We start from the raw sequence: 55,712 nt of genomic DNA on the forward strand, positions 1-55,712 counted from the left end.
CTACGACCTCGGGGTCGACATCGAGCTGGCGGATGCGATTCAGCGTGTGCGCTTCGAGCACCCGGAAACGAAGGTCATGGTCGTCACCAGCGACAAGGACCGCATCTTCTGCTCCGGCGCCAACATCTACATGCTGGGCAGCTCTACCCACGCCTTCAAGGTGAACTTCTGCAAGTACACCAACGAGACGCGGCTGTACCTGGAAGACATGGCGGAGCACAGCGGCATCCCCACCATCGCCGCGCTGAACGGCACCGCTTCCGGCGGCGGCTACGAGCTGGCGATGGCGTGCGAGCACATCATCTTGCAGGAAGATGGGAACTCCGCCGTGAGCTTGCCGGAGGTGCCGCTGCTGGCGGTGCTGCCGGGCACCGGGGGCCTCACGCGCCTGGTGGACAAGCGCAAGGTCCGCCGTGATCTGGCGGATGCCTTCAGCACCGTCGCAGAAGGCGTGCGCGGCAAGCGCGCAGTGGAATGGCGGCTGGTGGATCAATCGGTGCCCCGTAGCAAGTTCGACGAGGCGGTGAAGAGCACGGCGGCGGAGCAGGCCAAGAGCGCGCCGGAGCGGAGCGGCGCCGGCGTCACGCTGAGCCCGCTGGCGCCGGAGCGCGCCGACGGCGTCACCCAGTACCGCCACGTCACGATGGAAATCGGCGAGGAAAAGCGGGTCTGCACCATCACGGTGAAGGCTCCCGCGGCCCCCACGCCGAAGACGGCGGAAGAGCTGCGCAAGGCGGGGGAGAACGTGTGGGCGCTCCGCGCGTTCCGGGAGCTGGACGACGCGCTCTTGAACCTGCGCTTCAACCACTTGGAGGTCGGCCTGGTGGTGCTGAAGACCGAGGGCGACGCCCAAGCGGTGCTGGAGAGCGACCGCACCGTGGCAGCGTTGGCCAAGGACGACTGGTTCGCTCGCGAGATCGTGTTGCAGCAGAAGCGCGTGCTCAAGCGGCTGGATCTCTCCGCGCGCACGGCGTTCGCCATCATCGAGCCGGGCTCCTGTTTCGCGGGCTCGCTGTTCGAGCTGGCGCTGGCGGCGGACCGCTCCTACATGCTGGACGTGGACGACGGGCCCACGGTGGCGCTGTCGGTCATGAACTTCGGCCCGCTGCCCATGAGCAACGGCCTCACGCGCCTGGACACGCGCTTCTTGGCGACGCCGGAGCGTGTTGGTGAGCTCAAGGGTCGAGAAGACGCGATGGACACCCAGACCGCGCTCGAGCTCGGTCTCGTCACCTTCGCCCCGGACGACATCGACTGGGACGACGAGGTGCGCATCGCCGTGGAAGAGCGCGCGGCGTTCTCCCCCGACGCCCTCACCGGCATGGAAGCCAGCCTGCGCTTCGCCGGCCCCGAGACCATGGAGACCAAGATCTTCGGGCGGCTTTCCGCCTGGCAGAACTGGATCTTCCAGCGCCCCAACGCCGTGGGGGAGCGCGGCGCCCTGACCAAATACGGAACCCCCGAACGCCCCGTGTTCGACTTCCGCCGCACCTGATTTCCGGAGAAGCCATGAGCAACGTCGCGACCAACGAGAAGATCCCGAACAACGTCAACCTGGCCGGGGACCGCCGGCTGCAGCGTGCCTTGGAGCAGTGGCAGCCGAACTTCGTGAACTGGTGGGTGGACATGGGGCCCGTCGGCTACCAGCAGCACGACGTGTGGCTGCGCACCGCCATCAGCGCGGACTCCGACGGCTGGGCGCACTTCGACTACGTGAAGATGCCGGAGTACCGCTGGGGCATCTTCCTCGCGGATCCGGTGAAGGACCGCACCATTGGCTTCGGGGACGAGATGGGCAAGCCCGTGTGGCAAGAGGTTCCCGGTGAGCACCGCAACACGTTGCGCCGCTTGATCGTGACCCAGGGCGACACCGAGCCCGCCAGCGTGGAGCAGCAGCGAAACCTGGGCGCCACCTGCCCCAGCCTGTACGACCTCCGGAACCTGTTCCAGGTGAACGTGGAAGAGGGCCGGCACCTGTGGGCCATGGTGTACCTGCTCCACTCCTACTTTGGCCGCGATGGCCGCGAAGAGGCGGAAGCCCTGTTGGAGCGCCGCAGCGGCAACCCGGACAACCCCCGCATCTTGGGCGCCTTCAACGCACCGATGCTGGATTGGCTGTCCTTCTTCATGTTCACCTACTTCACGGATCGCGACGGCAAGTACCAGCTCCTCGCCCTGGCGGAGAGCTCCTTCGATCCGCTGAGCCGCACCACGCGCTTCATGCTCACGGAAGAGGCGCACCACATGTTCGTGGGCGAGACCGGCGTGCAGCGCATCGTCAAGCGCAGCGCAGAGCTCATGAAGGAGCACCCCGGCAAGAACCCGCGGGAGCTCGGCGCCATCGATCTGCCCACGGTGCAGCGCTACATGAACTACTGGTACTCCATCTCGCTGGATCTGTTCGGCGGCGAGATCAGCAGCAACGCCGCCACCTATTTTGCCACCGGCCTCAAGGGTCGCGCCCACGAGGACCGCTACGAGGATCACGTGGCCCTCGACGGCAGCTACGAGATGTCAGTGCCCAAGGACGGCAAGGTCCAGACCGAGTCCATCGCCATGCGCAACGCCATGAACGAGGTGCTGCGCGACGGTTACATCGAGGACTGCCAGCGCGGCGTGGACAAGTGGAACAAGACCATCGCCGAGGCGGGCGTCGATTTCACGCTCACGCTGCCCAGCCGCCGCTTCAACCGCCAGGTGGGCATCTACGCCGGCATGCACTTCGACCCCAAGGGCGAGCCGCTGAGCGAAGCAGCGTACGAAGCGGGCGTGAAGGACTGGCTGCCTTCGCAGGCGGACCGCGAGTTCATCCAGGGCCTGATGCAGAAGCCCGTGCTCGAGCCCGGCAAGATGGCGAACTACATCGCGCCCCCCAACCGCGGCATCAAGGGCAAGCCCATCGAGTACGAGTACGTTCGGCACGACTGAGTTGCATGGTGCAGGGCCCGTAGGCTAACCGTAACGCCAATGGCTGCTGGAGGCGGAGGCGGGAAGGGCTGGATCTATTTGCTGCTTGGCGGCGGTGTGGCCATCGCCGCCGCCACCGTTGGCCACGACGCGCTGCCCAAAGGGCTGGTCGCCGCGCTCTTGGGTCTGGGCGGTCTCGCTACCGTGTTCGGCAGCTGCGAGGCCATGATCAAGAGCGTGGAGGGCATCGGCCAGCGCGTGGGCTGGAACCCCTTCGTCGCCGGCACCATGGCCGGGCTCGCGTCCAACGTACCGGAGCTGGTGATGCTCGGCTTCGTGCTGGCCGCCGCGCCACGCATCGGCTTCATCGTCACCTGTCTCACGCTGCACGTGGGAGCGCTCTCCTTCGGTCTGTACAGCGGTTTTCTCCCGCGCGACGCCACCGGTCACGCGCCGCTGCCGGAACCGCTGGTGAAGATCAGCACGGACTTGTTCGCCGCCGCGGCGGGCGTGTTCCTCGGCTCCGGCCTGGTGATGCTCATGCTCCGCACCTTCAGCGCGGGGCAGCACAAGGGCGCGGGCCTCGGCGTGCCGGATCTCTACGTGCTCGGCATCGCGCTGCTGGGCGTGCAGGTCGTCGCCACATCCCAGCTCGTGAAGCACTTCAGCGGCGGCTCCGATGGCAAAAAGGAAGAAGGCGGAGAGCCGCCGCCGAGCTGGGGCGCCATCGCCGGCTTCGGCGCCATCGGTCTCGGCACCTCCGTGCTGGGCGGCCACGCCGTGGGGGACTTCGCCGACATCTTGGTGCGCAGCCTGGAGCAGGCCGGCTATCCGGAAATGGTCGGCGCGCTGCTACTGAGCGTGTTCGCCTCCGCCGGCGCGCTGGCCATGATCGTCACCTCCCACGCCAAGAAGATGTACGACGTGGCCCTCGCCTCCGCTGCCGGGCAGGTCAGCCAGGTGCCCTTCGTGGTGCTGCCCATCGCCATGATCCTGCTCGCCGTGCTGGCGCAGACTCACGTGGTGCCGGTCAGCGAGAGCGGCGCCGTGCTGCCCATCGACCTGGAGACCACCAGCGTGATGCTGCTCGCGTTTCCGCCCATGCTCCTCTTGTGGAAGGCCGTGCGGGACGACGGCAAGGTCAGCTGGGTGGAGACGGCGGCCATGGTGTGCGTCTTCGGCATCGTGGTCTACATGCTGGCCATGCATGGCTAAAGTTTGTCGGTCCGGCGCGAGCCCGTCGCGTGGCGCGAACGCGCGCCGAGGCGAAGTGGACGCGTGTCAGCGTGAGCGCGTCCAGTCTTCACAGTGAAGACCACGGATACGGCTGAATTCGCGGAGGTTGTTGGTGACGAGCGCGGCGCCCAGCGAAACGGCGTGAGCGCCGATGATCATGTCGAGGGGCCAATGGGCTTTCCGCGGTGCTCCAGATCCGCGCGGAGTGCGCGGTACTGAGTCGCGATGTCCTCCGGCAGAGGAAGAACCGGCATCACGTCGAGGAAGCGCTTGACCGCATCCCGACGCCGCGTGGTCGGTTTCTTCGCCAGAGCGAACTCGAGCTCCATTGCAGTAATGATCGAAACGGCGACGCTATCGCGCCGCAAGCGCGATAGCCGCGTCGGAACGTTTCCCGCGCGCGGAGGACCGACCATCAATCGAGGAGCTGGGGGCAGGTGTCGTGGGCTTTGAGGCAGGTGTTCCCGTCCGCGAAGAGCTTGCCGCAGTCGCTGCCCACGCAGCTGCAGCCCGTCACTTGCGTGCACGTGATGCCGTTCCATTTGAAGCCGAAGAAGCCGAAGCACTCACCCTGACCGATGGCGTTCTGCGCGGCGCAGTTGCACGAATTCATTGGGATGCACTGGGCCTTGGTTTCCGCGCAGGAGCCGCAGGCGGGGTCGCAGCACAAAAGCCCCGGAGCGCACGTGACGTTGCCGCAAGGCTCGCCGGGATCTGCGCAGCCCAGGGCCGGGCACCCTTGCCCCAGTGGGGCGCAGAGACCGCAGGTGGGATCGCAGCACTGCTCGCCCTGTTCACAGGTGACGTTGCCGCACTGTACCGGACCGCAATCCAAGCCGGCGCACGTCTCGCCCTCCTTGGCGCAGGTGCTGCAGCTTTCGTTGCAGCAGTATTCGCCGACGCCGCAGGTGACGTTGCCGCACTGCACGCCACCGCCGCCGCCGCTGCCGCCCACGGCGCCGCTGCCGCCCACGGCGCCGCTGCCGCCCACGGCGCCCGTTCCGCCGCTGTTGCCACCACTGCCGGAGCTGCCGGCGCCGCCATCCGGCGACGCGTTACCGCCGACGCTACCGCCGCAGCCGACGGCCAAGGTGAGGGACGCGAAGAGCAGGGCTTGGAGGATGCGCATGGCGCCGGACGAAAGCACGGCGCGTGCCAGGATCCCCGGACGAAAAGGCCGGGATCGACGGGGGCGAAGCTCGGCACGGTGGCACACCCCGGACGCAGACGTCGCGGCGCGAGGTTCCACTTCTTTGAATGCGCTTCGCGAACCCGACGGGGTTCGCGGCGGACCAACAATCAATCGAAATATTGAGGGCAGGTCTCGTGGTCTTTGATGCAGGCAGGCTCGTCCATGTAGAGCTTGTCGCAGTCGCTGCCGACGCAGCTGCAGCCGGACACGCCGACACAGCCGCCGCCCGTCCATTTGTACCCGAAGAAGCCGTCGCACAGGCCAGTGCCCTCGGCCTTCTGCGGCTCGCACGCGCAAGAGACGAGCCCCGCGCACTCCACCTTGGTGCTGGCGCACTGACCGCACGCGGGATCGCAACAGAACTGTCCCGCCGCGCAGGTGGTGTCGCCGCACTGCTGCCCTGGGCAACCCTGCGAGGGGGTGCACGCTTCGCCTTGCTTGGCGCAGGTGCCACAGCTCGCGTCGCAGCAGTATTCGCCGGCGCCGCAGGTCACGGCGCCGCAGGGGACCGGCTCGCAGGCGATGGCGACGCAGCCTTCACCCGGCTTGGCGCAAATGCCGCAGCTGGCGTTGCAGCAGTACTCGCCGGCGCTGCAGGTGGCGGTGCCGCACGCGGTTCCGCTGCCACCGCTGCTTCCTCCATTGCCGCTACTGCCGGCGCCGCCGTCGGCGGACGGATCGTCTTTGACGGTGCCGCCGCAACCGACGGCGAAGGTGAGGCACGCGAGCACGAGGGCGGGGAGGAGGCGCATGCTCCGTGTGTAGCAAGGCACGTGCCAGCGATTTTCCCGGGAGAATCGCCGCGCGCTGGCACCCGTGGCACACACCCGGGCGTGAGTGTCACCACTTGATGGCGACATCAGGCGGCTGGATCTCGGCGTCGGCGTGGGCCACGTCCACCGTGACCTTGGCGGTGACGCTCCCGTGCTTGGTCTTTTCCAGATCCAGCCCCTTCACCTTGGTGAGATCCACCCGAGGCACGACCTGCTCCGCTCGCAGAGCGCGGACCACTTCCGGCGGGCCGATGATGGTGACGTCCACCGTGCGGGGCGTGGTGACGGCGGTGGCCACACCCACCACGTCCACCGGGCGCTTGGTGAAGCGCGCTTCGCTCACGCGGCGAGCGATGGTGACGGTGACGGTGGCGTTCTTGGGGCCGATGTAGCTGATGCGGTTCGGCGGTGCGTCCATGGCGATGGGACGGCGGTACACGCCTTCCGTGAGGCCGGACACGTCGAAGGCGGCGAGGCGGACGAACTGCATGGTCTCCACCAGGCTCACCGGGCCGCGCACTGTCATCTGTTGCGGATCCACCTCGGGCTCGCCCTTCACCACGAAGCCCTCGGCTGGCTTTCCGGTGATGGAGGCCTGCACCGGGATCTGGCGGGTGACCACGTCCTGCCACTCGAGATCGATGCTCGGCGGGTCCACGATGGTGATTTCCACGTCCGGCGGCAGCGTGAACATGCCCGGCTCGAAGACCACGGTGTCCTTCTGGCCATCCCGGAGATCGATCTCCACGGGAGCAACGCCGGTCTGGATCAGGCGATCGATGGCGCGGGTGGAGCCCCGTAGGGTGACGTGAATGCTCGCCGGGATGGGGGTCATCAGCTCGCGCTTGGCCGAGTCCGGCGGCAGCCGCATGACCACACCCACCGGGATGGTGCGCTGCTGCTGATCCTCTTGCCCGCGCTGATACGCGAACAGCCCCAGGGCGAAGGTCATGGCCAGGAGCTTGAGCCCGAGGTTCGCGGTGAACGCCTCTCGGAACCAATCCGTGAGCATCTTGATCAGGCTGGTCACGAGGGATCACTCCCGCGCGACGAGCCGTCGTCCTCGGCGTCGTCGTCCCCGGTGCTGGAGATGCGGGGCGAGTCGCTCACGCGCGGCAACGGCGTGTGGATGATCTCGATGGCGCGGCTGGGCCCGCTGGGCCGGAGCGGCACCGTGCTGATGCGGCCCACCGAAGCGGGCGCGTCGTCCGTGGAGCTGACGCGAGGGCGCAGCGGTGCCGGCGGCTCGCTGTCCCGATCCCGCACCGAGACCGGCGCTTCTTCCTCTTGCTCTTCCGGTGCCGGCGGCTCGGGGGTGCGGCTCGGCGTTTCCGGTGCGGTGGTGGCGCGCTCGGATTCCGGCTTGGCGGAGGGGGGCGCCTCTGCCTCGGCGATGACGGAGCCGAGGGTGGGGCGCTTGCCGCCCTTGCGCTTCTTGCTGCGCACCTTGGGGCTGAAGATGGCCTCCAGCATGGCGCGGAGCTTGGGGCCATCGAGGTTGGAGGCGATGTTGCCGTTGAAGCAGAAGCTGATGGTGCCGCGCTCTTCGCTGACCACCACCACCACGGCGTCCGTCTCTTCCGTGATGCCCAGGGCGGCGCGGTGCCGGGAGCCGAAGCTCTCGTCCACCACGCGGGCTTCCGGCATGGGAAAGAACACGCCGGCCTTGGCGATGCGCAGGTTGCGGATGACCACGGCGCCGTCGTGGAGCTTGTTGATGCCCTCGGGGATGAACATGCTCACGAGCAGCTCGCGGGAGACGGCCGCGTCGATCACGTGGCCTTTGTGCGCGCCGACGAACTCGTCCAGGTTCGCGTCCTGCTCGAAGGTGATGATGGCGCCAATGCGGTGGCGTGCGAGCTCCGTGGCGGCTTCCACCACTTCGTCGATGACCTTGGACTCGTGAGAGCGGGTCAAGCTGCCGAGCCAGGCGCGGCTGCCCACGCGCATGAGTCCGCGGCGGATGTCGTTCTGGAACACCACCACGATGACCAGGATGATGCTGCTGATGAGGGCGCCCAGGATGCTGAGCACCGTGACCAGCTGCAGCCACTGCGCCACCAGGTAGAAGACGAACACCACGCCGAGGCCGACGCCGACCTGCATCGCGCGGGTGCCGCGCAGCACCAGCAGCGCGCGGTACACCACGTAGTAGACGAGCAGGATGTCCAGCGCGTCCCGCGCCAGCTGCGTGGGCGAACGCTGCGCGAAATACTCGCCGATCCGCTCAAGCACGGGCCACCTCCGGCGTGAGGGCGCGGGACATGCCGAGGGCCTGCCGTACGGCCGAGACGTCATGCACGCGGAGCACGCTGGCGCCGCGCGCGACGGCGGCCAAGCACGCGGCGATGGTGCCGCCCAGGCGCTCTTCGGGTGGCGCGCCGTCCAGCGCGGCGATGAACGACTTGCGGCTGGGTCCGACGACGAGGGGCGTGCCGTGCGACAGCTCGCTCAGCCGCGCCAAGAGCGTCAAGGACTGCTCGGCGTTCTTGGCGAAGCCGAGCCCGGGGTCGAGCCACACGTGGGCCTCGGTCATCCCAACGGCCAGTGCGCGATCCCGCGCGGCGCGCCATTCGCGAAGCACGTCCACCACGACGTCACCATAGCCGTCCTTGGGGTACTGCGAGAAGCCGGCCATGTTGCTCATCGGGCCGCGGGAGTGCATCACGATGAGGGGCGCGCCCGCGTGGGCTGCGACGCGCGCGAGCTCCGGGTCCGCGAGGCACGAGACGTCGTTCACGATCTCGGCGCCCAGCGCGAGGGCCTTGGCCGCCACCTCCGGCAGCGTGGTGTCGACGCTCACGCAGGCGCCGCGCGCGACGGCGTGCTCGAGGGCGGGCGTGATGCGCCGCAGTTGCTCCGCGGCAGCTACCGGCTCGGCACCCGGTCGCGTGGACTCGCCGCCGATGTCGATGATGTCCGCTCCTTCTTCGAGGAGCGCATCCACCCGCGCGATGCCGGCCGCCACCTGGTCGTAACGACCGCCGTCATAGAACGAGTCCGGCGTCGTATTGAGGACGCCCATCAGCGCGGCGCCCTTTTCGGCCACCGCGGATAGGATCAGGTCATCCGGACGCCCCACGAATACCGGGTAGCAAGACCTGGGCCGACGCGCAAGACACCGGGATTTCGAACGAAATATTTGTACGCTGGGACCAATTCGATTGCGGCCACCCCAGAATGCCTACTAGCGTCCGGTCGGGCGCCAGGCAGCGCCCGGGCGCCCAGAGCATGCTGCGCACTCGGGTAAGAGCCGGACCGGTTGCCGGCCTCGTGATGAGCCTGCTGTTCGCCTTGATTCTCACGGCGATTCAGGCAGGCGACCGGTATGTCCCGAGCTGGGCGCCGGTCTTCGGCAAACCTGCGCCCGTGACCCTGCGGGTTCCCTACGGGCCGCGCATCATCCGGGACCGGATGACGGGGCGGGCGGACCTCACCTACCTGCACGCCCGGGCCCTGGTGCCCATCGGCACCGTGCTGAACCCCAAGGCCGAGGCCCACTGGACGGCCTACATCTACGAGTCGCTCCACCGGCCCCCCCGCTGGCCGCGGCTGGCCGGCATCTACGCCATCTTCTTCACCCTCACCATGGCCCTGACGGCCTACCTGCGGAAGTTCGGCCAGAGCCGGCTCCGGCTGCTGCGGGTGCAGATCGGCGTGATCGTGAGCATGGGGCTCCTGGCCATCGTGGCCAAGGCGCTGCTGCTGTTCACGGCGTTACCCGAGTTTTGGATACCGCTGGCCGCGGTTCCGTTGTGGGTCTCCACCAGCTTCGACCGGCGCACGGCGTTTCTGGTCACCGTGGTGCTGGCGTTCATCATCGCCTCGCTCCTGGAGTTCGACCTGGTGCTGCTGTGCGTGATGCTGGCGCGAGGGATGGCGGCCACGCTGCTCTACTTCGACCGCAAGCACTCCCGGCAGATGCTCACCTCCGGGCTCTTCGCGGGGCTTTCGTCCGCCGCGCTGTACGTGGCCATCGTGATCACGTTCGAGGGTCACTTCGACGTGTGGGCGGACTTCATGCGGCTGGAGAGCTCGCAGCTCTTGGCCTGCTTGGGCGGCGGGCTGGTGGGCGGCGTGCTGGCCGCCATGGTGCGCTCGCCGGCGGCGCGGCTTCTGGGCAACGTGCCGCGGGAGCGGCTGCTGGACCTGTCGGATCTGGAGCAGCCCTTGCTCGTGCGTCTGTCTCACGAGGCCCCCGGCACCTACGAGCACTCGCGCGCCATGGCGAACCTGGCGGAGCAGGCGGCCAGCGCCATCGGCGCCGATGCGTTGCTCACGCGGGTGGGCGCCTACTATCACGACCTGGGAAAGACGGCGCAGGCGAAGTACTTCGTCGAGAACCTGAGCCCCGACGAACGCTCACCCCACGACGACCTCGATCCCGAGGTGAGCGCGGACGCGATCATGGCGCACGTGGTGATGGGCACCAAGATCCTCCGGGAGGGCGGCATCCCCGAGCCCGTGGTGGAGTTCGCCTACACCCATCACGGCACGCAGCTGGTCGAGTACTTCTGGAACAAGTGCCTGCAGCAGGGCAATCCCAAGGAGCTCGACGAAAGCCACTTCCGCTATCCGGGCATGAAGCCGCAGACGAAGGAAACCGCCATCTTGATGCTGGTGGACTCCATCGAAGCCGCGAGCCGCACCATCGATCCGCCGGAGCGCCAAGCCTTCGAGCACATGATCGAGCGGGTGGTGTTCACCAAGCTGAAGTCGGGACAGGTCGACGAGTCCGGCCTGGAGATGACGGATCTGCGCATCATCATCAATCGCATGGCGGACACGCTCGTGAACATGCACCACCACCGCATCAAGTATCAGTGGCAGGCGCAGCGCGCGGAGGAGTTCGGCGTGCCTTCCAACGCCGTGCGGGATTCCGCTCCGGACATCGAGGTGTCCCGGCCGGAGAGCATGGTGGCGCCGCCGGCACCGGAAGCCGGCGTGGAGCTCACGCCCACGCTGAGCGCGACGGAGCTTCCCGAGGTGGCCCCCGTGCCGAAGCCCGAGGACGAGCCGTCGTGAGCGAAGAGCAGAGCTTCATGAAAGCGGCGTTCTTCGGCGTCGTGGCCGAAGAGCTCATCTTTCCGTTCCCCGCGCTGTCACGGGAAGAGAAGGACGGCCTGCGCGCGCTGCTCGAGCAGCTCCGGCGCTTCTTGGATGCGGAGGTGGACTCTGCCGCCATCGATCGCAATCGCGAGATCTCCGATCGCGTCTTGGGTGAGCTCCGGGAGTTCGGGCTCTACGGCTTGGGCGTTCCCGAGCAGTATGGCGGCACCGGTTTGGGTCAGACCGCCCACGCCCGGGTGATCCAGGAGCTGGCCGCGGCGGACGCTTCCCTGGGCTTGATGCTCGCGACCCACGGCGCCATCGCAGCTCGGAGCTTGGTCACCTTCGGCAGCGCGGAGCAGAAGCAGAGGTACTTGCCGCGCCTCGCCACCGGCGAGCTGCTCGGCGCCTTTGCTCTCACCGAGCACGCGTCGGGCACGGATGCCGCGACCATTCGCACCGAGGCTCGCTACGACGACGAAGCCAAGGTGTGGCGCCTGAGCGGAACCAAGCCGTGGGTCACCAACGGGGATCGCGCAGGGCTCATCACGGTGTTCGCGCGCACCAGCCGTCCGGATCAGGGCCACAAGCCACGGCTCACGGCGTTCTTGGTGGAGCGCGCTCCGGGCGTGGAGTCCGGTCGCCAGCACAAGACGCTGGGCGTGCGCGGCGTGGCGGTGACGCCCGTGCACTTCGACGAAGTCGTGCTCGGTCCCGAGGCCGTGCTGGGGGAAGTGGGCAAGGGCTACAAGGTGGCCATGGCGGTGCTCAACGATGCCCGCCTGGTGCTCTCTGCCGCGATGTTCGGTCAGGCCCGTGCCATCATCAATCGCATCGTTTCCCACGTGCAGGAGCGCCGGAGCTTCGGCCGCGTGATCGGAGAGTTTCCCATCTTGAAGGACAAGGTCGCCAAGATGATGGCGGACGCCTTCGCGGTGGAGTCCATGACCTACCTCACGACCGGTCTCGCCGACCGCGGCGTGGAGGACTACTCGCTGGAGAGCGGCATTTGTCGCATCGCCAGCGTGGAAGCCCTGTGGCGGGTGGTGAACGAGGCCATGCAGATCGTGGCGGGCCGCGGCTACGTGGAGACGGACGCCCTCGAGCGCCATCTGCGCGACGCTCGCGTGGGCTTCGTGCTCGACGGCACCAACGAGACCCTGCGCTGCTTCGTCGCGCTGGCCGGGCTGCGGGGCCCGGGAGAAAAGCTCGCCGAGGTGGAGAGCGCGATGTACGAGCCGCTCAAGAGCTTCGGACTCTTGCGACGGTTCGCACCGCAGAAGCTCCGGGAGGCCCTGCGGCGGGAGCGGCTGACGCGCGCGCATCCGCTGCTGGCGCGGGAAGTGGTGATGTTCGAAGAGGCGACGGAAGCGCTGCATCAAAGCGCCACCCGAGCCCTCAAGGACCACGGCCGCGAGATCGCGGAGATGCAGTACACGCAGAAGCGCCTGGCGAACGTGGCCATCGACCTCTACGCGCTGGCCGCTTGCCTTTCCCGCGCCTCGGCCGCCATCGCCAGCCGGGGGGAAGGGGGCGCCCGCCGCGAGATCGATCTCGTCACCATGTTCGCGACCGCTGCCCAGGGCCGCATGCGCGCTCACCTCGGGCGGCTCGAGCACAACGACGACGAGCTCCGCAAAGAGATCGCTGCACGCACCTACACCGACAAGGGCTACCCCTTCGACGTATTCTAGCAGGTTGTGAGATGCGCTCGAGTTTGTCGGTCCGCCGCGGTCGCCGCCCCGCCGCCCGCGCTACTGCACACGGACCGCCGCGACGAAACCGCGGTTCGCCCAGTCTTGGAACCACTCGCCCAGCGAGGCCTCGAGAGTGCTCTCGGCCTCGGGCACCTCGGTCAGGGCGCGCTCGCAGGCGGGCTCGAGCGGAAGTCCATCGGCGAGCGCCGAGAGCAGGGCGAAGGCCGTGTCCGTGAGGACCTGATGGAACATGTTGCGGTTCTTCGCGCGGTACACCACGAGCTTCTGCGGCTCGCGCTCGGGGATGGCGACGGCGCTGCCGTTTGCGGTGCGAAGCTCTCGGCGCAGACTGGCCACGGGGTAGCTCACGGCGAGCAGGCGCAGAGCGGGGGTGAGCTCGAGACGCGCCTGGGGCCAGTCCGGGTCGGCGATGCTTGCCAGGGCCATGGGGTCGAGGGGCGGGGAGTCCGCGGCGTCGAAGACCTCGACGTAGCACCATTCCACCCGCGCCATGTCGACGCAGAGCTCGTGGTGATCGAGCCAGGTCTGCGCTTCCACGTAGGCCGGTAGCTCTTTGCCCAGGTCCCGCAGGGTGAAGCTCTTGGGCGGATGCGCTTCCAGGTAGCCCTCCACCAAGCGCTCCCAGGCCTGCTGTCCGATGACGCCGGCCAGTCCTTCGAAGTCCTCGAGCAAGCAGCTGGTGTGGCGCAGCCAGAATTGCTCCCGATAGATCTCGAGCTGCTCCTCGGGGCGCACGCGATCGTTGCCCGTGAGCTCCACTCGCGCTCGTTCCACCAGAGCGGGGTCCTTTTCGACGGCCCGGCGACGCTGAAGCGCATCCGCCATCCAGCGTTGGAGATCCGCGAGCTCGCTCACGGTGTCGCCTCGTCGGTGGCGGCGCTCTCGCGCGGCCCACCTTGTTGCCAGCCGTGCGGACCGTTCGGCGCGGCGCGTCGCTCGAAGCGATAGGGCTCCGGGCGCGGGGGCACGGCGCCGGCGGGGAGCCCCCGGGCGACGCGCGCCGCGCGCGCCGCGAGGGCCTCGTTCCGCGCGCCGCGGGCTTTTTCTGCTTCGGCGAGCAACACCGGCAGCTCCGGGATGTGATCGTCCCACTCGATCAGCGTGGACACGGGCCCCGTGCGCTCGATGGTCTCGCGGTACAGCTCCCACACTCGATCGATGACGTGGCCGTCGTGGGTGTCGATGATGTAGCGGCCCAAGTTGGTGTGCCCTGCCAGGTGGATCTGCACGATGCGATGATGCGGCACGTTCTTCACGAACTCGAAGGGATCGAAGTCGTGGTTGTAGGCGGACACGTAGACGTTGTTCACGTCGAACAAGAGACCGATGTCGGCGCGCTCCGCCACTTCCGACACGAACTCCCACTCCGGCATCGTGCTCTGCTGGTAGCTGAGGTAGCTGGAGGTGTTTTCCAGGGCGAAAGGGACTTCCAGAAAGTCTTGGATCTGCCGTGCGCGCTCTGCGACGAGCTTCACGGCTTCCGCGGTGTACGGCAACGGCAAGAGGTCATGCAGATTGACGTCTGCCGCGCCGCCCCAACAAAAATGATCGCTGACCCATGGGGATTTCACGCGGCGCAGCACCTGCTTGAGGCGGCGCAGGTAATCTTGGTTCAGCGGCTCGACGCTGCCGATGCCGAGGGACACGCCGTGTTGCACGACGCGGTAGCTCTCGAGCACGGCGTCGAGGTGGTAGAGCGGCTTGCCGCCCTCGACCATGAAATTTTCGCTGATGATCTCGAAGAAGTCGACGGAGGGACGTTGTTCGAGAATGGCGCGGTAGTGAGGCACGCGTAGCCCGACGCCGACGCCGAGATCGGGCGTGCCCAGTCGGGGAGACTTGTCTTCGGTCATGGAAGCTCAGCGAGCAGAAATACCACGGCCCGCTTCGACGCTCTCGAAGCGGGCCGCGACGGTCACCAACCTGTGGTCGGGCTCACTGGGGGCAGTGGGCGTTGCAGCCGCCCTGACCCTTGCAGCCGTTCTGGCCGGCGCACTCGTTCTTGCCCTCGACGGCGCAGCCGCCCTTGCCCTTGCACTCGTTCTTGCCCTTGCAGCACTCCTTGGCGCCGGCAGCGGCAGCGGCCGGATCTCCGGCGGCGGGTGCCTCGGCGGAGGGTTGGCTACCTCCACAGGCGCTGAGGGCGCCGAGCATGAGCCCGGTCGAGGCGGCGGTCGCGATCGTTTTGGAAAGATTGAATGCCATCCACGCTTCTCCTGTTCGGTTGTCCCGGAAAGCTCCGGAAGGTATCTCTACCCCTCGGTAGCTCGCATACGGTGGCCTTTCCGAATCGGTTTCGAAAGGGCCGAGTGAGTGTAACTGGTAGGATTGTCGAACGGCCAGGTTCCGCACAAATTGTCCGGCCGTCCAGCTTCAATCCAAAACTACGAGTGATCAGCGGACTCGGATCGGTCGGGAGAACTTCCATGTGGCCCAAGAACAGCCCTCCTCAGGCTTTTCGCGCTCGTCGTGAGCGCCTCACGGCGAAGCTCGCCGAGCCCGCGCTGCTGGCATCCGGATTCGCTCGCCCCCGGAACTTTCCGAACAATCGTTTTCCTTTCCGGGCGGAGAGTCACTTCCTCTACTTGATCGGTCGCCACATCGAAGGCGCAGGGCTCTTGCTTCGTCCCGAGGGTGCGGTGCTGTACGCGCCAGCGCCGGATCCGGCGGAGGCGATGTGGACCGGGCCGGCGCCCTCCCTCGACGCGCTCGCGAAGGAGCTCGAGATCGAGGTGAGGAGCGTGGACGATCTGGCCGTGCCCGCGGGCACGGCGACACTTCCGGCTCAAGATCTGGAGACCACGGTGTGGCTCGCGGAGGCGCTGGACCGAGATTTGGAAGCGGGTGGCGGCGCGGACGTGGAGGGTGCGGATCTGCGACTCGCGGAGGCGATGATCGAGACTCGGCTCTCGCACGACGAGGCCGCCGTGGCGCAGCTGCGGCAAGCGGCCGAGGCGACGGCGGACGCGCACGTGGCCGGCATGGCGGCGACGGAGCCGGGGCTCAGGGAAGCCGACGTGCGGGCCGCGATGGAGGCGCGCATCATCGCCAGCGGCATGACGTGCTCCTATGGGTCGATCGTCACGGTGCACGGCGAGGTGCTGCACAACGAGACCCACACGCATCGCTTGGGAGAGCGCGATCTGGTGCTGGCGGACGTTGGCGCGGAAACCCCGGAAGGCTGGGCGGGGGACGTCACGCGCACCTGGCCGACCACGGGGCGCTTCTCGTCGACGCAGCGGGCGCTGTACGAAGCGGTGCTCTCGGCGCAGCGCGCCGCGCTCGAGCGCGTGGGGCCCGGGGTCCGCTACTTGGACGTGCATCGCGCGGCGGGGCATGCGCTGGTGGCGGCACTGGTGGAGCTCGGCATCTTCCGCGGCGATCCCGAGGACCTGTACGCGCGCGGGGCTGCCGGCGTGTTCTTTCCCCATGGCGTGGGGCACCTCTTGGGCCTCGACGTTCACGACATGGAGGACCTGGGGGACCGAGCGGGTTACGCGGCGGGGCGCAGCCGAGCGGAGTCGCGTGGCGACCGCTTCTTGCGATTGGACCGCGACTTGGCGCCCGGCATGGCGGTCACCATCGAGCCTGGTTTCTATCAGATCCGGCAGATCCTCGAGAACGCCGAGGAGCTCGGAGACGTGGCCGACGCGTTGAACACCGCGGAGCTCGCGCGCTTCGCGGACGTGCGCGGCATTCGCATCGAGGACGACGTGCTGATCACGGAGACGGGCTCGGAGGTGCTGACCGCGGCGATTCCGAAGACCATCGCCGAAGTGGAAGCCGCGGTGCGCTGAGTCAGGCGCCGGCGCGGGCGACGCGCTCTTCTGCGGTCCGAACGGCGTCGGACCAACTCGGGTCGACCGGCGAGACCAAGCTCACCACGTCTTCCACGGCGGCGCCCGCGTCCAGGGCCTCCCGCGCCTGGGCGGATCCCGTGAGCAGATCGAAGGCGGGGATCTCCGCTTCGAACTCGTAGGCGTGAGTGCGGAATGCGAAGTGGTCGGGAGCTTGGCGCTTGGCCAGAGCCAGCAGCGTGAGATAGGCGGCGACGGGCCGGAAGATACCGGGCTCCGTCACCTGCAGCAGGATGCCGCTGCACGTCTCTCCGGCGTGCTTCTCGAAGCTCGGCCGGAACCGCGCCGGGCGCACCTGGGCGCCGGGGACGCCGTGCTCGTTCACGGCCTGCGCCAGCTCCTCCCCGTTCAAGAAGGGGGCGCCGACGAGCTGGAAGGGAAGCGTGGTACCGCGGCCTTCCGACAGGTTCGTGCCTTCGACCAAGCAGCCGCCGGGATACACCAGCGCCGTTTCGAGCGTCGGCATGTTGGGGGATGGCGGCGCGAAGGGGCGATTCCACGCGCTGGCCGTGTGATGGCGCTCCCAGCCGACGGTGCGCACCACGGAGAGTGCGCCGGCGGCGCCGAGCGCGTGACCGTCGCGTTCGATGAACAGCGCGAGGATCTCGCCGACGGTCAGACAGTGACGGATCGGCAGCGGCTCCAGCCCGACGAAGGAGGTGAATCCCTCCGCCTGGGGCGCGCCCTCGAGATAGCTCGGATCTCCGCTGAGGGGGTTCGGGCGATCGAGCACCACCACGTGCACTCCTGCGGCGGCGGCGGCCCGGGCGGCGAGGAGCGCCGTCCAGACGTAGGTGTAGTAGCGCGCGCCAACGTCCACGAGGTCGACGACCAGGACGTCGATGCTTCCGAGATCCTCCGCCGTGGGCGACAGCGACTCGCGCGTCTTGCCGTACAGGCTCACCACGCGGGCGCCGTCCTGATCGCCGGCGTCCACGACCGCTTCTTCCGCCTGCGCCAATCCATCGAGGCCGTGCTCCGGGGAGAAGACCACGGCGACGCTGACGCCGAGCTCGTCCAGCACCGCAAGCGTTGGTCGCCCGCGCCGATCCACGGCCGCTGCGTGGGTCAGCACGCCCACCCGTGCGTCGCGCAACCGCCGACGAAGTGCCGTGAGCTGTCCCCCGAGGACCTGGTCGATACCGCAAAGCATGGCGGATTTCCTATCAGATTCGGGAGGATACGGAAACGGAGCGCGCGGTATGCAATCAGTTGCGGGCGAAAGGGGCCTGGTATAACTTTTTTTCGCAGTGCGGCGTGTCCTGGTAGTCGACGACGAGGAAAACCTCCGGCTGGTGCTCAAGACCTTGTTGCGCCGCAACGGCTACGAGGTGGAGACCGCGGAGAGCGGCGAGGAGGCCTTGGGGTTGGTGGAGACCTTCGGCCCGGATTTCGTGCTCACGGACGTGCGCATGCCGAAGATGGGGGGCCTCGATTTGCTGGCCACCCTGAAGGCCAAGGGTAACGACGCCACCGTCATCGTGATGAGCGCCTATGGCAACACGGACCTCGCCATCGAGGCGATGAAGGGCGGCGCCTACGACTACGTCCAGAAGCCGTTCAAGCCCGACGAGGTCGTGTTGGCGCTGCGCAAGGCGGAGGAGCGCGAGCTCTTGCGGCGGGAGAATCGCGCGCTGCGGGAGGAGATCCGCAAGGAGAACAAGTTCGAGGACATCCTGGCCAAGAGCGGGAAGATGCAGGACATCTTCCGAACCATCGCAAAGATCGCCGAGTACAAGACCACCGTGCTCGTCTCCGGCGAGAGTGGCGTGGGCAAGGAGCTGGTGGCACGGGCGATTCACCAGCGCAGCAGCCGACGGGGCGGCAGCTTCGTCGCGGTGAACTGCGGCGCGATCCCCGAGAACCTCCTGGAGAGCGAGCTCTTCGGCCACAAGAAAGGGGCGTTCACCGACGCCGTCGCCGACCGCCGGGGTCTGTTCGAGGAAGCAACCGGCGGCACGCTGTTCCTGGACGAGATCGGCGAGCTGCCTTTGGGACTGCAGGTGAAGCTGCTCCGGGTGCTCGAGGACGAGAAGATCCGGCGCGTGGGCGAGACGCGGGACGTCAAGGTGGACGTGCGCATCATCGCCGCCACCCATCGCGACTTGATGGCCGAGACCAAGGCGGGGCGTTTTCGCGAGGATTTGTTCTATCGCCTCAACGTGCTGCCGATCCACGTTCCGCCGCTGCGCGATCGCCGAGAGGACATTCCCCTGTTGGTGGAGCATTTCGTCACCCGCAACAACGCTCGCCTGGGGACCAACATCCGCGGCCTCGACAGCGAATGCCGTCGGCTGCTCTACGAGTACTCGTGGCCGGGTAACGTGCGTGAGCTGGAGAACACCATCGAGCGGGCGATGGTCCTGGCGGAGGGGGACCAGCTGGTGGCGGCGGACCTGCCAGAGCGCATTCGCGAGGCGCGGGACCCGGTCCAGATGCAGCTCTCCAGCGGTGAGCTGTCGGTGAAGAAGACCATGCGAATCATCGAGGAAATCCTGATTCGGCGGGCCTTGCAGAAGACCAAAGGCAACCGCACGCGGGCCGCCGAGGTCCTGGAAATCAGCCACCGCGCCCTGCTCTACAAGATCAAGGACTACCAGATCACCGACCTGTGACCGGGCATCGGTCACCACGGGCTTGGACCGGGCCCCGGCCCTTCGGTAGGATTCGCGCCATGCGCAAGGTCACTCTGGGATTCGCGTTCCTCTTCGTCGCCGCTTGCGGGCCCTCCTACGGAGGCCAGGGCGTCAAGACGCCCGAAGAAATCGTCGCCGAGCAAGAGCAAATGGGGGCGGAGCAGGAGGCGCAGGAAAAGGACTATCAAGGCTCCGCCGAGGAGACGGACTTGGAGAAGAAAGCCAAGTTCGACAAGAAGCAGACGGAGCTGGAGCTCAAGCGCGCCGAGCGTTCGGGTGAGACGTGCCCGGGTGTCGTCACCGAAGAGGGACCGACGGGGACGGCTCACGTGACGCTGCTGTTCGCCAACGACGGCCACGTGAAGGACGCCTCCATCGCCGCGCCCTTCGAGGGAACGCAGGTGGGCAACTGCGTGCTGAACGCGATGAAGGCGGTCATCGTTCCGCGCTTCACCGGACCCGAAGAGACCGTGGAGTGGGAAGTTCACGTCGAAGCGAAGGCCGACGACTCCGCGGACGACAAGAAGAAGAAGTGAGGCTCAGCGCCCGCGGGCGACGCGCTCGTTCGCCCGCGGGACGGCCCGCGCCACCTCGGTGAAGTTGCGTCCGAGGGGGATGCCGTACTGGTCTTCTACCTCCACCCGAACGACCCACGGGCCTGGGGTATCGGCGGGTGGAACCGTGGCCCAAAGGCCGTCGTCGCGCTTTTCCACGTCCAGCTCCACGGGCTCCACGCCGACCAACACGCGAACGTGCGGTTCGATCCACGCGGGGGCGGCGGCGCCCTCCCGATCGCGAAGGGCGACGCGGACATGGAGCGCTTGGTCGGGCCACACGGCGTTCTTGGGCGTGAACGAAATGCGGGCTTCGATGCCACGGGGCTCCACGCGGGTTCGGGCCAGCTCGAAGGAACCGGGCGCGTGGAAGTAGACCGTGGTCGGTCGATTCTCCGGCAGCTGAATGGCTCCATGGGCGCGGAAGAACCTGCCCTCGGCGCCGTAGCTCACGTTCAGGCCGGTGCTGCCCTCGAAGCTCACGGCCTGTCCGCGTCCCAGGCGGACCACACCCCGAGCATCCACGAAGGAGCCTTCCGGCACGACCGCTTGCACGACGTACATGGCCAACGGTTTCGAGGGCGTGCCCGGAAGTCCGAGCTCGTCGAGAGGTGTGACCACGAGCTCGTGGCGCCCCGTGGGTAGTCTCGTGCTCGGAAGCGTGGCGGTCTTCGTCAGGAACTGCTGCTCCCCCAGGGTCACGCTGTAGCTCTTGCCGGTGGCGGTCCAGGCCACGCCGCTCACGTTCGCGATGCCCGCGTTGGCGACCCATACCCGAGACCCGCCCTGGAAGACCGGAGCCGCCGGAATGGGCCGGTCGCTGAGCGTTCCTTCGCGGTCGATGCCGATGCGACGCCCAGCGGCCACGGCTGCGTAGGGTCCACCGCCGGTGGAGAGCAGCACTTCAGCGTCGCTGTTGAGCACCGCGTGCTCGGCGCCGCGATGTGCGAGCGCCGCGTGCCCGTGGCGCACGATGGCGCTTACCTTGTCCGTCGTCGTGAGCAGCACCGCCGTTTCCGATCCCGCCGTGTCCACGTACGCGGTGCCCGTGACCAGCACCATGGTGTAGGTGCGCGTGGGCTTTCCCGGCGACAGCTGGAGATACTGCGGCGTTCGGAACATGCGGATGCTGCTACCGGCGGCCAGCCGGACCTTTGCCTTGCCGGGCATCTCCCAGGTGGAGCCGTCCTTGCCGACGTCGTACAGAACGCCGCGCATGCTCACGCTGCCGGCAACGAGGTGGGGGCGATTGGGGGCTGCGGAGCTCGTGCCCCCCACGAGCAGCGCGGCAATGAGTCCCAAAATGGTCGTCGCTTTAACCACGACGCCTAGAACGGCGTTCAGTACAGGATCCCGTAGCGCTTTCTACATTTTTTGGCCCGGGGGCCGAATCTCGAACAAATCCATGCCGCCCCATGTCCGTCTGAATCGTTGAGACTCATCTTCTAGCAAACCCATGGACTGCCCCGTCTGCAACACCGAAAACCCGAGCGAAGCACGCTTCTGTCAGCGTTGCGGCTCGCCCCTCCCGGATCCCGCGGCGGATGCCGGTGGGCTCATCGGGCAGGTGGTCGGTGGTCGCTACCGAATCAAGCGCGTCATCGGCGAGGGCGGCATGGGCGTGGTGTACGAGGCCGAGCAGCGCATGGGCGAGGGCATGCGCAAGGTCGCGATCAAGACCCTGCTACCGGAGCTGTCCCACGATCACGCCATTGTGTCGCGATTCCACCGCGAGAGCGGAACGGTGGCGCAGCTCGAGCACCCGAACACGATTCGCTTCTACGACTTCGGTGAGACGCCCACGGGACAGCTCTACATCGCGATGGAGTACGTGAAGGGACGCTCCCTCACCGACCTCATCGAAGAAGGCCCCATCCCCGTCGAGCGCACCCTTCGCATCCTGAGGCAGGTGTGTGGCGCTCTGGAAGAGGCGCACGACCTGGGCATCGTTCACCGCGATCTGAAGCCCGACAACATCGTGCTCACCACTCGGGCGGGTGAGGACGACTTCGTCAAGGTGCTGGATTTCGGCATCGCCAAGCGCATCGGTCCGCAATCCGACAACCAGACCAAGCTCACCCAGCAGGGCATGGTGCTCGGCACTCCGCCCTACATGAGCCCCGAGCAGCTCGCCGGCGAGGTGGTGAGCCCCGAGAGCGACATCTACTCCCTGGGCATCATCGCCTTCGAAATGCTCACCGGGCGCTTGCCCTTCGATGCCGACACTCCCTGGCAGTGGGCTTCGAAGCACATGACCGAGGCGCCGCCGCCGCCCAGCACACTCACCTCCCAGCCGATCCCGCAGCAGGTGGAGCGGGCGGTGCTGCACGCCCTGGAGAAGCAGCGCGAGGACCGGCCGCGCCATGCCCTCGATTTCTACCGGGAGCTGAGCGGAGAGCCGCCCCGAGTCCGCACCCAGCCCGGCGGGCCGGGCCGCACCGAGCCGGGGGATGGCCCGATGGGCCGCGCCCGCACCGAGAGCGCTCCGGTGGTTCCGGCGTACAGCACCGAAGCCGCTGTGGCGGCGCCCATTCCGCCGCCGCCCATGCGGCGTTCCAAGATGGGATGGGTGCTCGCAGTGGGCGGGGTGTCGCTCGCCATGGGCCTCGTGGCCGCCGCGCTGTACATGAAGCCCGGGAGTCCGGGCAGCTCCGGCTCCGAGCCGGGTCAACCCACCCCGACGCAGTCGGGCACCACCGAGATAGCGCCTCTGGTGGAGGGCACGACCGCGCCCACGGCAGAGCCTCCGCCTCCCGAAACGGCACCGACCCAAACGTCCTCGAAGAAGGCGCCGGCGCCGCCCAAGACCACCCAACCGCCGATCACCTTGCCGCCGGTGGTAACGACGCCCATCCCCACGGCCACGGCCACGCCCACCCAACCCCCTCCGCCTCCGCCCCCCACGGCGACGCAGCCGCCGCCCACGGCGACGCAACCCCCGCCGCCTCCGCCGCCTACGAGCACCGCGAAGCCCCCCGGCGGCTTGAAGCTACCCGGCCGTCCTTCCGGGCCGACGGGGGACGCCGCGTGCACGGCGAGCGGCTCCGCCGCGCAGTCCGGTAACATCGAGGGCGCGGTCTCGCTCTACAACAAGTGCGCGTCCACTGGTGGCAGCGGCGGCGCCCTCAACACCGCCAAGGGGCGCATCCAAGCCGCGGCTCCGGGGGTGGTCAAGCAGCGCGCGTTCTTGGGCAACTGTGCGGGCGCGCGTTCGGCTGCCAACGCCGCATCTTCGATCGGCGCAGGGGGGCCTGCTCAGGCGCAGCTCAGCCGGACCAACTGCAAGTAGCTCACAGGAACCAGACGCCGAGGACGATCAGCACCGAGGCGAGGGCTACGGAGGTCATCGCGGCGATTTCCCACGGACCCGTGCGGGGATCTTCGAAGCGGAGCTCGATGGAGGCAAAACGGCTGGCCTCGCGGCGCTGACGCCCCGTCAGCGCGACGTTGGCAGCGCGGAGGGCGGTATCGAGTTGCTCGTCGCTCATCGGCCCGCCTTTTCGCACAGGGTCCCCATGGAGTCGAGGCCCCCCAGGAAACTGCAGCGAATTCAGGTCAATAGAAGCGAGCTTTGCCGCGGGACTCCCACCATTCCTGGTACCGCTCCTGGACCCGCCCTCGCTCCTTTCGGGACAGATCCTCGTAGTAGCCGAAGTACTCCCGGGACAGCGCCTTGAGCTCTTCCCCTGCGTCCCGGCGGATGCGGACGTCGTCGTGCATCAGCGCATCGATCAGCCATTCCATTCGATGCCGGCTGCTGTTCTTGCGCCACCAGTCGCTCCAGGCCTTGGCGTCCGTCTCGAAGTCGTTGCGCGCCAAGACGCGTAGCGCCCAGTGCACGGATTTCACGATTTCGTCATTGTCGTCCGAGAGCAGCGGGATCAGGCGCGGCACCGCGCGGCCATCACGCAAGTCTGCAATGGCTTCGATGGCGGCGTAGCGCAGCTCTTCGGACTGAGTCGGATCCGCCGCCAGGATCGCGAGGCCGTCCCGCAGGGTGGTGCGGGCGTCGACGTCCTGCTGCATCATTCGGCCGGCGGCCACAGCAGCGCGGCGAACCTCGGCGTCGTCGTCGACCGCGCGCCGGACCACCGCCTTGGCGGCGTCCGGGCTCGGCATCTCCCCCAGAAGCCACGTTGCCCATCGCCGCACCACGGGGTCGCCGTCCGCGGTTCGGACGACCAGGAACGCCGTGGCATTGGGGCCGATACGGACCAGCGTTCGCAGGATGGGGCCGCAGTCCGAGGCCCGCGCGGTGGGCTCCCCCAAGCGGCGTGCGAGCTCGGGACGGATCGGGCCGGGGAAAGCGCCCACCAACGTCGGAATGGCGGCGTCGCCGAAGTCCACCAGCTGGTCGACCACCGTGGTGTCGCCGTCCAGCAGCCGCTCCACCAAGGCGCGGCAGTCCTCTTCCAAGTCTACGATCACCGAGGGCAGCTTGAGCCCAGGGGAGCTGTGCCTTCGGGCCAGCGCCCGCGGTCCATACGCCACCTTTCGCGAAGAAGGCGCCAGCGGCACCTCCAGCTGCTGGGTGATGGACGAGTCCGAGTCGCTGCTGCGGTACTCGTCGAGATCCACGTCTTCTTCCTTCACCAGCTCCAGTCGGGGTCCCGAGTCGTGGCTGCTCGGAGGTGCCAGACCCGGGGTGGTCTTCTTGCCGATGCCCGGTTTGGTTTCCTTGCGCTGGAGCGGCGGCTTCGAGGCCACGTCCCAGCCGTCCTCCGGAGGCTCTTCGTCACTCCTGGGTGGGGGCGTCTGGGACGGCGTGCGTCGCGTCAGGGGAAACGGCTGCGCATCGACGTCCAGCTTGGGGGTGCCTTGGGGCGGCGTGCGCTTCTTGGGCGGGGCCTTCGCGATGGGCGACTCAGCGGGAGTCGGCGGCAGGTCGGTCTGCCGCTTCGCGACGGGCGTCTCGTGGCCGGTCTCCGGCGCGGCCGCCGTGGGCGGCGGCGCCGGCGACAGGGCTCGAGCGAGAGCTTCGGCCCGCAGCTCTGGAGCGGGGATCTTGTGGCGCTTGCGGCGCACCACCGGCGGCAGACTGGCCGTGGGAGTCTCGTTCTCGACGTCGCGCCGGGTGGCCAGCTTGCGCTTGAGGATCACGCGCTCCAGCGCGGCGGCCACCAGCGGAGCGAAGGCCAGCACGTCGCCGATTTCGGAGAGCGTCACGTCGCTGTCGCCGTGATCTCCATAGAGGATCAGGACGGTTCGCGCGCGCACCACGACCGGGAGCAGCATCACCTGGGCGCCAACGGGGCGTTCCAGGTCCGTTGCCAAGCTCGCGTCGATACCCTCCCGGCCCAAGGTCGCCACGCTGACGGCCTTGGCGTCCCGAACCGCCGACAGGCTGCTCGGCAGATCCATGGGCACGCCGATCCCGCGGATCTTGGTGGTATCCGCCCCCGGGCCGTCGGCGTCGCGCCCCTCGGCCAGATCGGAGTGCACGGCGAACAGCGCGGAGTACTCGAAGTACTGGGAAGCAAAGTCGAAAAAGGCGCCGAGCACGTCGTCTCGGGAGTCCGCCTCCATCAGGTCTTCCTCCGCCATGGCGGCGGTGTACGGGCCCCGGTGGCGCTTGCGTCCGCGGGGGCGAGGCGCTGGCGCCGTCGAGCTCGCGGGCTCCCGCGGAGAAATCCAAGTGCGCACCACCTCCGCCGCTGGGGGCGCGCCCGTCGCCGAGCGGGCCACTTCCACGGGAGGAGGCGCGGACGGCGGCACGTTCGCCGGCGCCGGCGCCGAGGCCAGCGTCTTCGGCGGGTTCTGTGCGGAGTACGCGATGGGCGGCACACTCGCCGGTCGCGGGAGGTTCGGCACGGACAGGCTTGCGCGGGATGCCGCGGGCATCGAGCTCGGGCTGGGGTCCGGCCGCCCCTCGAGCTTCGCCACCAGTCGCAGCGTGCGGCGGTCCATGGGTAGCCCGTAGTCCCGGCTGATCGCTTGCCGGATCCGCACCTGGGGTGCTGCCTGTTGGCGGAGCACCACGCCCAGCGAGAAGGTGAGATCGGATTCCACCTCCGAAGGCAGCGGTTCACTGACCGCGATGGTCAGCGTGCCGCCTTCTTCCTTCAGCGGGTAGAAGCCGTGCCGCAACGCGAGCTCGCCGGGCACCAGCCGCAGGGTCCCGTCCTTGGTCGTGGGCAATGCACCATCTGGCGCGGCTTCCAGGCCGTGGCTCTCGGCGAGCAAGCGCGTCAGCGCCGCCTCGCTCACCGCCGCGAGCTCGAGCAGGTTGGTCGCGAGATCTCCCCCGTACAACACCTGTCGCGCCAGCGCTTCCTCGACGTCGCGCATGGACGCGACTTCATTCTTCACGATGCTGGAGCTGAGGGTGGCCATGGATGTGCGTCGAGGGTCTCCCCCGGACGGGGGGCCATCATCCCTGCGATGGGGAATTGTCGCGGCGGCACCTCGGATGTCAACGGAATGCGCCGTCCGGCCTGCGGATCAGTGGGCCAGGGCCTTGGCCAGGACGTCGGCCAGCAGCCAGCGGGCCAGGGACAGGTAGATGACGATGCCCAGCACATCCACCAGCGTGGCGATGAAGGGGGTCGAGCTGGTGGCCGGGTCCACGCCCACGCGGTGGAGCAGCAGCGGCATCATCCCGCCGACCACGCAGCCCATCACCACGATGGCCACGATGGTGAGGGCGATCAGCCCAGCGAAGTGGGGCGACCCACCCGCCATCACCACCCGCAGCACACCCAAGAGCGCCAGGAGCCCACCGAGCACCAACCCCTGCAGCAGCTCTCGCCCGAGCACGCGCCACCAGTCCTTGGACTCGATGTCGCCCACCGCGAGGCCCCGGATCACCAAGGTGGAGGATTGAGACCCGGAATTGCCCCCCGCGGCGATCAGCAGCGGCACGTAGAAAGAAAGCTCTGCTACCGCGGAGAGCACCGGGCCGTAGGCCTGCATCGCGGTGGTGGTGAAGTAGCCGCCGAGGAACAAGATCAAGAGCCAGGGTGCGCGTTTGCGGATGTACTCGGCGAAGGAAGCGTCGAAGTAGCCTTCGCGGATGGGCTCGATGGCGCCCATCTTCTGGACGTCCTCCGCCTGCTCTTCGGTCATCACGTCGAGGATGTCGTCGGAGGTGATGACGCCGAGGATCTCGCCCTTCTGGTTCACCACGGGCAAGGTGTTCAAGTCGTACTTGGCGAGCTTGCGGGCCACCTCTTCCTGGTCCAGCTCCGGCGGTACGCTGATCACGTTCTGCGCCATCGTTTCCGAGACCAGATCGCCCGGATCCCCCAGCAGCAGGTGGCGCAGCGTGAGGTAGCCCACGAGGTGCTCTTCACCCGTGACGACGTAGACCGTGTCGAGCGTCTCGGCCTCGTCGGCTCGCTTGCGGATCTCTTCGATCGCGTCGGCGATGCGCAGGTCGGGCGAGACGGACACGTAGTCCGTCGTCATCAGACCGCCGGCGCTGGTCTCGGGCCAGCGGGTCAGCTCCTGAACGTCCTCGGCGACCTCCGGATCGACGCGCTCCAGGTTCTCGAGCAGCGGCGCCACCACATCGGGCGGAAGGATCGTCAGGAAATCCGCGCGCTCGTCGGCGTCCATTTCGGTCACCAGACGCGCCGTGGAGTCGAGGCCCATGCGCTCCGCCAGGGTCGTCTGCCGATCGTCGTCCAGACGCTCGAAGACCTGCGCCGCGTAGTCCGTGGGCAGCTCCGTCAGCAGCTCGGTGGCCTTTTCGTCGTCGAGCTCGTCGATGACGTCGGCGATGTCCTCCGGGTGGATCTCGTCCAGCAGCTCGCGGACTTCACCCGGGCTTTCCCGGAGGAGCGTCTCCAGCTCGGGACCGATCAGCCGTGCCAGACGCATGGGCGCCGAATTAGCAGACCTTTTGTCAGGTTGAAAAGCATCGCGCCTTGAGGCGCGCCTCACACCCCTCTAGATCGGCGTCGTGGCGGTCCTCACCGATCTCGATCCTCCGATTTTCACCATTACTCTGGCCCGACCCAAGGCGAATGCGTTCGATCAGGTCCAGCTGGACGCGCTGGGGCAAGCCGTGGAGCGCGTGGCCGGTGCGGAGGGGGGTCGCGCCCTGCTGCTCCGGGCGGAGGGCGATGTGGCGTTCTGCGCCGGTGCCGACCTGGGCGCCGTCGGACCGCTCGCGGAGCCCGACGGCCTGGCCAGCTGGACCCGTGGTGCCCACGCGATCCTCGATCGCATCGCCGCGCTCTCCATCCCGGTCGTGGCGGCCTTGCGCCGTCCGGCCGTCGGCGGCGGTTTCGAGCTCGCCCTCGCTTGCCACTTCCGGGTCATCGCTCGCGACGCCCACGTCGCACTGCCGGAAATCCAGCGCGGGTACCTGCCGAGCTGGGCCGCCGTACAACGGTTGATTCCTTTGGTTGGTCCGGCGCGGGCCCGGGACCTGCTCCTCACCGGTCGGCGGCTGTCCGCGGAGGAAGCCCTCGCGTGGGGTCTCGTGGATCGCGTGGCGGAGGATGCCGACGCCGAAGCCCGCGCGCTGTGCGAGACGTTCGCGGCGCTGCCGCCGCTCGCGCTCCGCGCCGGGCTCGCTCAAGTGGAGCGCGTGGCGCGGGGCGAAAGCTCCGAACAGATCCGCGCCCGCGAGCTCGACGACCTCGAGCGACTGGTGCGGACCGAGGATACGGTGGAGGGCGTGCTTGCGTTCTTCGAGAAGCGCGCCCCCGCGTTCAAGGGACGTTGAAGATCAGGGGCAGTCGCCGGTGATCTTGAAGGCCGACGCCGCGAAGTCGCCCGCGAGATGCCAGGCGTCCTTGCAGTTGGCGTCCGCCGCCGCGTTGGTGCTGGCGCACCAGTCGCCGTCCGGCCGCTCCCCGTTGTTCCACTTGTCGCTGGTCTTGCAGCTGCCGTCGGTGCCCTTCCACTGCCCGATTCCGGCCAGGAACACGCACAGGGTGGAGCCGAGCTCCTCCACGTAGACCTGGTCCGCTTCGTCCACGGTGATGTAGCCGTCGAGCGAGGCGCCCGCCGTCCACTTGCGCTGGCCCACGGTCACGTCCGGCAGGCAGTTGTTGGCGGGCTCCAGCTCCGGGCCATTGAACTTGCCGATACAGTTGTGCGTGTCGTCGCTGAACTTTCCGGTGAGGTTGACCTTGTGCAGCGGCAAGATGATCGGGTTGTTGAGCTCCGTGGGAGACGGAAAGATGGGCACGTACACGTCGATGTTCGACGCCGTGAAGCCCAGGCCGTCCGGGTCGATGCTCACGTCCACCGTAATGGGTGCGATGGGCAGCGGCGTGTTGGTCATGGTGAGGAAGCACGCGCCCGCGGCGGGGTCTTGAATCGGCAGCCCACCACCGGTCTTCAGCTTGCCGTTGGCCTTGTCGAACTCGAAGAGCCACGAGAAGGTGCCTTCGCCGTCTTCCAGGCACGCCGGCTGGTTCAAGCTGATGCCGTTGTCCACGATGGCAACTTGAACCAGCTGCTGGGCCAAGCGTTCCGGACCCTTGATCGTGATCTGGGAGATGCGGCCCTGCCACACGTCCTTGCCGGTGTTGTCCGCCTTGGCCAAGCACTCCGCTCCGGGACCCGTGGGGCCCGCCTGGTAGCACTCCGCCGCCGTGGGCACGCAGGCGCCGCCGGTGGAGCCACCGCTGCCACCGCCACCGCCCTTTTCGTCGTCGCTGCCACAGGCCAAAAGAAAGCTCGCGCCGAGCACCGAAAGCACAACCAAACGAAGCAGCCGCATCGAAATCCTCCGAAGCCCGCACCATAGCACGGCGCCGCTGCGATTCAGTTGACCAGAAACCAGCGAACGCCCGGCTTCACCTCGAGGTGGAGGTGGTCCGCGTGGTGGGCGTCGAAATGTGGCGTGAGCATGTAGGTGAAAATGCGACGGCGTGATGCCTCGCACACGATGGCCGAAAGCTCCTTGCCGTGAGCGCTGCCGGGGACGCGCGCGCCGGAGCCGCAGGTCTTGGCGCCCACCGCCGACGGCCAGTCGCTGTTCACGTTCAGGGTGGTGCCGTCCTTCTTCTTGAAGATGGCGGCGTCGATGGCCAAGGCGCCGGGGTGGCGGAACTGCGGGGCGTCCACGCTCTTGGGCGGCGGGCGGTACATCGTGTAGTGCACCACCTCGACGACGTCGTGCTCGGCCAACAGCGCACAGAAGTCGTCCAGAGCCAACGCCAGGCGCGCGTCCAGGATCTCGTAGGGGCTGTCCTTGCGCTGCTTTTCCGGCAGCGCAGAGTGCACGCTCACGCCGTGCAGAGGGCCCGTCAGGCGCACCGGGGTGCGCACGCCGCGTGTGTCCTCGGCCACACGCACGAAGGGCACTCCTCTGTGAGAAAGCTCTGCGATCGCCGCCTCGCCGTCGAGGTTCGCGTGCTCGTAGGCGGGCGTGGTCTTCACCTGCGCGAAGGGCGGCGCCTCCAAGTAGGGATTGGACGCCTGCGCGGTGGACGCCACGCTCGCGAGGGCGAGCGCGACGAGGGCCGTCAGGCGCCGAGCTGTTCCGATCCGTCGCACGAGGGGCGGAAGGTTAACGAACCAGGGCGACCGCGGCAAAATCCGGGGTGGGGCGTTTCCGCGGCGGACCAGCATGATCGCAATCATCCTGGGCACCTGGCTGTGATTGGCGTGCACGCGGCATGGGGGAGTACGCTGCGCCCTTCGTCTTGTCGGACAGGAGCATCAAAGACTGGTCCATCTGGGGCTACGCATTCGGCTACTTCGCCTGCTACGTGCCCTACAGCGCCCTGGCGAAGGGGCTCTCCAGCGGCCTGTTCGCCGGCATGCCCCGGGGGATTTCTGGCTTCGAGCTGTTGCCGCTGACGACGCTGGCGTCCCTCGTCGGCATGTTCGTGTTCATCACGGCCATGCGCTGGTGGCAATTCGCGGGGCACAAGACGGTGCTGGGCGTGTCGCTCCCGATGCCCAACGTGTGGACGTTCCTATCCGGCGTGTGCACCGCGGCCATCATCGCCACCACCACGCTGGCGTACACCTTCGACGGTGTCTCCATCGTGTTCATGATGCTGTTGATGCGCGGTGGCGTGCTCGTGATCGCGCCCATCGTGGACTTCGTGAGTCGGCGTCACGTGCGCTGGTTCTCTTGGGTGGCGCTTTCGCTCAGCATGGGCGCGCTCTTGGTGGCGTTCTTCGGCGGTAGCAAGAGCAGCTTGGCGGTCACGACGGTCGCCGCGATCGACGTGGTGGTGTATCTCGGCGGCTACTTCGTGCGGCTGCGTTTCATGAGTCGGCTCGCCAAGAGCGAGGATCCCAACGCCACCAAGCGCTACTTCGTCGAAGAGCAGATGACGGCGACGCCCGTGGTGGTGCTGGCGCTGGCCACCCTCGCCATCATCGGCAAAGGGGACTTGATGCAGGACGTGCGCCACGGGTTCACGGAGGTGTGGAAGAACTCGCGCGTGCTCGAAGTGCTGGTGGTCGGTGTGCTCAGCCAGGGGACCGGCATCTTTGGCGGTCTGATTTTGTTGGATCGGCGCGAAAACAGCTTCTGTGTGCCGGTCAACCGCGCTTCCAGCATTCTGGCGGGGATCTCCGCGAGCTTCGCGCTCTACTTCGCGGTGGGGAAGTCGCCCCCCGGCGCGGTGGAGCTGTTCGGCGCGTCCCTGGTGGTGGCGGCCATCGTCGCGTTGTCCCTGCCCGGCGTGCTCGCCAAGCGCCGCGCCGCTTGAGCGCGTCCAACCGCGGAGATAGCTTCGGCTCATGGCGGACGCCTACGAGTCCGAGTACATGGCCGGCGGCACCGTACTCCACCGCGGCAAGGTCGTCTCTCCGGCGCTGGCCATCCTGCTCAGCGTGCTCGCCACAGTGGCTCTGGGCGCGGGCGCGGTAACGGCCTTCACCGGCCCCGTGTTCCTCCCCTTGTGTTTTCCGCCGAAGATCCCGCCGCCGTGGTCGCCAAGGTGGCCGAAGCCCGAGCGGGGGCTCGCCGCGTCCGCGTGGCCGACGTCGATGCCGAGGACGACACCGACGTCGAAGCGGAGGCGGAGATCGAGGCGGAGCAGCGCCGTCAGAACTCGCTCTGAAACATCTGATCCAAGAACGCGGTCATCAGCTTGCCGCGCGCCGCGGGGGGCAGCGCATCGAGCAGCTCGTTGATGCCGGCCATGCGCTCCGGCAGCTTCATGCCCTCGGCGCCCACGGCGGAGGTGAGGGCGGCAAAACCCTCCGGACCCAGGGTGTCGAGTTGCTTCGGTAGCTCGCTGAGCATGGGGCCAAGCTGGTCGAGGAGCACCCGGCTCGGGAGCTTCCGCGCCGCCTCGACAGAATCCCGAAAAGCGATCAGGAAGTCCTTCACTCCGCTGACGTTGCCGGGATGCACGGACAGGTGGATGTTGGTCGGGTACTTGCCGTAGGAAAGCTGCGCCTGCACGTACCAACCGCGGAGCTTCATCTCGTCCACGACGTGAAACAGGTTCACGCTGTCGGAGCCGATGGCGAGCAGGCTCATCGAGGGATTGCCCAGGATTTTCAGGCCTTCGATGCCCTCGATGCCGGCGACCAGCTCTCGCGTGGCGCTCTGTAGCCCGCGGGCGATCTCGAGGTAGCCCTCGTCCCCCAGGTAGTTCAGCACGGCCCAAGCGCCCGCCAGCGGCCCGCCGCTCTTGGTGCTCTGGATGGACGCGTTGATCAGCGTGTACCCGGTCCAGTCCGCGCAGGTGAAGAACTGCGCTTGGCGGAAGCTCGGGTCGTTGTACAGCACGACCGACGCACCCTTGGCGGCGTAGGCGTACTTGTGGAAGTCCATGGAGATGCTGGTGACACCCGGCACGTTCAGCTCGAAGGGCGGAACGTCGTCTCCAAGGCGGCGGAAGTAGGGCAGCAAGAAGCCGCCGATGCAGGCGTCCACGTGGAACGCCACCTTCTTCTCCAGCGCGATGCGCCCGAGCTCCTCGATGGGATCGATCACGCCGTGGGCGTAGGAGGGCGCGGAGCCGACGATCAGGATCGTCTGATCCGTGATCGCCTTCGCCACCGCCTCGGGGATGGCGCGGAACGTCTCGGGATCCACGTCCACCAGCACGACCTCGAGATCCAAGTAGTGCGCCGCCTTGTGGAATGCCGCGTGGGCGGTGACGGGAATGACGATCTGGGGCTTCTTGATCTCCGGGTGCAGCTTGCGCGCGCGATCCCGCGTGGCTTTGACCGCCAGGATGATGCTCTCGGTGCCACCGCTGGTGAAGGTGCCCACGGTGTTCTCGTTGCCGCCCAGGTGGTGCGCCGCCATGCCCACGAGCTCGTTTTCGAGCCGCATCAGGCTGGGGTACACCGTCGGATCCAGCGCATTTTCGCTGAGAAAGCTCATGTAGGCTTCCTTGCACACGCTCTCTGCTTCGCGTCCGGCGTCGAAGATGTAGGCGAAGGTTCGCCCGCTACGCCAGTCGATGTCGTTTTGCCGGTAGGTGGAAAGCTTGGAAAGGACGCTCTCGCGCGCCGCCCCCGTCTCGGGAATCTTCATGATGCTTGCTCCTCGTCATGCGCGCCCGGTGCTGGCCGGGCGAAAACCATTTTCCAACGCCTGAAACGCGAACTGCGCTCGCTCCACCAAGTCGCCGCGAGCGCCACCCTCGAACCAGTCCCGTAGCCCGGCGCGCACCACCCCCATGATGGCGCCGGCCATCATCTTGGCGCCGAGCGGAGCCGGCAGCAGGGCCGCCGCCGCGCTCCTCGGATCCTTGGCCAAAGCTTCGGCGATGGCCGCTTCCCAGCGCATGTCCAGCTCCAGATCGTGCGCGCTCAAGCTCTTGGAAGAAGCGAGCAGCCGATGGTGCAGGCGCGCCCGCTTGCGATCCAGCATCAGCTCGCCAGCGAGCTCGAGCAACAGACGCCGTACCGCGGCGAACGCGGTCTCGTCCTTGGAGCGCTCCGCGAGCTCCCGCTCGAAGCGGGCGAAGCGCGCTTCGTCGTCGGCGAAGAACACCGCTTCCTTCGTCTCGAAGTAGCGGAAGAAGGTGCGGCGAGAGACGCCAGCGCGATCCGCGATGGCATCTGCCGTGGCGCTGTCGAAGCCGACCTCGGCGAACAGCTCGTGGGCGGCGGCCGAGAGCTCCGCGCGCGTGCGCCCCTTCTTCTCTTCCCGCTTCACGGAGAGGGATATGCCAATTGTGACACTGAGTGTCAATAGACACTCAGTGTCATTTGGCATTTTGGGGTTGGTCCGCCGCGATGCCGTCGCGAATTGATGCGCCGGTGGCAACAGTGTGTCGCCAGCTCCGCTTCTGGTGTCGTGCTGCGAACGGAGCCATGTTCTGGGTCGATGAAACACGTCACCCGTCGGACCGCCCTCGCGGCGGGGCTCGTCTCCGCCGTTGCCGCGGGCGTCCACCTTTCGGGAACGAACGAGGAGAACGCCGTGGCCCAGCCCAAGACCCAGAAGATGCCGGTGGTGTACCTACCCCACGGGGGCGGCCCGTGGCCCTTCGTGGACTTCGGTCTCGATGCTCGCGACGTGGAACAGCTCGCCGGATACCTGCGGGGGCTCGGCGGGCTGGCTCAGCCGAAGGCGGTGCTCGTGGTGTCGGCCCACTGGGAGACCGACGTGCCGACGCTGATGACGTCCGAGCGCCCGCCGATGCTGTACGACTACTACGGCTTCCCGCCCGCCAGCTACGAGATCCAATGGCCCGCGCCGGGAGATCCGAAGCTCGCCGCGCGCGTCCAGTCGCTGCTGCGGGAGGCGGGCTTTGGCACCGCAACGGACTCGGCGCGCGGCTTCGACCACGGGACCTTCATCCCGCTGAAGCTCGTGTACCCCGAAGCGAACGTGCCCACCGTTCAGCTATCGATGCTCGCGTCGCTGGATCCAGCGGAGCACTTGAAGCTCGGTCGCGCCCTCGCGCCACTGCGGGAGGAGGGCGTACTGATCGTGGGCAGTGGCATGTCGTTTCACAACATGCGGCTGTTCCGCAATCCGCGAGCGGAAGAAGTGTCCGATACCTTCGATGCTTGGCTCACGGAGACGGTCACGTTGGAGTCCGGCGAGCGGGACCGTCGGTTGACGGAGTGGGAGGCGGCGCCGGGAGCGCGCGCCGCTCATCCACGGGAAGAGCATCTTTTACCGCTGATGGTGGCCGCCGGCGCCGCGGGCGCGGATCTGGGCGCCATCGCCTTCAGCGACCGTTTCATGGGCGCCCGCATCACTGCCGTGCACTTCGCGTGAAGTAGAGCTGCCGCAGCTGCTCCACCAGGTCGGGCTCCGCGCGGTCCGGGTGCCCCGAGTCGAAGGGCGGCGCGGGATCGTACTCCAGGCCGAGCTGGATGAGCCGCGCGGTGCGCTCGTCCGCGAGCTCCGCGGCCAGCGTCAGCGCGAAGTCCATACCGGCAGTGACGCCACCGGCGGTGACACGGTTGCGATCCACGACCACACGCCCGGGACGGTAGCGTGCACCGTACTCCGCAAGTCGGTCCGTGTAGGCCCAGTGGGTCGTGGCGTCGTAGCCCTCGAGCAATCCCGCGGCGCCTAGCAGCAGAGCGCCGGTGCACACGGACGTGACCCAGCGCGCATCCTTGCCGCGCTCTCGCAGGAATCCGAGCACGGCGTCGTCCTTCTGCAGTCGCTCCTGCCCGAAGCCCCCCGGTACGAACAGCACCGTGAGGGGCGGACATTCGTCGAGCGTGTGGTTTGGTGTGAGGGTGAAGCCGGGGCCGGCGCTCACGGGAACCTTCTCCTTCCACAGCAGGTGGACCTCGGCGCCGGGGATCCGGTGCAGCACCTCGAAGGGCGCCGTGAGGTCGAGCTGGGTCATCCCGGGAAACGACAGCATGCCGATGGTGTGGGTCATGAGGCCAGCATGGGGCAGCACCACCGCTGGCATCCAGGACAACAAGTGTCTATTTTCTGCCAATGGCGCGAGTGCTGCTGGTGGCCTTTGAAGGCGTGCAAACCCTGGACGTGACGGGACCCGCGGAGGTGTTCGCCGCGGCGGCGCGCTACCACGTGGAGCTCTTGAGCGCGGGCGGCGGGACGGTGACTACCACCTCGGGGATCGCGCTTCACGCCCGGGATCTATCCGGCGTGCGCGTGCAGCCGACGGACACCGTCTTGGTCGCCGGCGGCAACGAAGACGCCATTCGACGCGCCCTCGAACAGCCGGCGCTGCTCGACTTCCTTCGCCGCGCGGCTCGCGTCGCGGCTCGGATTGGCTCGGTGTGCTCGGGTGCGTTCTTGTTGGCGAGCATCGGCGTGCTCGACGGCCACGCCGCCGCCACCCACTGGTCCGCCTGCGAACGCCTCGCCCGCGCGTTCCCAGCCATTCGCGTCGACCCCAACGCGATCTTCGTTCGCGAGGGAAGACTGTGGACGTCTGCCGGAGTCACCACCGGCATCGACATGGCCCTGGCGATGGTCGAAGAAGACGCGGGCCGGGTCGTGGCGGACGCCATTGCGTCGCGGCTGGTGCTGTACCTACGCCGCCCGGGGTTTCAGTCGCAGTTCAGCGAGGCGCTCTTGGCGCAGACCGAACGCGCGGACCCGCTGGCCGCAGCGGTCGGCTGGGCTCGGAGCCACCTGCGGAGCGCGGACGTAGAGAGCTTGGCGCGCCAAGCCGGCATGTCCGTGCGCACCCTACATCGTCGCTGCGACGAGCTGTTCGGCACCACCCCCGCCAAGCTGCTGGACAAGCTGCGCGTGGAGCACGCGCGCGCCCTGCTCGGCCGGGGTGAGGTGCCCTTGAAGGCCCTGGCGGTGGACGCGGGTTTTGGCAGCGGAGCGCGCATGAATCGCGCGTTTCTGCGCGAGCTCGGCATGACGGCGCGCCAGTACCGCATGGTGCACGGCGCCGCGTCTCGAGGGTAGCGCTATACTCGCCGCCCCGTGTCTTCCGGTCCCGATTCCATCGCACCCGACAAGAGCCGCGGCGACGGCATCGCCGTCGAGATCGGTGGCGGAAGTGTGGCCATCTTCTCGCACGGCCCGACGCCCATGTCGTTGTTCGACCCCAGGGACGGTCGCATCGTGGAGGTGAACGACGCATGGGTCGAGCGCTACGGCTACGCGCGGGAAGAAGCACGAACGCTTCGCGTGCAGGACGTGAGCGCGGAGCCACAGGCCACCACCAACGCGGTCCGCGGCGCGGAGGAGACCGGTGGCGCGCTGATCTCTACCCGCTGGCACAAAAGCAAGGCCGGCGAGGTGTTTCCCGTGGAGATCACCTCGGGCACGCTGAGCGTGGGGGGACGCATGCTGATGTACGCGGTGATGCACGACATCGCGCCGCGGCTGCGCTCGGAGGAACGCCTCTCGCAGTCTGAGGCGCGTTTCCGCGCGTTGGTGGAGGGCATTCCGATCGGCGTGCTGGTCCATCGGCACGGGCGCGTGCTGTACGCGAACCCCGGGCTTCTACGCCTCTTGGGCTACGAGCTGGGCGACGATCTGGTCGGGACCGAGCTGTCGAGCCTGGTCGATGAGGATGACTGGGCGCGGGTCCGCCAGCGGGTGGCGTCCGTGATGAACGAGCACAAGCCGACCCCCACGATGGAAAGCCGTATGGCACGCAAGGATGGCCGTATGGTGCCGGTGCAGGTCAACGGCATGCCCTTCGTGTACGACGGCGAGCCCGCGGTGATGGCCATGGTCATGGACGTGCGCGAGCGCAAGCAGATGGAGGCTCAGCTCGTGCTCGCGGATCGCTTGGCATCGCTGGGTCGGCTGGCGGCTTCCGTGGGGCACGAGATCAACAACCCGCTCGCCTATTTGCTCGGCAACGTGCAGCTCCTGGAGCGGGACATCGCCCGCGCCCAGGGACTGGATGCGGAAACTCGTGACAAGCTCACCGAGCGCCTTTCGGTGCTCACGGAGGGTGCCCTCCGCGTGCGAGACATCGTGCGCGATCTCAAGTCTCTCTCGGGTGGCGAGCCAGACCTGGTCCAGGGAACGGACCTGCATCGGGTGCTCGAAATGTGCGTGCACATGGCAGAGCACGAAATCCGTCATCGCGCTGCTCTGCTGCGCGACTACGGACCCTCGGTGATCGTGCTCGCGAGCGAGCCGCGGCTGGGTCAGGTGTTCTTGAACTTGCTGGTGAACGCCGCTCAGGCGATCCCGGAAGGCGTGCCGGACGAGCACGAGATCACGCTCCGCACTCGGCGCGAGGGCAGTGATCGCGTGCGCATCGAGGTGGAAGACACCGGCCGCGGCATCGACGCCGAGCATCGGGAGCGCATCTTCGAGCCGTTCTTCACCACCAAGGCCAGCGGTGGCACCGGCTTGGGGTTGTCCATTTCGCATAGCATCGTCACGGGGCTGGGCGGCACCATTTCAGTGGAGCCGGCTCCGGGTCGAGGCACGCGCTTCGTCGTGGTGTTGCCCTGCCGGCCGGTGAGCTCGCTGCCGGCGCCGCCGGCCTCGCAGAAGCCACCCAGTACTCTTCGTTCGCGTCCGCGGCTCCTGCTCGCAGAGGACGAAGAGCGTCTGGCCAAGACCCTGGCAGCGGCGTTGGACGATTGCGAGGTGACGGTGGTCCACAGTGGCAACGCTGCCATTGCGCAGCTCGCGGAGCGGCGTTTCGACGCGGTCGTCCTCGACCTCCACATGCAGGACGGCACCGGCGCGGACGTTTCGCGTTGGCTCCGGGCGCACCGCCCCGAGCTCACAGGTCGCGTGGTGTTCATGACGGGGGCCGGTACGGAGGGGCCGCTGGTGGCGGAGGCACGAGGCGCGCCGCTGCTCCGAAAGCCGTTCGAATACGAGAGCCTTCGGAGCGAGCTCCAGCGCCTGATCGACTGCCCCTGAAGGGCTCTGGGTTTGTATGTCGGTTCGCCGCGGAACCTCGCAAGCATGGAACGCGTGAACGCCGGCGCGTATGATTCCGGCATGCTGGCCCGCTCTCTGTCGCTCTCCGCCGTCGCGCTGTTGTTCTCGGCCCACGCTGCCGCACAAGATTGCGGCTGTGATCACACCATCGCGCTCTCCCAGAACAGCGCCAAAGGCACGGACCTGGGCGTGAAGCCGGGGGACGTGGTGTGCGTCGAGGCCGGCGCGCGACCCTTCCTGGTGCTGGAAGAGTTCGTGGGCAGCGCGAGCGCCCCGGTCGTGATCAAGAACTGCGGCGGACAGGTGAAGATCGCCAACAGCGACAAGGGCTACGGTCTGGCGATCAACGGCTCCTCGTTCTTCCACGTCACGGGCACCGGGGACTCGTCGGTGAAGTACGGCTTCGACGTCAGCGCGTCTCGCACCGGTCCGGACTACTCGGGCTCCGGTGTCCCCGTGGGAGGGCTCAGCACGGACTACGAGCTCGATCACATCGAGGTGCACGATACGGGATTCGCGGGCTTCATCCTCAAGACCGAGTCGCGCTGCGACGGCAGCGCGAACCTCGGCAACTTCGTGCAGAAGAACACCCACGTGCACGACACCTACGTGCACGACACCGGCGGCGAAGGCTTTTACGTCGGCAGCACCGGATACGGCGGACGAGATTTCACCTGCAACGGCCAGACGGTGAAGCTCTATCCTCACGAGCACTGGGGCGTGTCCCTGCACGACAACCTCATCGAAGATACCGGCTGGGACGGCTTGCAGGTGGGCGTGACGCCCAAGGACTGCAAGGTGTTTCGCAACGTGATCCGCGGCGTGGGGCGCACGGCCACGGACATGGTGCAGACCCGCGGCATCCAGATCGGTGGCGCCTCCGCCTGTGACGTGACCGACAACTACCTGGAAGATGGCCCCACCATCGGCATCTTCGTGTTGGGCGCCGCCAACACCCTCGTGCAGAACAACGTGGTGGTGGATTTCGCGGAGGACGGCATCTACGGCAACGACCAGCAGCTCGACGCCGTCAAGGACGCCCACTACGTCTTTCTGCACAACACCGTGGTGCGCGCCGGAGATACCGGGCTCAGCCTGTTCGGCGATTTGATTGCGGGCAACGCGGTCGTCAACAACCTGTTCGTGGAGAACGCCAAGCCCTACGGCATCGGTGGCAACGTGGACGCGACGGACCAGGGCAACCTGGAGCTCGGCAAGGTGTCCGAGGCCGGTTTCGTGAGCGACGCCCAGCGCGACTACCGCCTGCAAGAAGACTCCGTCGCGCGGGACACCGGCGCCGTGGTCAGCGGGTTTTCCACGGACGTGGATCGTGACGGCGTGAAGCGGGACGCAAAGCCCGATGTCGGCGCCTACGAGTACACCGACGCGCCGCCTCCCGACGGCGGCGCGCCGACGGGTACCGGCGGTACCTCGAGCGGCACGGGCGGCGCGGGCGGCAAGAACGCTGCGGCCGACGGCTCCGACGACGGTGGCTGCGGCTGCCGCGCGGCGGCCCCCCCGGCTAGCGGCGCGCTGGTGTTCTTCGCGCTCGCCCTGTTGGCGGCCGCCGGGTTGCGCCGTCGTGACCTCGAGCTACGGCGCTTTCGGCGGTGAAAACTCCAAAGCGTAGGACACCACGACGATGCCGCCGGGGTCCGGCTGCGGAAACGAGAGCGCGCGAATGGCAGCAAGGCCGCAGCGGCTTATGCTGCTGGAGACCGTGCCACCGGTGTTCACCGCGGACACCACCTTGCCCTGCGGGTTGATGACGAACTTGAGCTCCCAGGTGTCCTTCGTTGCCGGGTGTTCGGCGTTCTGCGCGTAGCAGACGCGAATGCGCCCCATTCGCTGTCGGATGATGCGGCGCACGACCTCCTGTGGCAGGCCGCCTTGCACCGTGATCTTCTTCTGCCGCACTTGGACGGGGCCTGACACCGGGCTGACCGTGTCACGCAAGCTCGGGTCGAACTCGGCGCCGGGCTCCACGTCGACCAGCGGAAGCTGTTGCACGGCGGGCCCCCCCGAGAGCACGTCGTAGACGCTGGCTCGTCGCTCCGCGGCGGAGACACTGGAGGCGGCGGGCGCGGGTCCCGCGGCCAGCTGGGCTGCCGGTGCGGGTGCGGGTGCGGCAGATGCGGATGCGCTCGGCGGCGGGGTGCTTGCCACGGTCTCCGGCGGCGGCGGGGACGCCGGCGGCGCGGGGCTCTTGTGCGTGCTGGTCTTGTCGCAACCGAAGAGCAGCAAGGCGGCGACGACCGCGACGCCCTTCACTGCACCAGCTCCGGGTCGAGCACGCCGAGGAGCGGCGCGAGAGCCTTCTTGTCGTCGTCGCTCAAGGTGGCGCTCGCCAGCGGCGGAAACAGGATGTCGCCCATCCCCGTACGCTCGCGCTTCTGGTCCTGAAACGTCTGCACCGACAGCTCTCCCTCGGGCAGCAGCTTCGTGTCCTCGGCCGAAAGCACGCCCATGAGCTGGCTTCGCGCGTTCTGTTGGACGTCCCCCGCGCGCAGCGGGCGGAACCACTCGAGCTTGCCGCCCACGTCCCGCAGCGCCACGGGCTGCACTTGCACCGGGGACGCCAGCCACAGCTCCATCACCCGCGCGCCTTCGACGCCCGCCGGGTGCTCCGGCTCGAAGTAGGGATAGTACGGGATCGGCGTGGAGAACGAGATGCGAATGGTCTCCGCGTCCACGACGTCACTCTTGGCCGACGCGCCCTTGGGCGGATCGTAGCGCATGGCGACGTAGTAGAACTTCATCTTCACGTAGTGCGCGAGCCAGACGTCGGTTTCCTTGGAGCTGGCCAGACCGTTGTCCTTCAGCCACTTGGAGAGCGCCTTGGCGTCCGTGGCGGCCAGCACGAAGGCGGTGAAGCTCCCCACCTTGCTCACTTGCAGCACCTGGACACCCGCCGAACGGCCGGAGCCGAAGCCAACACCGGCGCCGCTACCCAAGCCGATGGAGCCGATGCCCTTGGAACGCTGGAACGGGAACTGGCGTCGCAACTTCTCGAACAGCCCGCGATCGACCTTGGCGACCTCGGGCCGGGTCGGGGTAGGGACCACGAAGCCGAAGCGCTGATCCGCCTGTCGGAAGGCGACCTCGCGGATGAAGTGCTCCGTGTCCGTGTTGGGGTCGTGGAGGATGAGCACTTGCTCGTGGGCCAGGGACGGCAAGCGCTTCGCCTGGGGGACGAACACGCCGCCACAGGCGTTTGCGCGGCGGACCGACAAACCCAAACCCAAGCCCAAACCCGCGATCCCCAAGGCCGAGATTGCCAGCCATCGTCCCCATCCAGCCATGGCCGCCACTATAGCGGCGAATTCCGGGCGAGGGGCTTGCCAGTTCTTCATTCTGACATTATTCAGAATGTCTGAATATGGCCTCACGGTCCCTGTACGAGGAGCTGGCGCGCACCGCGAAGGCGCTGGCGAATCCGGAGCGGCTTCGCCTGGTGGAGCTGCTCTCGCAGGGAGCGCGCACGGTGGAGGTGCTCGCCGAACGCGCGGCGCAACCCCTCGGCACCACCTCGCACCACTTGCAGAAGCTGGCGGCGGCGGGTCTGGTGAACCGGGAGCGCAGCGGGCGGCACGTGGTGTACTCGCTGGCGGACACGTCCGTGGCGGAGTTCTGGTCGGCGCTCCGCTGTTTTGGAGAGGCACACTCCGGAGAGCTCAAGACAGCCGTGCAGGAGCTCCGCTCGCGACGAGAAAGGGCCGGCGTGGTCACTGCAGACGAGCTCGAGGAGCTCCTATCCCGTCGCAAGGTCACGCTCATCGACGTTCGGCCTGCGGAGGAGTTCGCGGCGAGCCACCTCGCGGGAGCGCGTTCGGTACCGCTGTCGGAGCTCGCCGCTCGGCTCAGAGAGCTGCCGAAGCGACGCCTGGTGGTGGCGTACTGCCGTAGCCCCTACTGCCAGCTCGCGGATCGCGCGGTCGAAATCCTCGAGCGACACGGGTTCAAAGCGCGTCGCTTGGAAGAAGGCGTGCAGGAGTGGGGCGCCCACGGGCGTCGTTTGGAGAAAGATCGAGGAGACCAGGATGTCGGTCGCGAGAGTTTCGAAAGAGTCTGAGCTATTGTCCGCATTGGGCTCGGATCACGAGGTGATCGTGGGCTTTTTTGGCGAGTTTTCCCAGGCTTCGCGCAAGGCGCTGCCCGCCTTCGAGAGCTTCGGTCAGGAGCAAGGGGAGCGGCCCATCTACGTGGTGGACGTGGGCGTCGTGAAAGGCCTCCACAAGCGCTTCGGCGTTTCCAGCGTGCCCACGGTGGTCCGCGTGAAGGGCGAGACGGTGCTCGGCAAGGTGAGTGGCGTAGAGTCCGCGGAAGGCTACGCGCTCGCGCTTTCATCGAGCGCCACACCGATGAAGGTGCCGGGCGCCGACAAGAAGGAGCACCGCGTGCGCGTGTACGTCACGGACAGCTGCCCCTGGTGCACAAGCGTCAAGTCTTACCTGCGCCAGCATCACGTGAGCTTCAGCGAGGTGAACGTGCAGCGAGACGAATCCGCGGCGCGCGAAATGGTGCGTCGGAGCGGACAACAAGGCGTGCCCCAGGTCGACATCGACGGTCGCATGATCGTCGGCTTCGACAAGGCGCGCATCGATTCCCTGTTGGGGCTCCGCGGAAGCTGAGTGAAAGGACGACACGAGATGAATCTGCAACCGTTGAATGGACACGTGCTCTTGCGGCCGGTGGAGGCGGAAGAGAAGACGGCGGGCGGCTTGTACGTGCCCGATAGCGCCCGCGAGCTGCCGGCGGAGGGCTACGTGGAGGCCAAGCCGAGCGGCGCCTCGGACGACATCGCGATTGGCGACCGCGTGCTGTACAAGAAGTTCTCGGGCGAGGAGATCCAGCTCGACGGCAAGAAACTGCGCCTGGTGCTCGAGGGTGATCTGCTCGCCAAGTACGTGGAGACGGACGAAATCCCCGATTGACGGCTGGCACGCTCACTGCACCAGCAACGGGGTGTGATGGGCGAAAGAGGAAGATTTACGGCGTTTGTCCTTCGACGCGCCAACCTGGAGTTGGCGCGTCGAGTTGGCATCGCCATCGTGCTGGCCGCGGGCTCGACCGCATGCGGCGGGGCGGACGACGACGTCCTGGGGCCGGGCGCGGCGGGGGCCGGGGGAGCTACCGAAGGCATCGCGGGACAGAGCTCCTGGATTGGCCAGAGCGGTGCGGGCGGTGCGGGAGGCGCCGCGGACGCCGGAGTGCCACCCCCTCCGGATGCGGGCGCGGCCGGCGCGCCTTCCGTGGATGAATGCCCGCGCGTGCGCGTCGTCGTGGCCGCTGGCGCGACCCTCAACGTGCGTCCAGAGCCGTCGACGGCGCAGGCGCCTGTCGGCACGTTGGCCAACGGTAGCATCGTCGACAAGATCGCGGACGTGCAGGGTGAAAGCGTGAACGGAAGCACGCTCTGGTATCAGATCAGCTCACCCAACGTATCCGGATACGTGTCGAGCACGTACGCGGAGTGCACCACGGACCAGGCTCCAGTCCTGACGCCGCCGACCGGCTACTACCTGCCTCTCCAATGTGGCAAGAGCGCGAAGATCAGCCAGGGCAACTTCGGCAGCTTCAGCCACGCGGGCAAGTCGGCATACGCGTTCGACTTCTCCTTGGGCGTGGGCACACCGATGGTCGCCATGGCGGACGGCGTCGTGCTCCACGTGTACGACAAGACCAAGCCCGGGGATCCCTGCTACGACGGCGGCGGCTCATCGTGCTACCCGTACGCCAATCTCGTGGTGCTGCTCCACGGTGACGGCACCGCGTCCATCTACAAGCACCTCAGCAAGGTGCTGGTATCGCTGAACGACTTCGTTCCCCGCGGCACCCCCATCGGGCTTTCCGGCTCCACGGGTTACTCCACCGGGCCCCACGCCCACGTGATGCGTGAGGAGAACTGCGGCGTGGCCAACTGCCAGTCCATTCCCCTGAGCTTCGCCGACGTTTCGGGCAACGGCGTGCCCACCACCGGCCAGACCGTCACCTCCGGCAACTGCCCCTGAGAATGTTTTCTGGTCCGGCGCGGAACCTCCCTCAGGTCCAGCGCGCGTCCACAATCCATTTTCACGCGTCGTATCCGTGCCCTTCGCCAGTTTGATGACGAAGGGGACGGCGCTAGGTTTTCGCCATGAAGCGCACACGGTTGGGTCAGCATGGGCCCGAGGTCTTTCCGCTCGCCCTCGGTTGTATGGGTATGTCGGGTGTGTACGGTCACAGCACGGACGAGGAGGGCATCGCCACGATCCAAGAAGCCATCGAGCGTGGCATCAACGTGATCGACACCGGCGATTTCTACGGCATGGGGCACAACGAGCTCTTGGTCGGGCGCGCCCTCGCGGGACGCAGAGGCAAGGCGCTCTTGTCGGTGAAGTTCGGCGCGCTGCGAGGGCCCGATGGCGCGTTCAATGGCATCGATACGCGACCTGCGGCCTTGAAGAACTTCGCGAGCTACAGCTTGAAGCGCCTCGGTGTGGACGTCATCGACATCTACCGTCCGGCGCGCCTCGACCCCGCGGTGCCCATCGAAGAGACGGTGGGCGCCATCGCCGAGCTGATCGACAAGGGGTACGTCCGCTACATCGGGCTCTCGGAAGTCGGCGCGGAGACGATCCGACGCGCTCACGCCACCCATCCCGTGGCAGACTTGCAGATAGAGTATTCCCTCGCGAGCCGGAGCCCCGAGCAGAAGATCTTTCCGGCCCTCGAGGAGCTGGGCGTCAGCGCCACGCTCTATGGTGTGCTTTCCCGCGGCCTGCTCTCCGGTCGGAAGCCGACGGAAAAGGGAGACTTTCGAGCGTTCTTGCCACGGTTTGCCGGGGAAGCGGGCCGGAAGAACGAGGAGACGGTGGCGCGGCTCGGCGCTTTGGCGAAGGAGGGTGGCCGCACGCCGGCCCAGCTCTGTCTCGGATGGGTGCTCGCGAAGCAGCCGCGCTTGGTGCCGCTCATTGGGCCACGGAACCGCGAGCAGCTGGCCGATTTGCTCGGCGCGCTGGAGCGACCCCTCTCCGCGGACGAAGTGAGCGCCGCGGAGGGCATCGTGGCTCCGGGCGCCATCGCGGGCGACCGCTATCACGAGGCGCAGATGGCCCACCTGGACAGCGAGCGCTGACTCGCTGTCTCGAGCACGGTGTGCGATCGTGCTCGGGATGTTCGCGGACAGCTCAGACATCACCGCAGCGTTGCGGCCGTTTCGCGCCGAGCTCGACGAGCGCGGCCTACTGCCGCTGGAGAGTGCCCGGGCGGCGCTGAAGGCCGCGCTCGGCACCCCACGCGATTCAGAGGAAGCCGATCGCATCTGGGCCAGCGTGCTTTCCCTGGCGGACGTGCCCGAGCTGATAGAAGCGACCGCTCAGCTGAGCTGGACGGGGTTGGTGCGCGGCAATCCCAACTTCGCACTGCTGGACCGCTACGGCGACGCGCTTCTAGATTGGATCCGAACGCGCGTGGACGATGGCGTGCTGTCAGGTGACCCGGCGTGCGTGGCAGACTGCCTGCTGGAGATGTCCGAGCCCGCCGTCTTGGACTTTCTGCTCGGGCTCCAGGGATACGCGGGCGACTCTCCGCGCCCTCCGGAGAAGCAACGCAACACCTTGCTCCGCCGTTGGGTGAGCGCCCATCCCCGTGTCTCAACGCTTCCCATTTTCGAGCGGGCGAAGATCGAGGAAGGGGAGGGAGGCCTGTACGCGTGGCTCTTGGGCATCCTCGCGGACGCGGCGCCGGGCTCGACCTTCGCCCGCATCGCGCGCGAGGCCGGCGAAGTCGAGGCCGAGCGCGTCTTCGCCCGCTTCCAGCTACCGCGAAAGCTCGCGGTGGAGAAGATCCTGGCTGCTCTGGATCGCGCAGTGGACAATGCGGCCTTCTGGCCCCGCTTCTCGTTCGGGGACGACGATCGCGGCGAGTACTTCGGTCTGCGCCTGCTGGTCGTCCGGGAGCAGGGAGGCGACGCTTGGGCCATCGTGCTCGAGCGACTGCAAGGAGCTGCGCCGGAATCATTGTGCGTAGAGCGGCGTCAGCTGAGCGGTTTCGGGGGGCATGTCGAACAGGTGAACGTACCGCTCGATATCTTGGACGATGCCGGCGGCCGCGTGCGCGTGGTGGGCCCTGCGGGAGAGCTCGCCCTGAGCACCGAGCAGTTGGAACATTCGTCGCTGCAACCCGATCTCAGCAGCGAGCCCAACACGGTCTGGCGTCTGCGTCGCAACGCGATCCGCGCATATCTCGAGCGCCACCCCGGCGCCCTCTGGCCGCCGGTTTCGGAGGTGCTGTCGGACGCGCTGCCGTTTCCTGCCGAAGCACTGGTCATCACCACCGACTTCGAGCACGTGGTGGGCGGCGCCCTCCCGAGCGAGTCAAAGTGCTACCGATCCGCGGTGGAAGCGCTGGTGCGTGATGACGCAACACTGTTCGAGCCCGGTGAGCCAAACACGCACTGGAGCCGCCACGCACGCTACCGGAGTCAACTCTCGCAGAACTGCTGAGTACAAACGCCGCCCGGGGGCGTGCACATCCCGCAGCTTGCGTTGCAGCACACCTGCCCCGCGGGGCAGGTGACCTTGCCGCACGCTTCGCCGGCCGGCATTGCAGGCGGACCGGCCTCGGGCTCCTGACACACGCCAGCGCAGTCGCGACCGCCGCGCTTGGGGTCGCAGCCGTCCGACGGGTCGTCCACGCACTCGAGTCCTTCCATGCACATGAAGCCGGCGTAGCCTCCGCACAGCTCACCGAGCTTGTGCGGCGCACGCGGATCCGCGTGTTCACTGGTGGGCGTCGGCGCCGCCGGCGCCGTCCCGGGAGCAGGTGCGTGGGGTGGCGCTTCCGGCCCCGCGACGCCTCCACAACCGAAGGCGACGATCCCGGCCAAGCTGATCCATGTGATGCTGCGCACGATACCTCCTTGCCTGACGAAAGGCGTTGCCAACGAGATGGCAAAGACCAGACCACTCGGGAGTCGGCGGTCTTCTCGGGCGATGTGGGACGGGTCGTCACGGGGCGCCGCGCCTCGAGTGACAAATGTCCGCGCGCACCTCGTGGCAGTGGCATACGACTTGAATGTCACGCGGGCCAGGAGGTGGCGAATGCCCCAAGCGTGGTCGCCGAAGGACGAACGGCAGTATCAGGAAGTGAAGAAGAGCGCGGAAGGTCGTGGCAAGTCGCCGAACGTGGCGAAGGAGATTGCCTCGCGAACCGTGAACAAGCAGCGCCGCAAGGAAGGACGAACGCCGAACGCGAGGTCGCAAGGGACCGGCAATCCGAACCAGCGACTTGAAGAGCGGACGGTGGACGAGCTCCGCAATCGTGCGCGCGAGCTCGGCGTGGACGGACGTTCCAAGATGGACAAGCACGCCCTCGTGCGAGCGATCCGCGCCCTCGAGTGAGCGAGGCAGACTGACAGAGCGGGGCGTTTCCGCGGCGGACCAACAAACCAATCAAACAGCGACGGTGAGCTCGGCGAGGTAGCCGGCGCTCGGGCTCCCGCTGAGCGTTGCCATCTGGTGAGCCACGCCATCGGAGAAGACGTTGTCCGTAGCGAGGGAGATCTGGCTCAGGTTGGTGACGCTCTGCTCGTAGCCGCTCTGTCCGTAGACGACGTTGCTGGTCGACTCCGGGAAGGCGAGCTGGGAGGTGCTCACGGCGTTCGCGCCACCCGTGGCGGCGGTCAAGCTGTCGTAGATCTCGAAGTGGATGTGGGGCCAACGGCCAGCGTAGCATCCGGGGTAGATGGTCGTGAAGCTGACCTTGCCGCCGGCGTCGGACGCCTGCACGCCACGGAGATAGTTCTCGCTGGCCGCGGCGGGGGAGTACATCGAGTAGTTGCCGTCGCGGTCGCAGTGCCACAGGTACACGGCGCGGTCGGCCAGGGGGGCGCAACCGCTCGCGTCCACCAGCGTGAGCGTGACCGTGAGGAGCACGCCCTGAGCCACGCCACTGGCGCCGGCGATGCTGCTGCGGATGTCGCTGCGCACGACGCCGGAGAGCGAGAGCGCATCGGGGCCATTGGTTCCGTCACCCGGGAAGGGCCCGGCGGTCTCCTGGGGGATCTGGGTGCAGGTCCCGCTGCCGCCCGAGCCGCCGCTTGCGCCGCCTCCCGTGCCAATGGTTCCCGCCATGCCGCCGGAACCCGCGGCCGCGGAGGAGCTGCCGCAGCCCATCAGCGGGATCAGGCCGAGTCCGCCGACGAGCTTCAGGAATTGTCGCCGCGGGGCGGTTCGGGCGAGAGTTTCGAGGTCTTGGAGCAAGCGGGGGAGATGGCTCATGGTTGTGCTGACCAGTCAAACCGGACGTGCCGTTAGGCTTGTTCTGCGATTTTTCTAACGCTGGGTCCACGCGGGCTGTCTTCAGGTAGGAACCGAGCGCAACTTGCCCATCGACGAGCGAGCCCCGGCCCTGGTGGCCCGTGCCCGACGCGGCGATCCCGCCGCGTTCGACGAGCTCGTGCGCGGCTATTTGCGGCCCGCCTACGCGGTGGCCCTGGCCATCGTGGGGCGACCCGCGGACGCTGAAGACATCGCCCAGGACGCGTTTTGCCTCGCCTTCGAGAAGCTCGACACCTGCCGCGACCCCGGCCGCTTCTCGGGTTGGCTGCTGACGATCGTGAAGAACCAGGCGAGGAACTGGCTCGCCAAGCGAAAGCTCCGAGACGTGTCTCGACTGAGCTCGCCCCCCGAGCAGCCGGACGAGGGCGATGGACCGGACACGGGGGCGCTGCGCGAGCCGCTGCTCGCGGCTCTGAATCTACTCGGGGAAGCGCAGCGGGAGGTGGTCTTGCTGCACGACCTGGAAGGCTGGACGCACGGCGAAATCGCCGGGGCGCTGGGCATCTCGGAAGTGATGTCGCGCCAACACCTGTTCGTCGCTCGCAAGAAGCTGCGCGCGGAGCTCGAGGGCGGTCTCTCGGAGGAGAGGAAACATGGCTGAAGAAGAGAAGGTCGATCTATCGCCGCTGGATCCGGCGAGAGATCCCGAACGTTGGAATCGCATGGTGCAGAGCGTGGCGAGTCGCGCTCTTTCGGCGCACCAGGCGAAGAACACCTTGGCCCATCAGCTGAGCGCTTGGGGTCGGCCCGCGCTGGCCGCCGCGGCAGCCCTGGCCATCGTCAGTTGGGCGCTCGCCTGGTCGACGGAACGCCCCGCGACCCAGGCTCGAGCCGAGAGCACGGCTCCGGCGTTGCAGCTCGCGAGTTGGGCCGCCGGGGGCGAGCTGCCGGAGACACCCGAGATGCTGAGCGTGCTGGGGGGAAGCAATGAGTGAGCCGAGGAACATTCGCCTGATGAGCGCGCTGCTGCTGGTGGGCACGTTCGCCGCGGGCACGGTCACGGGGGCCGGGATCCAGCGCTACTTTGGCCGCCCGCCGCCGCCACCGCACCATCCGAGAGGCGGGCCGCCGATGTTCGGGCCGCTCCCGCTCGAGCAACTGGATCTGTCGTCGGAGCAGCAGACGAAGATCCGCGCCATCGTCGAGAAGCACCGGCCTGAGCTCGAGAAGATCTTGAAGGAGAGCTTCCCCAAGGTGCGGGCCGTGAACGACGAAGTGGAGAAGGAACTGCGGACGGTGCTCACCGCCGAGCAGCAGAAGAAGCTCGACGAGCTGAAGCGCCACCGCCCACCGCCGCCTCCCGGCGGCCCGCCGCCAGGTGGTTTCGGTCCTCCCGGCGGTCCACCTCCACCGCCCCCCCCGGACTAACGCCGCACCGACCTCGGCTGTCCTCGGTGCATGAAGCTTCGATGGCTGCCGTTCGTGGTGCTCGCCTTCGCCGCTGCGTGTGGCGGGAGCGAGCCTTCCACGGAGGTGACCTGCGATCGGAGCGACGCCGGCGACCCCTGCGATTCCGTTGCCGACGACGAGCTCACCGCCGACCAGTTGGAACACCATCTCGACGATCTCGAACGCGAGATCCAGGAGCCCCGTCCATGAACGTGAAGCTGCTTGCGATGTACCTGGGCGCGATGACCGTGCTCACCGCACTACCCACCACGGCGTGCACTTCTTCGCACGTGCCCGAGCCCAAGGCCGAGGGGGATCGCCCACCCCACGGTCCTGGCGGCCCGCACCACGGCCCTCCAAAGGAGGCGGTGGAAGCCTGCAAGAGCCGGAAGCAAGGCGACGAGTGCAGCTTCAAGATGCACGACGACACGGTGACCGGGACCTGTGAGAAGGGCCCCGAAGGCGACACCTTGGCCTGTCGTCCCCAAGGCGGTCCGCCGCCGCCGCAGCGTTGAGCCGACCCCGTGCCGCGTGCCATGCTGGCGCCATGCGCTGGCTTGCGATTTCGTTGCTGTTCGTTGGCTGTCCCCAAACGAGCAGCCCCGCGCCCCCGCCCACCGCGGATCATGAAGCAAACCCCGTCACGATCGCGCCGCCGCCGCCCCCTTCGGCGTCGGCGCCCGTGGCGGTGGAGCCTGCTCCGCCCAGCAGCGGGCCGCTCTCCGTCACCGCGCTCCGCAAGCTGGAGCCCGCCCCCGAGACCACCCACACGCTGACGGGCTACGTGGTCATGCGCTACACCTGTCCGCCGTGCCCGCCCGGTGCCCTGTGCAAGCCCTGCATGGGTAACAACTTCGTGCTCTCCGACGATCCAGAGCCGCACGAGACCTACGACATCGACCAGTCCGACGTGATCGTCTTCGCCGACGATCCCATGCAGTTCGAGGTCGGTCAGAAGGTGACGATCCAGGTCAAGGTGCTCCGGCGCCAGATGAGCAATCGAGGCATCCACGATCTGGAGCTGGTGGTGGAAGAGTGCCCGCACTCATCGCCCGTTGCCGGCGCCGAGTGTCACCGTCCTCGGGATCGCGTGTGCACCTACCCCAGCGGTCGCCAAGACTGCCGACGAAACATCGCCACCTGCGCGGACGGCCGTTGGACCATCGACTGCATCGACTGACTATTGTTGGTGCGGCGCGAATCCCGTCGCGCCGCGGACGTCATTGGTCGCCGGGGAGCACGAAAACGCGAGCATCAACGGATAGCGCCACCCCGAAGTGTTTCGTCGTCATGGCGGAGGTGAATGCGTACCCCTTGGCACGCCGAATTCGAAGATCCGGCGTGCCAGCCTGTGCCGAGCTGTGACACCGACGTTCAGAGCTTCGTGCTCGCCTCGAGCTCGATGGCACGCTTGTACGCCGGGCGCTCGATGCAGCGAGCCGCATAGCCGAACAGCACCGGGTCATCCTTCAGCATGCCGAACTCGCGCATGTACTGTGCGCTCATGCCCATGAGTACGTCCGCTCCGGTGAAATGCTCACCGAACAGGAAGGGGCCCTTCTCCACCCCTGCGCGAAACACCTCCAACATCAGATCCCAGCTGCCCCAACCGTAGGAGCTCGGGTTCGACGGCAGATTCGCGAACTTCTCGCCCATCGCCGGCTCGACCACGGAGTTGGTGAACATCAGCCATTGGAGGTAGGCGCCGCGGTTCGGATCGCCGACGGAGATGCCGAGCTTCGTCTCGGGGTACTGATCCGCGAGGTAGGTGGCGATGGCACCGGAGTCCCACAGCCGCACCGGCCCGTCTTCGAAGGCGGGCACCTTGCCCATGGGCGAGATCGCGCGAAACGCGGGATCGTTCTTGGCCTCGGCGTCGCGGATGTTCTGCACCACGCGCTCGTAGGGGAGGCCGGACTCCTCCATCAGCCACAGGATTCGGAGTGAGCGGGTTTTCGGGCACCAGTAGAGCTTCATTGGGTGTTCCTCGAGTGTTGGTTCCAGCCGAGGAAACCACGAATTGAGGACGGATTCCGTCCTTTGAGCCCGCAAACGAGAAAACCCCGCGGGCCCTAGAGGGCTCGCGGGGTGACGTGGCCGCGGCGGACCAACAAAAGAAGCCGAAAAGGCTACTTGAACGTGATGCGCAGGGGCTTGAAGCGGATGCCTTCGATGCGCGTGTCGTCCTTCGGATTGAGGTCATCACTAATGTCCGGGCCGCCGGTGTCGCCCACGATGGCGAAGGTGGCGACGGGGCCGGACTTGGGAGCCACGACGTGCACGTGATTGCCTTGCGAGATCAGGTACGCAGTCCCTTGGATCACGCGGTTGGCCATGTCGCGCATGGCGCGCTTCTCCGGCGTGTTGGCTTCCATGGCGGCGGTCGGACTGCCGAACATGAGCACGGCTTCCGTCACCTTCTGGAAGGTCTGCAAGAACTTCAGGTAATCCTCGGACGGAGCGAGGAGCTGGAACCCGGCCGGCTTGCTGAGGAAGTTCACACTGGAGTAGGTGGAGTCGAGGATCTTCGCGATCTTCTTCCCTCCGGGCGCAGTGTAGACCACGCGATCCCAGGAGCCTCGCGTCTCGCTCCAATCGGACTTCGTCTCCTTGGCGTGAAACCGGATCTTGGCCACGATGCTGCGTTGGTCTCCCGAGATGGCCAGCGTCACGCTGGAGTCCACCCGCGGGCCGTTGCCGCCGAACTCGCGGTCACCACCGAGCAGCTCGTTGGGAACCAGGGGCTTCTGAATGTCGGAGAGCTTCACCGTGTGCGCCATGGTGAAGACCTTCGGCTTGGGCATCTTGACGGTCGGCGCTGCCTCCGCCGGGGCCGATGCGGCCGCGGCCATCCCGAAAAAAGCACCGAGCATCAACGTCTTGTGAAGAAGGCCCCTGGAAATCATCGTCGCGTCTCCCTGTGCAAAGGCCCGGAGGTTCCGGGCGGTTTCATCGAAGCCCGTACAAGCTAGGCAACGGCGACGGGGCTCGCTTGAGCGCACCCTGAGGAGATCCTCAACTTCACGTGATCTCGCCCTGGAATCCCGCCCCAGTCGGTCAGTGACCGGTTCCTCTTGGGCGAGAAGGTACGTGAGCGAGCTATGAAGCGCGCATGTCGAGCTTCCGAGTATCGGTCGGTGTGCTGTTGGTTCTGGGCGCTTGCCAGCAACGCGAATCCCCGGCGAGCGGCTCGGCGCCGTCCGCGACCGCGCCGGCGCCGTCTTCCAGCACTGCCGTTCTCGGCAAGACGGCGGTCGAGCCGTCGGCTTCGGCGCTGAAGTCGGCTCCTCCCTGCGAGGAGGATTGGGACTGCAAGGCGCAGAGCGGCTGCAAAGCGGTGTGCACCCGCACGTCCGCGACTCGCATGAAGTACTGCCAGGTCGAGGTCGTGAGCTCCAGGGTGGGGGACGGCCCATGCATCGGCAATCGACTCGGGGTGTCGACGTCGCGCACGTTCAAGGACGACGTCATGGCGACGGCCGTGCTGTGCGACGTGGGCGCGGACGTGTACTGCGACGAAGATGCCGGGGCCTGCGCTCGGGCCAAGAAGGTCGGAGAGCAATGCTGGCTCGACAGCGAGTGCGGCAAGGATGGGGAGTGCGCGGACCACAAGTGCGCAGTAGCCGCTTCCACGGGGCAGTCGTGCAAGGACCGACGCTGCAAGATCGACTCCTTCTGCGACGACAAGAACCGCTGCCGGAAGGTCAAGGCGATCGGCGCCGACTGCTCCGAGTCCAAGGAGTGCGAGTCGTTGAGCTGTACCGGCAAGTGCGTTCCGAAAGAGGAAAAGACGTGTAGTGTCCGGCCGCCGAAGTCGTTGCCCTGAGCTCAGAAGCTTTAGCCGACGCCATACAGCGGGCTGATGCGATTCACGACGAACATGTGGTGGATGCCGAGATACGCTCCGAACCCGTGGCGTCGTCCGAGTAGGCGGAGAGGTTCACTCGACCCAGTATCCCAGGGACGAAGAGCCGCTCTCCGCCCATCTCCACTCCGCCGAGTGGGCATGCCCTCGAGCTCGATCAAGGGCGAACTGTAATGGGCCCCACTCCGCCCCGCCGCGGTTCTTGCCGAGGTGCGCTTGAAAACCAGCGCAGGGCGGCGAAGGTGGTTCCGCGGCGGACCGACAAAATCAGGGAGCGGAACGGCGGTGGGAGCGGGGCGCCTCGTCGCTCACTGGGGAAAGGACGCTCACGTTCTTGGGGGCTTGCAGCTCGGGGGGCAATCCGCTGCGTAGCGCTTCCACGAGGGCGTCGGTGATCTCGCGGCGAGCCTGCTCGCGGGTCACCACCACGCCGATCTGGCGTGCGGGCTCCGGGGTGGCGAAGCGGCGCAGCTGGCCCGCGCGCTGCGAGAGGGACAGTGTGCGGCTCACGAGATCCGGCAGCACCGTGATGCCGACGCCGGAGTCCACGAGGCCAATCAGTGTTTCGAAGGAGCTGCACTCGAGATTGACGCGGAAGCTCTCGAAGCTGGAGCTGCGATCGGCGCTGCACAGGTGCAAGACCTGGGTGCGAAAGCAGTGCCCCTCACTCAGCAGCCACACGTGCTCCCCGACCAAATCTCGCTGTCGAATTCGGGAGCGCTCCGCAAGGGGATGCGACGGCGGCAAGTAGACGAACATCGGCTCGTGGGCGATGACCATCTCGTGCACGCCGGGAACCTCCAGCGGCGTGGCGGCAAGGCCAGCATCCAGCGTGCCCTCTCGCAAGCGGCGGAGCAGACTGTCGGTGGGCGTTTCTTCGATGGACAGCTCCACGCGCGGATGGGTAGCGGTGAAGCGTCGCAGAAAGAGCGGCACGAAGGTGGCCAGCAGCGTGGGGATCACGCCCAAGCGATAAGGACCGGAGAGGCCGGTGTCGGCTGCGGCGATGGCGCCGATGCGCTCCACGTGCTCGAGCACGATGCGCGCTTCCTCCACGACTTGGACGCCGCGCGCCGTCGTCACGATGGGCTGTCGCGAGCGGTCGAAGATGGCGACGCCGAGCAGCTCCTCCACTTTCTTGATCTGCGTGCTGAGGGCGGGCTGGGAGACGTGGCAAGACGCCGCAGCATCGCGAAAGCTGCGATGGTGCTCCACTGCAACCAAGTAGCGAAGCTGCTGAATGGTGAGTGCCGATAGGTTCACGTTATCGCGCCATCGCCAGTACGAAATTGCTCGGAAACGCCGAGAGGGAGAAGGGGGCTTTCCGACGTGGAGGCTATCACGAGGACTCATCGGCTGCTCCTGGGAGCGGCGTCCATAACGCTGTGCGGCGCAGCGCCCGCCGATCCCAGCCACGGCGCGCTCGCGGTGAAGGATCAGGAGGCGATGATGACACCGTAGATGAACAGCTCGAGCCCGCTGGGTGTTCGGTAAGCCGACGTACT

General features: G+C 67.5%; 56 protein-coding genes (1 of these 56 running past the window's edge). 30 read left to right on the forward strand and 26 right to left on the reverse strand.

Annotation, left to right across the window (positions count from 1 at the left end; translation table 11 throughout):
* The 3 genes in view from H6717_01315 to H6717_01325 are tightly spaced (at most 39 nt apart) and all read left to right on the forward strand, a layout consistent with a single transcriptional unit that may run on beyond the window.
* Positions 1 to 1,495, forward strand: partial view of a benzoyl-CoA-dihydrodiol lyase gene (locus tag H6717_01315; protein MCB9575649.1) — the 3' portion only. Its footprint begins 143 nt before the window's first position; only the last 1,495 of its 1,638 coding nucleotides appear in the window; its start codon lies off the left edge, out of view; its stop codon occupies positions 1,493 to 1,495.
* 14 nt (positions 1,496 to 1,509) lie between these two features.
* Entirely contained in the window at positions 1,510 to 2,928 is a 1,419-nt protein-coding gene (boxB, locus tag H6717_01320) for a benzoyl-CoA 2,3-epoxidase subunit BoxB (GenBank protein MCB9575650.1), read from the forward strand.
* A gap of 39 nt (positions 2,929 to 2,967) precedes the next feature.
* Positions 2,968 to 4,122 (forward strand): hypothetical protein, encoded by a 1,155-nt coding sequence (locus H6717_01325; protein ID MCB9575651.1) that lies wholly within the window; start codon positions 2,968 to 2,970, stop codon positions 4,120 to 4,122.
* 176 nt (positions 4,123 to 4,298) lie between these two features.
* On the opposite strand, the gene H6717_01330 is transcribed toward H6717_01325, so the two are convergent.
* The 6 genes from H6717_01330 to folP form a co-directional block, all read right to left on the reverse strand.
* The gene (locus tag H6717_01330; GenBank protein MCB9575652.1) at positions 4,299 to 4,472 is read right to left on the reverse strand and encodes a hypothetical protein; all 174 of its coding nucleotides are present in this window, start codon (positions 4,470 to 4,472) and stop codon (positions 4,299 to 4,301) included.
* An 86-nt stretch (positions 4,473 to 4,558) separates the two neighbouring features.
* A complete protein-coding gene (locus tag H6717_01335; GenBank protein ID MCB9575653.1) occupies positions 4,559 to 5,272 on the reverse strand; it encodes a hypothetical protein in 714 nt (237 codons plus the stop codon).
* Between the two features lie 170 nt (positions 5,273 to 5,442).
* The gene (locus tag H6717_01340; protein ID MCB9575654.1) at positions 5,443 to 6,087 is read right to left on the reverse strand and encodes a hypothetical protein; all 645 of its coding nucleotides are present in this window, start codon (positions 6,085 to 6,087) and stop codon (positions 5,443 to 5,445) included.
* A gap of 88 nt (positions 6,088 to 6,175) precedes the next feature.
* Positions 6,176 to 7,138 (reverse strand): YbbR-like domain-containing protein, encoded by a 963-nt coding sequence (locus H6717_01345; GenBank protein MCB9575655.1) that lies wholly within the window; start codon positions 7,136 to 7,138, stop codon positions 6,176 to 6,178.
* Complete coding sequence (locus tag H6717_01350; GenBank protein ID MCB9575656.1) at positions 7,135 to 8,406, reverse strand: TIGR00159 family protein; 1,272 nt, start codon at positions 8,404 to 8,406, stop codon at positions 7,135 to 7,137. The genes H6717_01345 and H6717_01350 overlap by 4 nt, the downstream gene beginning before the upstream one ends.
* Positions 8,336 to 9,133: a dihydropteroate synthase gene (folP, locus tag H6717_01355; GenBank protein ID MCB9575657.1), complete on the reverse strand. Its 798-nt coding sequence runs from the start codon at positions 9,131 to 9,133 to the stop codon at positions 8,336 to 8,338. The genes H6717_01350 and folP overlap by 71 nt, the downstream gene beginning before the upstream one ends.
* Before the next feature lie 155 nt (positions 9,134 to 9,288).
* Here folP and H6717_01360 point away from each other — a divergent pair, with 155 nt between their 5' ends.
* Both H6717_01360 and H6717_01365 read left to right on the forward strand, forming a co-directional pair.
* On the forward strand, positions 9,289 to 11,133 hold the full coding sequence (locus tag H6717_01360) for an HDIG domain-containing protein (protein ID MCB9575658.1): 1,845 nt from the start codon (positions 9,289 to 9,291) through the stop codon (positions 11,131 to 11,133).
* Between the two features lie 17 nt (positions 11,134 to 11,150).
* Positions 11,151 to 12,851: an acyl-CoA dehydrogenase family protein gene (locus H6717_01365; GenBank protein ID MCB9575659.1), complete on the forward strand. Its 1,701-nt coding sequence runs from the start codon at positions 11,151 to 11,153 to the stop codon at positions 12,849 to 12,851.
* Positions 12,852 to 12,911: 60 nt separating this feature from the next.
* Here the strand turns inward: H6717_01365 and H6717_01370 are convergent, their stop codons facing one another.
* From H6717_01370 to H6717_01380, 3 genes are all read right to left on the reverse strand, one after another.
* A complete protein-coding gene (locus H6717_01370; GenBank protein MCB9575660.1) occupies positions 12,912 to 13,730 on the reverse strand; it encodes a putative DNA-binding domain-containing protein in 819 nt (272 codons plus the stop codon).
* Entirely contained in the window at positions 13,727 to 14,728 is a 1,002-nt protein-coding gene (locus H6717_01375) for a DUF692 domain-containing protein (GenBank protein MCB9575661.1), read from the reverse strand. The genes H6717_01370 and H6717_01375 overlap by 4 nt, the downstream gene beginning before the upstream one ends.
* A gap of 82 nt (positions 14,729 to 14,810) precedes the next feature.
* The gene (locus H6717_01380) at positions 14,811 to 15,080 is read right to left on the reverse strand and encodes a hypothetical protein (protein ID MCB9575662.1); all 270 of its coding nucleotides are present in this window, start codon (positions 15,078 to 15,080) and stop codon (positions 14,811 to 14,813) included.
* A gap of 221 nt (positions 15,081 to 15,301) precedes the next feature.
* Here H6717_01380 and H6717_01385 point away from each other — a divergent pair, with 221 nt between their 5' ends.
* Complete coding sequence (locus tag H6717_01385; GenBank protein ID MCB9575663.1) at positions 15,302 to 16,672, forward strand: aminopeptidase P family protein; 1,371 nt, start codon at positions 15,302 to 15,304, stop codon at positions 16,670 to 16,672.
* A gap of 1 nt (position 16,673) precedes the next feature.
* Here H6717_01385 and H6717_01390 read toward each other — a convergent pair whose 3' ends face one another.
* Positions 16,674 to 17,885 carry a DUF1343 domain-containing protein gene (locus H6717_01390; protein ID MCB9575664.1) on the reverse strand — a complete coding sequence of 404 codons (1,212 nt, stop codon included), beginning with the start codon at positions 17,883 to 17,885 and terminating at the stop codon, positions 16,674 to 16,676.
* Between the two features lie 97 nt (positions 17,886 to 17,982).
* Between H6717_01390 and H6717_01395 the strand changes: the two genes are divergently transcribed.
* Entirely contained in the window at positions 17,983 to 19,347 is a 1,365-nt protein-coding gene (locus tag H6717_01395; protein MCB9575665.1) for a sigma-54-dependent Fis family transcriptional regulator, read from the forward strand.
* A 59-nt stretch (positions 19,348 to 19,406) separates the two neighbouring features.
* Positions 19,407 to 19,904, forward strand: a complete 498-nt coding sequence (locus H6717_01400; protein ID MCB9575666.1) for a hypothetical protein — start codon at positions 19,407 to 19,409, stop codon at positions 19,902 to 19,904.
* 3 nt (positions 19,905 to 19,907) lie between these two features.
* Here H6717_01400 and H6717_01405 read toward each other — a convergent pair whose 3' ends face one another.
* Positions 19,908 to 21,245 carry a hypothetical protein gene (locus tag H6717_01405; protein MCB9575667.1) on the reverse strand — a complete coding sequence of 446 codons (1,338 nt, stop codon included), beginning with the start codon at positions 21,243 to 21,245 and terminating at the stop codon, positions 19,908 to 19,910.
* 133 nt (positions 21,246 to 21,378) lie between these two features.
* Here H6717_01405 and H6717_01410 point away from each other — a divergent pair, with 133 nt between their 5' ends.
* Positions 21,379 to 23,211, forward strand: a complete 1,833-nt coding sequence (locus H6717_01410) for a protein kinase (GenBank protein MCB9575668.1) — start codon at positions 21,379 to 21,381, stop codon at positions 23,209 to 23,211.
* A gap of 1 nt (position 23,212) precedes the next feature.
* On the opposite strand, the gene H6717_01415 is transcribed toward H6717_01410, so the two are convergent.
* The 3 genes from H6717_01415 to mgtE form a co-directional block, all read right to left on the reverse strand.
* Complete coding sequence (locus tag H6717_01415; GenBank protein ID MCB9575669.1) at positions 23,213 to 23,410, reverse strand: hypothetical protein; 198 nt, start codon at positions 23,408 to 23,410, stop codon at positions 23,213 to 23,215.
* Positions 23,411 to 23,477: 67 nt separating this feature from the next.
* Positions 23,478 to 26,255, reverse strand: a complete 2,778-nt coding sequence (locus H6717_01420; GenBank protein MCB9575670.1) for a HEAT repeat domain-containing protein — start codon at positions 26,253 to 26,255, stop codon at positions 23,478 to 23,480.
* A gap of 108 nt (positions 26,256 to 26,363) precedes the next feature.
* Positions 26,364 to 27,743: a magnesium transporter gene (gene mgtE / locus H6717_01425; protein MCB9575671.1), complete on the reverse strand. Its 1,380-nt coding sequence runs from the start codon at positions 27,741 to 27,743 to the stop codon at positions 26,364 to 26,366.
* Positions 27,744 to 27,825: 82 nt separating this feature from the next.
* Between mgtE and H6717_01430 the strand changes: the two genes are divergently transcribed.
* Positions 27,826 to 28,596 carry an enoyl-CoA hydratase/isomerase family protein gene (locus tag H6717_01430; GenBank protein MCB9575672.1) on the forward strand — a complete coding sequence of 257 codons (771 nt, stop codon included), beginning with the start codon at positions 27,826 to 27,828 and terminating at the stop codon, positions 28,594 to 28,596.
* A 3-nt stretch (positions 28,597 to 28,599) separates the two neighbouring features.
* On the opposite strand, the gene H6717_01435 is transcribed toward H6717_01430, so the two are convergent.
* Both H6717_01435 and H6717_01440 read right to left on the reverse strand, forming a co-directional pair.
* Entirely contained in the window at positions 28,600 to 29,601 is a 1,002-nt protein-coding gene (locus H6717_01435) for a hypothetical protein (GenBank protein ID MCB9575673.1), read from the reverse strand.
* 44 nt (positions 29,602 to 29,645) lie between these two features.
* Entirely contained in the window at positions 29,646 to 30,380 is a 735-nt protein-coding gene (locus H6717_01440) for an extensin family protein (protein MCB9575674.1), read from the reverse strand.
* A 122-nt stretch (positions 30,381 to 30,502) separates the two neighbouring features.
* Between H6717_01440 and H6717_01445 the strand changes: the two genes are divergently transcribed.
* Both H6717_01445 and H6717_01450 read left to right on the forward strand, forming a co-directional pair.
* On the forward strand, positions 30,503 to 31,552 hold the full coding sequence (locus tag H6717_01445; GenBank protein ID MCB9575675.1) for a hypothetical protein: 1,050 nt from the start codon (positions 30,503 to 30,505) through the stop codon (positions 31,550 to 31,552).
* Positions 31,553 to 31,744: 192 nt separating this feature from the next.
* On the forward strand, positions 31,745 to 31,906 hold the full coding sequence (locus tag H6717_01450; GenBank protein MCB9575676.1) for a hypothetical protein: 162 nt from the start codon (positions 31,745 to 31,747) through the stop codon (positions 31,904 to 31,906).
* Here the strand turns inward: H6717_01450 and H6717_01455 are convergent.
* The gene (locus tag H6717_01455) at positions 31,891 to 33,339 is read right to left on the reverse strand and encodes an aspartate aminotransferase family protein (protein MCB9575677.1); all 1,449 of its coding nucleotides are present in this window, start codon (positions 33,337 to 33,339) and stop codon (positions 31,891 to 31,893) included. The genes H6717_01450 and H6717_01455 overlap by 16 nt on opposite strands.
* Before the next feature lie 15 nt (positions 33,340 to 33,354).
* Positions 33,355 to 33,966, reverse strand: coding sequence for a TetR family transcriptional regulator (locus H6717_01460; GenBank protein MCB9575678.1), 612 nt, complete (start codon positions 33,964 to 33,966; stop codon positions 33,355 to 33,357).
* A gap of 171 nt (positions 33,967 to 34,137) precedes the next feature.
* Here H6717_01460 and H6717_01465 point away from each other — a divergent pair, with 171 nt between their 5' ends.
* The gene (locus tag H6717_01465; GenBank protein ID MCB9575679.1) at positions 34,138 to 35,040 is read left to right on the forward strand and encodes a dioxygenase; all 903 of its coding nucleotides are present in this window, start codon (positions 34,138 to 34,140) and stop codon (positions 35,038 to 35,040) included.
* On the opposite strand, the gene H6717_01470 is transcribed toward H6717_01465, so the two are convergent.
* Positions 35,018 to 35,662: a DJ-1/PfpI family protein gene (locus H6717_01470; GenBank protein ID MCB9575680.1), complete on the reverse strand. Its 645-nt coding sequence runs from the start codon at positions 35,660 to 35,662 to the stop codon at positions 35,018 to 35,020. The two genes, H6717_01465 and H6717_01470, sit on opposite strands and share 23 nt — an antisense overlap.
* Positions 35,663 to 35,724: 62 nt before the next feature.
* On the opposite strand from H6717_01470, the gene H6717_01475 reads away from it, so the two are divergent.
* The 3 genes from H6717_01475 (at position 35,725) to H6717_01485 (ending at position 40,245) form a co-directional block, all read left to right on the forward strand.
* Positions 35,725 to 36,675 (forward strand): DJ-1/PfpI family protein, encoded by a 951-nt coding sequence (locus H6717_01475; protein ID MCB9575681.1) that lies wholly within the window; start codon positions 35,725 to 35,727, stop codon positions 36,673 to 36,675.
* Positions 36,676 to 36,693: 18 nt separating this feature from the next.
* Positions 36,694 to 38,610 (forward strand): PAS domain S-box protein, encoded by a 1,917-nt coding sequence (locus H6717_01480; protein MCB9575682.1) that lies wholly within the window; start codon positions 36,694 to 36,696, stop codon positions 38,608 to 38,610.
* Between the two features lie 81 nt (positions 38,611 to 38,691).
* A complete protein-coding gene (locus H6717_01485) occupies positions 38,692 to 40,245 on the forward strand; it encodes a right-handed parallel beta-helix repeat-containing protein (GenBank protein ID MCB9575683.1) in 1,554 nt (517 codons plus the stop codon).
* Here H6717_01485 and H6717_01490 read toward each other — a convergent pair.
* Both H6717_01490 and H6717_01495 read right to left on the reverse strand, forming a co-directional pair.
* A complete protein-coding gene (locus tag H6717_01490) occupies positions 40,225 to 40,902 on the reverse strand; it encodes an AgmX/PglI C-terminal domain-containing protein (GenBank protein MCB9575684.1) in 678 nt (225 codons plus the stop codon). The genes H6717_01485 and H6717_01490 overlap by 21 nt on opposite strands.
* On the reverse strand, positions 40,899 to 41,933 hold the full coding sequence (locus tag H6717_01495) for a DUF2330 domain-containing protein (GenBank protein ID MCB9575685.1): 1,035 nt from the start codon (positions 41,931 to 41,933) through the stop codon (positions 40,899 to 40,901). The genes H6717_01490 and H6717_01495 overlap by 4 nt, the downstream gene beginning before the upstream one ends.
* A 77-nt stretch (positions 41,934 to 42,010) precedes the next feature.
* Here H6717_01495 and H6717_01500 point away from each other — a divergent pair, with 77 nt between their 5' ends.
* From H6717_01500 to H6717_01525, 6 genes are all read left to right on the forward strand, one after another.
* Entirely contained in the window at positions 42,011 to 42,703 is a 693-nt protein-coding gene (locus H6717_01500) for a metalloregulator ArsR/SmtB family transcription factor (GenBank protein ID MCB9575686.1), read from the forward strand.
* Positions 42,704 to 42,992: 289 nt separating this feature from the next.
* A complete protein-coding gene (locus H6717_01505; GenBank protein ID MCB9575687.1) occupies positions 42,993 to 43,262 on the forward strand; it encodes an NrdH-redoxin in 270 nt (89 codons plus the stop codon).
* 18 nt (positions 43,263 to 43,280) lie between these two features.
* On the forward strand, positions 43,281 to 43,565 hold the full coding sequence (locus H6717_01510; GenBank protein MCB9575688.1) for a co-chaperone GroES: 285 nt from the start codon (positions 43,281 to 43,283) through the stop codon (positions 43,563 to 43,565).
* Positions 43,566 to 43,655: 90 nt separating this feature from the next.
* A complete protein-coding gene (locus tag H6717_01515; GenBank protein MCB9575689.1) occupies positions 43,656 to 44,642 on the forward strand; it encodes a peptidoglycan DD-metalloendopeptidase family protein in 987 nt (328 codons plus the stop codon).
* Between the two features lie 125 nt (positions 44,643 to 44,767).
* The gene (locus H6717_01520) at positions 44,768 to 45,748 is read left to right on the forward strand and encodes an aldo/keto reductase (protein MCB9575690.1); all 981 of its coding nucleotides are present in this window, start codon (positions 44,768 to 44,770) and stop codon (positions 45,746 to 45,748) included.
* Positions 45,749 to 45,776: 28 nt separating this feature from the next.
* Entirely contained in the window at positions 45,777 to 47,117 is a 1,341-nt protein-coding gene (locus H6717_01525; protein MCB9575691.1) for a hypothetical protein, read from the forward strand.
* Here the strand turns inward: H6717_01525 and H6717_01530 are convergent.
* Positions 47,096 to 47,524 (reverse strand): hypothetical protein, encoded by a 429-nt coding sequence (locus H6717_01530; GenBank protein MCB9575692.1) that lies wholly within the window; start codon positions 47,522 to 47,524, stop codon positions 47,096 to 47,098. The two genes, H6717_01525 and H6717_01530, sit on opposite strands and share 22 nt — an antisense overlap.
* Before the next feature lie 190 nt (positions 47,525 to 47,714).
* On the opposite strand from H6717_01530, the gene H6717_01535 reads away from it, so the two are divergent.
* Entirely contained in the window at positions 47,715 to 48,014 is a 300-nt protein-coding gene (locus tag H6717_01535) for an addiction module toxin RelE (GenBank protein ID MCB9575693.1), read from the forward strand.
* Positions 48,015 to 48,065: 51 nt separating this feature from the next.
* Here H6717_01535 and H6717_01540 read toward each other — a convergent pair whose 3' ends face one another.
* A complete protein-coding gene (locus H6717_01540; GenBank protein ID MCB9575694.1) occupies positions 48,066 to 48,893 on the reverse strand; it encodes a hypothetical protein in 828 nt (275 codons plus the stop codon).
* Between the two features lie 133 nt (positions 48,894 to 49,026).
* Between H6717_01540 and H6717_01545 the strand changes: the two genes are divergently transcribed.
* From H6717_01545 to H6717_01570, 6 genes are read left to right on the forward strand one after another with little or no spacing between them, the layout of a single operon-like run.
* Entirely contained in the window at positions 49,027 to 49,554 is a 528-nt protein-coding gene (locus tag H6717_01545; GenBank protein MCB9575695.1) for a sigma-70 family RNA polymerase sigma factor, read from the forward strand.
* Positions 49,547 to 49,888: a hypothetical protein gene (locus tag H6717_01550; GenBank protein MCB9575696.1), complete on the forward strand. Its 342-nt coding sequence runs from the start codon at positions 49,547 to 49,549 to the stop codon at positions 49,886 to 49,888. Before H6717_01545 ends, H6717_01550 begins: the two co-directional genes overlap by 8 nt.
* Positions 49,881 to 50,321 (forward strand): periplasmic heavy metal sensor, encoded by a 441-nt coding sequence (locus H6717_01555; protein ID MCB9575697.1) that lies wholly within the window; start codon positions 49,881 to 49,883, stop codon positions 50,319 to 50,321. Before H6717_01550 ends, H6717_01555 begins: the two co-directional genes overlap by 8 nt.
* A 30-nt stretch (positions 50,322 to 50,351) precedes the next feature.
* On the forward strand, positions 50,352 to 50,552 hold the full coding sequence (locus H6717_01560; GenBank protein ID MCB9575698.1) for a hypothetical protein: 201 nt from the start codon (positions 50,352 to 50,354) through the stop codon (positions 50,550 to 50,552).
* Complete coding sequence (locus H6717_01565; protein ID MCB9575699.1) at positions 50,549 to 50,857, forward strand: hypothetical protein; 309 nt, start codon at positions 50,549 to 50,551, stop codon at positions 50,855 to 50,857. The genes H6717_01560 and H6717_01565 overlap by 4 nt, the downstream gene beginning before the upstream one ends.
* A 32-nt stretch (positions 50,858 to 50,889) precedes the next feature.
* Positions 50,890 to 51,522, forward strand: coding sequence for a hypothetical protein (locus H6717_01570; protein ID MCB9575700.1), 633 nt, complete (start codon positions 50,890 to 50,892; stop codon positions 51,520 to 51,522).
* A gap of 194 nt (positions 51,523 to 51,716) precedes the next feature.
* Here H6717_01570 and H6717_01575 read toward each other — a convergent pair whose 3' ends face one another.
* Positions 51,717 to 52,319, reverse strand: coding sequence for a glutathione S-transferase (locus H6717_01575; GenBank protein MCB9575701.1), 603 nt, complete (start codon positions 52,317 to 52,319; stop codon positions 51,717 to 51,719).
* A 152-nt stretch (positions 52,320 to 52,471) separates the two neighbouring features.
* On the reverse strand, positions 52,472 to 53,194 hold the full coding sequence (locus tag H6717_01580; GenBank protein MCB9575702.1) for a hypothetical protein: 723 nt from the start codon (positions 53,192 to 53,194) through the stop codon (positions 52,472 to 52,474).
* Between the two features lie 260 nt (positions 53,195 to 53,454).
* On the opposite strand from H6717_01580, the gene H6717_01585 reads away from it, so the two are divergent.
* Positions 53,455 to 54,168, forward strand: a complete 714-nt coding sequence (locus H6717_01585) for a hypothetical protein (GenBank protein ID MCB9575703.1) — start codon at positions 53,455 to 53,457, stop codon at positions 54,166 to 54,168.
* A gap of 306 nt (positions 54,169 to 54,474) precedes the next feature.
* Here H6717_01585 and H6717_01590 read toward each other — a convergent pair whose 3' ends face one another.
* Complete coding sequence (locus H6717_01590) at positions 54,475 to 55,470, reverse strand: hydrogen peroxide-inducible genes activator (protein MCB9575704.1); 996 nt, start codon at positions 55,468 to 55,470, stop codon at positions 54,475 to 54,477.
* Positions 55,471 to 55,712 lie beyond the last annotated feature (242 nt).

Source organism: Polyangiaceae bacterium, assembly GCA_020633235.1.
Classification (GTDB): domain Bacteria; phylum Myxococcota_A; class Polyangia; order Polyangiales; family Polyangiaceae; genus JACKEA01.

Excerpts from the sequence above, each read along its gene's own strand:
- H6717_01485 (MCB9575683.1), top strand. The coding sequence starts at position 38,692 with ATGCTGGCCCGCTCTCTGTCGCTCTCCGCCGTCGCGCTGTTGTTCTCG.
- H6717_01495 (MCB9575685.1), bottom strand. The coding sequence starts at position 41,933 with ATGGCTGGATGGGGACGATGGCTGGCAATCTCGGCCTTGGGGATCGCG.
- H6717_01410 (MCB9575668.1), top strand. The coding sequence starts at position 21,379 with ATGGACTGCCCCGTCTGCAACACCGAAAACCCGAGCGAAGCACGCTTC.
- H6717_01535 (MCB9575693.1), top strand. The coding sequence starts at position 47,715 with ATGCCCCAAGCGTGGTCGCCGAAGGACGAACGGCAGTATCAGGAAGTG.
- H6717_01380 (MCB9575662.1), bottom strand. The coding sequence starts at position 15,080 with ATGGCATTCAATCTTTCCAAAACGATCGCGACCGCCGCCTCGACCGGG.
- mgtE (MCB9575671.1), bottom strand. The coding sequence starts at position 27,743 with ATGCGTCTGGCACGGCTGATCGGTCCCGAGCTGGAGACGCTCCTCCGG.
- H6717_01500 (MCB9575686.1), top strand. The coding sequence starts at position 42,011 with ATGGCCTCACGGTCCCTGTACGAGGAGCTGGCGCGCACCGCGAAGGCG.
- H6717_01540 (MCB9575694.1), bottom strand. The coding sequence starts at position 48,893 with ATGAGCCATCTCCCCCGCTTGCTCCAAGACCTCGAAACTCTCGCCCGA.
- H6717_01420 (MCB9575670.1), bottom strand. The coding sequence starts at position 26,255 with ATGGCCACCCTCAGCTCCAGCATCGTGAAGAATGAAGTCGCGTCCATG.
- H6717_01560 (MCB9575698.1), top strand. The coding sequence starts at position 50,352 with ATGAAGCTTCGATGGCTGCCGTTCGTGGTGCTCGCCTTCGCCGCTGCG.
- H6717_01470 (MCB9575680.1), bottom strand. The coding sequence starts at position 35,662 with ATGACCCACACCATCGGCATGCTGTCGTTTCCCGGGATGACCCAGCTC.
- H6717_01415 (MCB9575669.1), bottom strand. The coding sequence starts at position 23,410 with ATGAGCGACGAGCAACTCGATACCGCCCTCCGCGCTGCCAACGTCGCG.
- H6717_01350 (MCB9575656.1), bottom strand. The coding sequence starts at position 8,406 with ATGACGTCTCGGCCGTACGGCAGGCCCTCGGCATGTCCCGCGCCCTCA.
- boxB (MCB9575650.1), top strand. The coding sequence starts at position 1,510 with ATGAGCAACGTCGCGACCAACGAGAAGATCCCGAACAACGTCAACCTG.
- H6717_01510 (MCB9575688.1), top strand. The coding sequence starts at position 43,281 with ATGAATCTGCAACCGTTGAATGGACACGTGCTCTTGCGGCCGGTGGAG.
- folP (MCB9575657.1), bottom strand. The coding sequence starts at position 9,133 with ATGGGCGTCCTCAATACGACGCCGGACTCGTTCTATGACGGCGGTCGT.
- H6717_01365 (MCB9575659.1), top strand. The coding sequence starts at position 11,151 with ATGAAAGCGGCGTTCTTCGGCGTCGTGGCCGAAGAGCTCATCTTTCCG.
- H6717_01585 (MCB9575703.1), top strand. The coding sequence starts at position 53,455 with ATGTCGAGCTTCCGAGTATCGGTCGGTGTGCTGTTGGTTCTGGGCGCT.
- H6717_01555 (MCB9575697.1), top strand. The coding sequence starts at position 49,881 with ATGAGTGAGCCGAGGAACATTCGCCTGATGAGCGCGCTGCTGCTGGTG.
- H6717_01360 (MCB9575658.1), top strand. The coding sequence starts at position 9,289 with ATGCCTACTAGCGTCCGGTCGGGCGCCAGGCAGCGCCCGGGCGCCCAG.
- H6717_01570 (MCB9575700.1), top strand. The coding sequence starts at position 50,890 with ATGCGCTGGCTTGCGATTTCGTTGCTGTTCGTTGGCTGTCCCCAAACG.
- H6717_01385 (MCB9575663.1), top strand. The coding sequence starts at position 15,302 with ATGTGGCCCAAGAACAGCCCTCCTCAGGCTTTTCGCGCTCGTCGTGAG.
- H6717_01565 (MCB9575699.1), top strand. The coding sequence starts at position 50,549 with ATGAACGTGAAGCTGCTTGCGATGTACCTGGGCGCGATGACCGTGCTC.
- H6717_01550 (MCB9575696.1), top strand. The coding sequence starts at position 49,547 with ATGGCTGAAGAAGAGAAGGTCGATCTATCGCCGCTGGATCCGGCGAGA.
- H6717_01330 (MCB9575652.1), bottom strand. The coding sequence starts at position 4,472 with ATGGAGCTCGAGTTCGCTCTGGCGAAGAAACCGACCACGCGGCGTCGG.
- H6717_01400 (MCB9575666.1), top strand. The coding sequence starts at position 19,407 with ATGCGCAAGGTCACTCTGGGATTCGCGTTCCTCTTCGTCGCCGCTTGC.
- H6717_01575 (MCB9575701.1), bottom strand. The coding sequence starts at position 52,319 with ATGAAGCTCTACTGGTGCCCGAAAACCCGCTCACTCCGAATCCTGTGG.
- H6717_01445 (MCB9575675.1), top strand. The coding sequence starts at position 30,503 with ATGGGGGAGTACGCTGCGCCCTTCGTCTTGTCGGACAGGAGCATCAAA.
- H6717_01465 (MCB9575679.1), top strand. The coding sequence starts at position 34,138 with ATGAAACACGTCACCCGTCGGACCGCCCTCGCGGCGGGGCTCGTCTCC.
- H6717_01475 (MCB9575681.1), top strand. The coding sequence starts at position 35,725 with ATGGCGCGAGTGCTGCTGGTGGCCTTTGAAGGCGTGCAAACCCTGGAC.
- H6717_01520 (MCB9575690.1), top strand. The coding sequence starts at position 44,768 with ATGAAGCGCACACGGTTGGGTCAGCATGGGCCCGAGGTCTTTCCGCTC.
- H6717_01435 (MCB9575673.1), bottom strand. The coding sequence starts at position 29,601 with ATGCGGCTGCTTCGTTTGGTTGTGCTTTCGGTGCTCGGCGCGAGCTTT.
- H6717_01325 (MCB9575651.1), top strand. The coding sequence starts at position 2,968 with ATGGCTGCTGGAGGCGGAGGCGGGAAGGGCTGGATCTATTTGCTGCTT.
- H6717_01335 (MCB9575653.1), bottom strand. The coding sequence starts at position 5,272 with ATGCGCATCCTCCAAGCCCTGCTCTTCGCGTCCCTCACCTTGGCCGTC.
- H6717_01390 (MCB9575664.1), bottom strand. The coding sequence starts at position 17,885 with ATGCTTTGCGGTATCGACCAGGTCCTCGGGGGACAGCTCACGGCACTT.
- H6717_01580 (MCB9575702.1), bottom strand. The coding sequence starts at position 53,194 with ATGGCCGCGGCCGCATCGGCCCCGGCGGAGGCAGCGCCGACCGTCAAG.
- H6717_01455 (MCB9575677.1), bottom strand. The coding sequence starts at position 33,339 with ATGAAGATTCCCGAGACGGGGGCGGCGCGCGAGAGCGTCCTTTCCAAG.
- H6717_01340 (MCB9575654.1), bottom strand. The coding sequence starts at position 6,087 with ATGCGCCTCCTCCCCGCCCTCGTGCTCGCGTGCCTCACCTTCGCCGTC.
- H6717_01505 (MCB9575687.1), top strand. The coding sequence starts at position 42,993 with ATGAAGGTGCCGGGCGCCGACAAGAAGGAGCACCGCGTGCGCGTGTAC.
- H6717_01375 (MCB9575661.1), bottom strand. The coding sequence starts at position 14,728 with ATGACCGAAGACAAGTCTCCCCGACTGGGCACGCCCGATCTCGGCGTC.